Source organism: Nocardia mikamii NBRC 108933, from assembly GCF_001613505.1.
Classification (GTDB): domain Bacteria; phylum Actinomycetota; class Actinomycetes; order Mycobacteriales; family Mycobacteriaceae; genus Nocardia; species Nocardia mikamii.
Genome location: NZ_BDCM01000015.1, coordinates 114371 through 172041, shown reverse-complemented (window position 1 = coordinate 172041; position 57671 = coordinate 114371). Strand labels below are relative to the sequence as shown.

At 68.6% G+C, this 57671-nt stretch carries 46 protein-coding genes and 1 pseudogene (2 of these 47 running past the window's edge); 27 read left to right on the top strand and 20 right to left on the bottom strand.

From position 1 onward, the window contains the following. A protein-coding gene (locus tag NMI01S_RS25515) for a hypothetical protein (protein ID WP_063001238.1) crosses the window boundary here: on the bottom strand, positions 1-349 show its 5' portion. Its footprint begins 80 nt before the window's first position; the window shows 349 of its 429 coding nt (coding positions 1-349); the start codon lies at positions 347-349; the stop codon falls past the left edge of the window. A gap of 14 nt (positions 350-363) precedes the next feature. Between NMI01S_RS25515 and NMI01S_RS35065 the strand changes: the two genes are divergently transcribed. Further along, positions 364-525, top strand: a complete 162-nt coding sequence (locus NMI01S_RS35065) for a hypothetical protein (protein ID WP_157126356.1) — start codon at positions 364-366, stop codon at positions 523-525. 102 nt (positions 526-627) lie between these two features. Continuing rightward, positions 628-1848, top strand: coding sequence for an MFS transporter (locus NMI01S_RS25510; RefSeq protein WP_063001237.1), 1221 nt, complete (start codon positions 628-630; stop codon positions 1846-1848). Between the two features lie 656 nt (positions 1849-2504). Here the strand turns inward: NMI01S_RS25510 and NMI01S_RS25505 are convergent. From NMI01S_RS25505 to NMI01S_RS25495, 3 genes and pseudogenes are all read right to left on the bottom strand, one after another. Then, a pseudogene (locus NMI01S_RS25505) lies at positions 2505-3728 on the bottom strand (YibE/F family protein); the annotation flags it as partial. Between the two features lie 538 nt (positions 3729-4266). After that, a complete protein-coding gene (locus tag NMI01S_RS25500; RefSeq protein ID WP_063001310.1) occupies positions 4267-5550 on the bottom strand; it encodes a pyridoxal phosphate-dependent aminotransferase in 1284 nt (427 codons plus the stop codon). Positions 5551-5618: 68 nt separating this feature from the next. Continuing rightward, entirely contained in the window at positions 5619-6956 is a 1338-nt protein-coding gene (locus NMI01S_RS25495) for an NsdA family TPR-like regulatory protein (protein ID WP_084513253.1), read from the bottom strand. Positions 6957-7223: 267 nt separating this feature from the next. Here NMI01S_RS25495 and NMI01S_RS25490 point away from each other — a divergent pair, with 267 nt between their 5' ends. From NMI01S_RS25490 to NMI01S_RS25480, 3 genes are all read left to right on the top strand, one after another. Further along, on the top strand, positions 7224-7673 hold the full coding sequence (locus NMI01S_RS25490; RefSeq protein WP_063001235.1) for a hypothetical protein: 450 nt from the start codon (positions 7224-7226) through the stop codon (positions 7671-7673). 156 nt (positions 7674-7829) lie between these two features. Then, positions 7830-8498 (top strand): DUF8020 domain-containing protein, encoded by a 669-nt coding sequence (locus NMI01S_RS25485; protein ID WP_063001234.1) that lies wholly within the window; start codon positions 7830-7832, stop codon positions 8496-8498. A gap of 230 nt (positions 8499-8728) precedes the next feature. Next, positions 8729-9406: a DUF8020 domain-containing protein gene (locus tag NMI01S_RS25480; RefSeq protein WP_063001233.1), complete on the top strand. Its 678-nt coding sequence runs from the start codon at positions 8729-8731 to the stop codon at positions 9404-9406. Between the two features lie 118 nt (positions 9407-9524). On the opposite strand, the gene NMI01S_RS25475 is transcribed toward NMI01S_RS25480, so the two are convergent. After that, complete coding sequence (locus NMI01S_RS25475) at positions 9525-12776, bottom strand: (Fe-S)-binding protein (RefSeq protein ID WP_063001309.1); 3252 nt, start codon at positions 12774-12776, stop codon at positions 9525-9527. A gap of 549 nt (positions 12777-13325) precedes the next feature. Here NMI01S_RS25475 and NMI01S_RS25470 point away from each other — a divergent pair. Then, entirely contained in the window at positions 13326-14084 is a 759-nt protein-coding gene (locus NMI01S_RS25470; protein WP_245717020.1) for a DUF8020 domain-containing protein, read from the top strand. 100 nt (positions 14085-14184) lie between these two features. On the opposite strand, the gene NMI01S_RS25465 is transcribed toward NMI01S_RS25470, so the two are convergent. The 6 genes from NMI01S_RS25465 to NMI01S_RS25440 form a co-directional block, all read right to left on the bottom strand. Then, positions 14185-15066 carry an NRDE family protein gene (locus NMI01S_RS25465; RefSeq protein WP_063001231.1) on the bottom strand — a complete coding sequence of 294 codons (882 nt, stop codon included), beginning with the start codon at positions 15064-15066 and terminating at the stop codon, positions 14185-14187. A gap of 123 nt (positions 15067-15189) precedes the next feature. After that, positions 15190-16536, bottom strand: a complete 1347-nt coding sequence (locus tag NMI01S_RS25460; protein ID WP_063001230.1) for a S1 family peptidase — start codon at positions 16534-16536, stop codon at positions 15190-15192. Between the two features lie 165 nt (positions 16537-16701). Next, positions 16702-18093 carry a S1 family peptidase gene (locus NMI01S_RS25455; RefSeq protein WP_063920855.1) on the bottom strand — a complete coding sequence of 464 codons (1392 nt, stop codon included), beginning with the start codon at positions 18091-18093 and terminating at the stop codon, positions 16702-16704. 167 nt (positions 18094-18260) lie between these two features. Next, complete coding sequence (locus tag NMI01S_RS25450) at positions 18261-19415, bottom strand: hypothetical protein (protein WP_174554571.1); 1155 nt, start codon at positions 19413-19415, stop codon at positions 18261-18263. Between the two features lie 36 nt (positions 19416-19451). Continuing rightward, the gene (locus NMI01S_RS25445; RefSeq protein WP_245717019.1) at positions 19452-21971 is read right to left on the bottom strand and encodes a LuxR C-terminal-related transcriptional regulator; all 2520 of its coding nucleotides are present in this window, start codon (positions 21969-21971) and stop codon (positions 19452-19454) included. A gap of 6 nt (positions 21972-21977) precedes the next feature. Continuing rightward, a complete protein-coding gene (locus NMI01S_RS25440) occupies positions 21978-23585 on the bottom strand; it encodes an Hsp70 family protein (RefSeq protein ID WP_167669937.1) in 1608 nt (535 codons plus the stop codon). A 433-nt stretch (positions 23586-24018) separates the two neighbouring features. Between NMI01S_RS25440 and NMI01S_RS36285 the strand changes: the two genes are divergently transcribed. The 5 genes from NMI01S_RS36285 (at position 24019) to NMI01S_RS25415 (ending at position 32684) form a co-directional block, all read left to right on the top strand. After that, complete coding sequence (locus NMI01S_RS36285; RefSeq protein WP_063001226.1) at positions 24019-27213, top strand: IniB N-terminal domain-containing protein; 3195 nt, start codon at positions 24019-24021, stop codon at positions 27211-27213. A 53-nt stretch (positions 27214-27266) separates the two neighbouring features. Then, a complete protein-coding gene (locus tag NMI01S_RS25430) occupies positions 27267-29135 on the top strand; it encodes a dynamin family protein (protein ID WP_245717018.1) in 1869 nt (622 codons plus the stop codon). A gap of 44 nt (positions 29136-29179) precedes the next feature. Beyond that, entirely contained in the window at positions 29180-30775 is a 1596-nt protein-coding gene (locus tag NMI01S_RS25425; protein ID WP_245717017.1) for a dynamin family protein, read from the top strand. A 119-nt stretch (positions 30776-30894) separates the two neighbouring features. Beyond that, complete coding sequence (locus NMI01S_RS25420; RefSeq protein ID WP_063001225.1) at positions 30895-31782, top strand: haloalkane dehalogenase; 888 nt, start codon at positions 30895-30897, stop codon at positions 31780-31782. 44 nt (positions 31783-31826) lie between these two features. Beyond that, on the top strand, positions 31827-32684 hold the full coding sequence (locus NMI01S_RS25415; RefSeq protein ID WP_063001224.1) for an RNA polymerase sigma factor: 858 nt from the start codon (positions 31827-31829) through the stop codon (positions 32682-32684). Positions 32685-32688: 4 nt separating this feature from the next. Here the strand turns inward: NMI01S_RS25415 and NMI01S_RS25410 are convergent, their stop codons facing one another. Together NMI01S_RS25410 and NMI01S_RS35060 are read right to left on the bottom strand one after the other, a co-directional pair. After that, positions 32689-33849 carry a zinc-binding dehydrogenase gene (locus NMI01S_RS25410; RefSeq protein WP_063001305.1) on the bottom strand — a complete coding sequence of 387 codons (1161 nt, stop codon included), beginning with the start codon at positions 33847-33849 and terminating at the stop codon, positions 32689-32691. 31 nt (positions 33850-33880) lie between these two features. Next, complete coding sequence (locus NMI01S_RS35060; protein ID WP_157126355.1) at positions 33881-34051, bottom strand: hypothetical protein; 171 nt, start codon at positions 34049-34051, stop codon at positions 33881-33883. An 89-nt stretch (positions 34052-34140) separates the two neighbouring features. Between NMI01S_RS35060 and NMI01S_RS25405 the strand changes: the two genes are divergently transcribed. The 8 genes from NMI01S_RS25405 (at position 34141) to NMI01S_RS25370 (ending at position 42827) form a co-directional block, all read left to right on the top strand. After that, positions 34141-35220 carry a DUF1707 SHOCT-like domain-containing protein gene (locus NMI01S_RS25405; RefSeq protein ID WP_167669936.1) on the top strand — a complete coding sequence of 360 codons (1080 nt, stop codon included), beginning with the start codon at positions 34141-34143 and terminating at the stop codon, positions 35218-35220. Positions 35221-35229: 9 nt separating this feature from the next. Further along, the gene (locus tag NMI01S_RS25400; protein WP_063920860.1) at positions 35230-36051 is read left to right on the top strand and encodes a DUF1707 SHOCT-like domain-containing protein; all 822 of its coding nucleotides are present in this window, start codon (positions 35230-35232) and stop codon (positions 36049-36051) included. A 145-nt stretch (positions 36052-36196) separates the two neighbouring features. Further along, the gene (locus NMI01S_RS25395; RefSeq protein ID WP_063001221.1) at positions 36197-36847 is read left to right on the top strand and encodes an HhH-GDP family DNA glycosylase; all 651 of its coding nucleotides are present in this window, start codon (positions 36197-36199) and stop codon (positions 36845-36847) included. Positions 36848-37173: 326 nt separating this feature from the next. Next, positions 37174-39015, top strand: a complete 1842-nt coding sequence (gene dnaK / locus NMI01S_RS25390; RefSeq protein ID WP_030516678.1) for a molecular chaperone DnaK — start codon at positions 37174-37176, stop codon at positions 39013-39015. Then, entirely contained in the window at positions 39012-39668 is a 657-nt protein-coding gene (grpE, locus tag NMI01S_RS25385; RefSeq protein ID WP_036506542.1) for a nucleotide exchange factor GrpE, read from the top strand. The genes dnaK and grpE overlap by 4 nt, the downstream gene beginning before the upstream one ends. Positions 39669-39707: 39 nt before the next feature. Continuing rightward, entirely contained in the window at positions 39708-40880 is a 1173-nt protein-coding gene (gene dnaJ / locus NMI01S_RS25380; protein WP_063001220.1) for a molecular chaperone DnaJ, read from the top strand. Then, complete coding sequence (locus NMI01S_RS25375) at positions 40880-41275, top strand: heat shock protein transcriptional repressor HspR (protein ID WP_063001219.1); 396 nt, start codon at positions 40880-40882, stop codon at positions 41273-41275. Before dnaJ ends, NMI01S_RS25375 begins: the two co-directional genes overlap by 1 nt. Before the next feature lie 382 nt (positions 41276-41657). After that, entirely contained in the window at positions 41658-42827 is a 1170-nt protein-coding gene (locus tag NMI01S_RS25370; RefSeq protein ID WP_063001218.1) for a globin domain-containing protein, read from the top strand. Positions 42828-42856: 29 nt separating this feature from the next. Here the strand turns inward: NMI01S_RS25370 and NMI01S_RS25365 are convergent, their stop codons facing one another. Both NMI01S_RS25365 and NMI01S_RS25360 read right to left on the bottom strand, forming a co-directional pair. Next, entirely contained in the window at positions 42857-43642 is a 786-nt protein-coding gene (locus NMI01S_RS25365) for an FAD-binding oxidoreductase (RefSeq protein ID WP_084513249.1), read from the bottom strand. Positions 43643-43767: 125 nt separating this feature from the next. Next, positions 43768-44925, bottom strand: coding sequence for an FAD-binding oxidoreductase (locus tag NMI01S_RS25360; RefSeq protein WP_063001217.1), 1158 nt, complete (start codon positions 44923-44925; stop codon positions 43768-43770). A gap of 277 nt (positions 44926-45202) precedes the next feature. On the opposite strand from NMI01S_RS25360, the gene clpB reads away from it, so the two are divergent. The 7 genes from clpB (at position 45203) to NMI01S_RS25325 (ending at position 53626) form a co-directional block, all read left to right on the top strand. Continuing rightward, positions 45203-47770, top strand: coding sequence for an ATP-dependent chaperone ClpB (gene clpB / locus NMI01S_RS25355; protein WP_063001303.1), 2568 nt, complete (start codon positions 45203-45205; stop codon positions 47768-47770). A 141-nt stretch (positions 47771-47911) separates the two neighbouring features. Beyond that, positions 47912-48796: a DUF5666 domain-containing protein gene (locus tag NMI01S_RS25350; protein WP_063001216.1), complete on the top strand. Its 885-nt coding sequence runs from the start codon at positions 47912-47914 to the stop codon at positions 48794-48796. Positions 48797-48959: 163 nt separating this feature from the next. Next, the gene (locus NMI01S_RS25345; protein WP_063001215.1) at positions 48960-50291 is read left to right on the top strand and encodes a TtfA family protein; all 1332 of its coding nucleotides are present in this window, start codon (positions 48960-48962) and stop codon (positions 50289-50291) included. 69 nt (positions 50292-50360) lie between these two features. Next, positions 50361-51182 (top strand): SDR family NAD(P)-dependent oxidoreductase, encoded by an 822-nt coding sequence (locus NMI01S_RS25340; RefSeq protein WP_063001214.1) that lies wholly within the window; start codon positions 50361-50363, stop codon positions 51180-51182. Between the two features lie 6 nt (positions 51183-51188). Beyond that, a complete protein-coding gene (gene pyrE, locus NMI01S_RS25335) occupies positions 51189-51734 on the top strand; it encodes an orotate phosphoribosyltransferase (protein WP_063001213.1) in 546 nt (181 codons plus the stop codon). A 69-nt stretch (positions 51735-51803) separates the two neighbouring features. Then, entirely contained in the window at positions 51804-52862 is a 1059-nt protein-coding gene (locus NMI01S_RS25330; protein WP_063001212.1) for a beta-ketoacyl-ACP synthase III, read from the top strand. Between the two features lie 59 nt (positions 52863-52921). Next, positions 52922-53626, top strand: coding sequence for a lysoplasmalogenase family protein (locus NMI01S_RS25325; protein ID WP_063001211.1), 705 nt, complete (start codon positions 52922-52924; stop codon positions 53624-53626). A gap of 32 nt (positions 53627-53658) precedes the next feature. On the opposite strand, the gene NMI01S_RS25320 is transcribed toward NMI01S_RS25325, so the two are convergent. The 4 genes from NMI01S_RS25320 to NMI01S_RS25305 form a co-directional block, all read right to left on the bottom strand. Then, positions 53659-54105, bottom strand: a complete 447-nt coding sequence (locus tag NMI01S_RS25320; RefSeq protein WP_063001302.1) for a hypothetical protein — start codon at positions 54103-54105, stop codon at positions 53659-53661. 170 nt (positions 54106-54275) lie between these two features. After that, positions 54276-54632: a Uma2 family endonuclease gene (locus tag NMI01S_RS25315; RefSeq protein ID WP_218021114.1), complete on the bottom strand. Its 357-nt coding sequence runs from the start codon at positions 54630-54632 to the stop codon at positions 54276-54278. A 98-nt stretch (positions 54633-54730) separates the two neighbouring features. Beyond that, on the bottom strand, positions 54731-55414 hold the full coding sequence (locus NMI01S_RS25310) for a response regulator transcription factor (protein WP_174554570.1): 684 nt from the start codon (positions 55412-55414) through the stop codon (positions 54731-54733). Next, complete coding sequence (locus NMI01S_RS25305) at positions 55411-56814, bottom strand: sensor histidine kinase (protein WP_245717016.1); 1404 nt, start codon at positions 56812-56814, stop codon at positions 55411-55413. The genes NMI01S_RS25310 and NMI01S_RS25305 overlap by 4 nt, the downstream gene beginning before the upstream one ends. A gap of 116 nt (positions 56815-56930) precedes the next feature. Between NMI01S_RS25305 and NMI01S_RS25300 the strand changes: the two genes are divergently transcribed. Next, on the top strand, positions 56931-57626 hold the full coding sequence (locus NMI01S_RS25300; protein ID WP_245717015.1) for a TrmH family RNA methyltransferase: 696 nt from the start codon (positions 56931-56933) through the stop codon (positions 57624-57626). Here NMI01S_RS25300 and NMI01S_RS25295 read toward each other — a convergent pair whose 3' ends face one another. Continuing rightward, positions 57627-57671 carry the 3' end of an ATP-binding cassette domain-containing protein gene (locus NMI01S_RS25295; protein ID WP_063001208.1) on the bottom strand. 2184 nt of this gene lie beyond the right edge of the window, so the window shows 45 of its 2229 coding nt (coding positions 2185-2229); its start codon lies beyond the right edge, outside the window; it ends in the stop codon at positions 57627-57629.

Genomic DNA, 57671 nt, shown 5'->3' with positions numbered 1-57671 from the left:
GGCGCTCGGGAGCTCCGGTGTGCGGCATGCGGTAGTACACCTTCGACCAGAGCGGGTTGATCTTCATCTCCGTGAACATGGCCGTGCTGAAATGCTCGGCGCAGACCAGGCTCGCGGGCCGGCCCGTCCACTTGTTGGCCTCGACGATGACGACCGACGTGTTGGTCAGCACCACGAAGTAGTACTTGCGCACGAACAGCATCGCGAACCGCACGTAGGGCAGATCGTCCACCCACGGGCTCGGGCCGGTTATCGCCTGGAAGGCCAGCTGCATCTGCTCACCCGGAGGAGCGAATTCGGCCAGCTTCTCGGCCAGCTGTTTCTGAATCGTCGATTTACGGAATGCCATGCGGCCCACCCCCGTTGAAGAACTCCACCGGCACCGTGCCGGTGGAACGCAACGACCTTAGCGGCATTCCCGCGCGCCTGCCACCTCGGATTCCGCCCCGGCTGGTCAGCGAAGAGAGCATCGATTCCGGCTACGCGGGCCGAATCCTCACGATGATGGGCCTGCTTCCGGACTGAACAACTTGGACGAGTTCGCCTTTCACGCTCTCGCTGTGAGCGCCGACGGTCGCGTCCGATTAACGCCAGCACCCATCGGGAGCGGTTCCTAGCGTCGTGGTCATGAACAACGACCTGCTGAGCGATACTCGTGACCCGGTGCTGCGCACATCCGTCGTCGGACTCATGGCGGTGGGGGCGGGCCTCGGCACCGCCACCATGTACGTGCTGCAGCCGGGTATGGCGGCAGTGGCAGGCTCACTGCACGCATCGGTCGCGGAAATGGGGATCGCACTGGCGTGCGGGCCGGTCGGCTATCTGCTCGGGCTGGCGCTCCTGGTTCCGCTGGTGGACCGACATCCAGCTCGGACGGTGGTTTCGATGCAGTTCGCCGCGCTCGCCGCGGCATCGGCGATCGGCGCCGCGGTGGGGGTGGTGTGGTTGCTCGGCCCGGTGATCGGGCTGGTCGGTGCGGCGTCCTCGGTGGGTGCCCAGATGAGCTCCGTCGCAGGGCGTTTCGCGGAACCGAACCGGCGCGCGACGGTGCTGGGGACGGTGACGGCCGGGATCTCGGCCGGAGTACTGGCTGGACGCATCGTCGGCGGCTGGCTCACCGACCTCATCGGCTGGCGGGGCATGCTGCTCGTCTTCGCGGCGGCCTGCGTGGCACTCGCGGTGGCCACCCGTGTCGTGCTGCCCGCCGCGACGGCCACGGTGGCCTCCGGGTACCTGACGATGCTGCGCGAGCTGCCGGGACTGTTCACCCGCTATCCGTTGCTGCGGTCGGCCGCAGGTCGCGGCGCGTTATGGTTCTTCGCCTTCTGTACGGTGTGGGCCGCGCTCGCGGCGGCCCTGTCGCAGCCGCCGTTCTCCTATTCGCCCGAGCGAATCGGCTTGTACGCGTTCGCCGGACTGGCCGGTGTCGCGGCGACCCGCATCGCGGGGGCGTGGACGGATCGGGTCGGGGCGCGTCGCGTCATCCTGGTGGGCCTCGTCGTCGCCGGTGCCGCCGCCGTGACACTCGCTGTGGCCCTGTCGAATACGGTGATCGCCCTCGTCTGCCTCGGTCTGTTCGACGCGGGACTGTTCGCGGCGCAGGTCGCCAATCAGAGCACTGTGCTGGCCATCGAACCGGGCTCACCCGCCCGGTTCAACAGCGCCTACATGGTGGTGTACTTCGTCGGGGGCAGCGCCGGCACCGCCTTCGGCGCGGCGGCGGTGAGCTGGTTCGGCTGGGCCGCTACCGCGGTGATCGCGGCCCTCGCGATCGTGGTGGCGGGAGTGATGACCGCCGGCAGATCACCGGCGAGCGGAACCGTTCGGCGTCGCGGAGACGGCCGGTAGCGGAACAGCGGCAGGCGCCGATCGGTCATCGGATCGGGGAAAGGTCGTCGTGCGCTCGATCAATCCTCGTAACCTGTTGTGGGCCATGCCGGTCGGTTGCGCGGTGGTGGGTCGCCCTGGGGGTGGCGGTCCGCGTCCGGTCGCGGTGGCCGGGTGGGCCAGCTCGGCCGGGGGTCGTCCTGATGGGGGCGGCCGGACGGGACGCGCCGGTGCCCGCCCGTCGGCTCTCCGGTTCGGCCGTCGATCCGACGGTGGCCGCCGGTATCGGGGCGGCGATCATCGATGCGCCGGTGACTGCCCGTATCGGTCCGGCGATCGTCGATGCGCCGATGGCCGCCGGTGTCGGCGCGGCGTTGGCCCCCCGTCGCATCGGGCGAGGGGGCGGTGCGTCGACGGGCGGTCGGCTCGCCCGGACGTCCTTCGGCGCGGCGATGACTGCCCGTATTCGGTCCGGCGCGGTGGTCGGTGTGGTCGTGACCGGCCCTGTTCTCCCGGCCCTCCACGCGCCGTCGGGTTCCCGCGGGCTCTCCGCGCGCGGTGACCCGGCGGTGACTGCCGGTGGTTTCGGCGGCGCTCTCCGCCCGGCGGCGGCCCGCGGGCACGAGGGCACGGCGGGGTGCGGGTTCGGGCTCGTAGTCGTCGAAGTCGGCGCGCTGACCGAACGGGCGGGCCAGCAGGACCGCGATGGCGGTGGTCAAGGGAACCGACAGCGCCAGGCAGATGCCGCCGACCGCGGAACGGGTGATTTCGATGGCCACCGCGTCACCGGTCAGGACGTCGCGAATGGAGCGACCGGCGACGGAGAACATCAGCAGTAGCGGCAACGCGCCGCCGGCGTAGGCGAGGACCAGCGTGTACACAGTGCTGGCGATGTGGTCGCGGCCGACGCGCATGGCGGCCGCGAAAATCTCCCGCCGTGTGGCCTCTTCGTCGAGTGCGGCGAGTTCGAAGGCGGCCGAGGCCTGGGTGATGGTGACGTCGTTGAGCACACCGAGCGAGCCGATGATGAAGCCCGCGAGCAGGAGGCCGGTAATGCTGACGTGCTGGATATAGGTGGCGACGTTGGTGTTCTGCTCCTCCGACAGACCGGTCAGATGAGTCACCTCCAGCGCGACCCAGGACAGCACCGCCGCGAGCACCATCGCGCTGAGCGTGCCCAGCAGTGCCGAACTGGTCCGCAGATTGACGCCGTGCGCCAGATACAGGACCGCGTAGAGAATCAGCGCTCCCGATACGAGGGCGACCGGCAGCGCCGGTTTCCCGTCGAGCAGGGCGGGCAGCAGGAACACGACCAGCACCCCGAACGCGAATATCAGGCCGAGCACCGCGCGCAAGCCGCGCCACCGCGCCACCACTACGATCACCGCCACGAAGACGAGCGTGATCAGCAGCAGCGGCATTCCGCGCGAAAAGTCGTCGAAGGAATAGATGGTGGTGCCGCTCGGATCGTCCTGCCGAACCAGCCGAATGTGGTCTCCCGCATGCAAATCCGGTTGCCCCGGTCCGGGCGCGATTTCGAGCAGCGTCCGGCTGCCTTTGTTCGGCCCCGAATCGATCGAGACCAGGCTGCGCTGGCAGGTGTAGGAATTCGTCGGCGGCGGTTGCGGAGTATCGGGAAAGGCGCGCCCGTTCGACGGACTACCGCACGGCCCCATATCCTGCATCGCCACGGTACCGGCCTCGGTCTGCACCGCCCCACCGCCGCCGTTCTGCATCGGCAACGGAATATCCACATGCTGGCGGCTGGGCCACAACCAGATCATGGCGATCACGACGATCACCCCGATCGCGGTGAGCACCCCCACCACCACCCGAGCCGCCGTAGCCCCGATGGCAATGGGCCCGGAATGGTCATGATGGTGATGATGATGCTCGCTCACCGCAGCGAGCTTAAAGGAAAGTATTTTCAGTGCCGCCTCTCCGGGTATTTCGGCCGGATTCAGGCGCCTGCGGACGAGCGTTGGCGGCCGACGGCGAGATCGGGGCCAAGTTTGCCCGTCCCCGACGAGTTACCCATGTCCACCCGAAATCAGTGGTAGCAATCCGCACGCCTGATCACGCAAGAACATGGGTAACTCACCGGGCACGGGCTGACAGAACCAAATCGACTATCCGCCGCCCGCCAACGCAAAGAACCCCGCACCTGAATCCGGCCTGAATACGCGGAGAGGCGGGACAGCGGGGGAGCGGGCGGCGGAGAGCAGGGGGATGTCTCCGCCGCCCGAAAGGGATCCGACGGCCCAGGGGGGTAGGCGGTCGAATCCAGGGCCGAGCGGCCCAGGGGGGGTAGGCGGCTCGGCCGGGCACTGTGAGTGCCGAGGACTACTGTACACAAAAGTTCGAAGTTTGCGCCAGTGAAGTCTTCAAAAACCTACTTTTCCAAACTCCCGGTTTGTTTTGGCTCGTCCAGACCCCCGATCACTGGCGATAGCTGGAGAGGAAGTTGCCGAAGCGCTCGATCGCCACGGCCAGATCGCGGGCCCACGGCAGCGTCACGATGCGCAGATGATCATGTTGCGGCCAGTTGAAACCGGTGCCCTGCACCATCAGGATCTTCTCCTGGAGCAGCAGATCGAGCACCAGTTTGCCGTCGTCGTGGATCTCGTGGACCTCGGGATCCAGCCGCGGGAACGCGTACAGCGCGCCCTTCGGTTTCACGCACGAGACGCCGGGGATCATATTGAGCTTCTCCCAGGCCACATCGCGCTGCTCGAGCAGCCGCCCGCCGGGCAGGATCAGATCCTCGATGCTCTGATAGCCGCCGAGCGCCACCTGAATCGCGTGCTGAGCGGGCACGTTCGGGCACAGCCGGGTGGAGGCCAGCAGGTCGATGCCCTCGAGGAATCCGGCCGCGTGCTCCTTGGGGCCGGTGATGACCAGCCAGCCGGATCGGTATCCGGCCACGCGATAGGCCTTCGAGAGGCCGTTGAAGGTGAGGCACAGCAGGTCGGGAGCCAGGCTCGCCAGCGAGATGTGCTTGGTGTCGTCGTAGAGGATCTTGTCGTAGATCTCGTCGGCGAGCAGCAGCAGCTGATGCTTGCGAGCGAGGTCCACCAGCTGCTGCAACACCTCCGACGAGTACACCGCGCCGGTCGGATTGTTCGGGTTGATCACCAGCAGGGCCTTGGTCTTGTCGGTGATCTTGGATTCGATATCGGCCACGTCCGGTTGCCAGCCGTTGGATTCGTCGCACAGGTAATGCACGGCGGTGCCGCCGGCCAGGCTGGTCATGGCGGTCCACAGCGGATAGTCCGGGGCGGGGATGAGTACCTCGTCGCCGCTGTTCAGCAGGGCCTGCATCGTCATCGTGATCAGCTCGGAGACGCCGTTGCCCAGATAGACGTCGTCCACATCGAACTCGGGGAAGCCGGGGACCAGCTCGTACCGGGTCACGATCGCGCGGCGCGCGGGCAGGATGCCCTTGGATTCGGAGTAGCCCTGCGCGTACGGCAGCGCGGCGATCATGTCGCGCATGATCACATCGGGCGCGTCGAAACCGAACGGCGCCGGATTGCCGATGTTCAGCTTCAGGATGCGGTGGCCCTCGGCCTCCAGTCGTGCCGCATGTGCGTGCACCGGCCCACGGATTTCGTAGAGAACGTTCTGAAGCTTCAGGGACTGCTCCAGAACCCGGGGCGGCTGATGCGGTGAATGACTGGTAGGGCTCACCTGTCCAATGGTGCCACCGCCCCGCAACTCCATGTCCGAGGCATCGCCACCGCGCCACATCGGCGTTGTTCCGGTCACATCGGGCGCCGTGAGCCCGCCGTTCAGGTGGACGGATTGGCCGGCAGCATCCCCGTGGCGACCGTGGTGCCGCAGAACTCCTCGATCCGTTCGTCCAGGCGGCGCGCCTCGACCGCGTCGCGGAAGCGCGGGGTCGCGATGCGACGGCGCAATCCGGTGAGCCGTTCCTCGAGTTGCGCGATGCGGCGGTCCTCGGAGAGTTCGAGTACCGGACTGAGGGCGTCCCCGGCGCCGTCGAGACTGCCGTTGATCAACTGGGCCGCCGCGTTGTCGACCCGCGCCAGCGCCTCGGCGCCGTAGGACCGCTGTTCGCGCGGGCCGCCGCTGTACAACTCGATGGTGCGCCGGGTTTCGGCCAGTGCGGGTTCGGCCTGGCCGAGGTGGATGTACGTGGCGCCCGCGTAGTAATGGCTCTTGGCCTCCGGGAAGCCGAAGACGCCGCCGGTTTCGTCGTGCAGTTCGTCGGTGCCGGTACCCGTGCGCGCGGCCTCGGCGGCGCGGATGCAGCGTTCGGCGTCGGCGGCGCTACCCAGTTTGGACCAGATCCGCGCCTCGATGTTGTGCAGCCGGACCTTCGCGGTCACCGAATCCGCGTACTGCTGACCGTTCTGCGCCAGTGCCACCGCCCGGCGCGGCCGTTCGGACCAGTATTCGATCAGCGCCTGCATGCCGCGCGTCCACGCGCGTAATCCGTTGTGGCCGCACAGCTCCGCGTACGCCCAGGCCGCGCGGGCCTGTTCCCCGGCGGCGTCGAGATGTCCGAGATCGGTACTGGCGTTGGCCAGCAGACCCGACAGCGTGCCGGCCAGCAGATACAAATGGCTTGTGTCCGCGGGCTTCTGGTGGCCCTCGAGCAACCGGTACACCCGCCGGCGCACCCGCAGCATCTCCACCATCATCGGAACCGGCGGCACGTGGACATACTCCCTGGCGATGCGGGTGGCATCGGCGTCGAGTTGTTCCAGCGCGGAGGCGCCGACATTACTCGCCTCGGCGCGACCGGCGTGCTCGCTGGCTTCGTGGGCAGCCGCCATGATCAGATCCCTCTCCGAAATCTCGGCTAACGCATCACCTCTCATCGCACCGGCGTCTACGAGTGCCAAAAGTTCCGCGTCGCTCGAATACTTGCTGTGCGCCGAACGGCCCTGACGCACCTCGAATTCCGGCCCCGGCCGATCGATGACGGGCTGATCGATCATGGCCGCGAACCGTGCCCGCACGACTTCGTCGGACCTGGCGAGTGATGTGTCCAGCGCGGCCTGGTTGACCGGGCGCGGATGCACCCGGGCACCGCCTGCCTCCCATTTCGACACCAGGCGTTCGTGAACTCCCAGATGGGCCGCGAACTCCCTGATGCTCATGCGTTTGGCATCGCGGAGGGCACGGGCTTCCCTACCTGACCACTGCCGGACCACGATGTCATCCCTTCCGCGCGAACTCGTCTCCAGAGTACGAGCGGACGGTGACCACGGCCACATCCGAAATCGAGCTGGTACACGGGAATTCGCTGGTCCCGGCGGTTTGGCAGTGAAAGGGCAGTGCAGAGCGCGCGTGGGGGCGTTTCGGGAACGTCGCAGCGGCGGGAGCCTTGAAGATATCGAGGAAGTCGCCGTGAAGGTCGGGAAACTGTGAACGTCGAGAAGCTCAGAACCGCCGACGACTGGGTGATGTTCTATCGGCACCACGCCGGTCTGACATGTATCCAGCGTGGTGGATTCGTCACGCTGCCGGTGACCGGCACCGTCGGTGTCGTGCATCTGCCGGCCGACCGCGCCGAAGCGGTGTGCCGATCCCTGACCGAGCACGGCGGATGCGGGCCGGTACTGGCCCGGCGTGCGCGCTGGAGCTTCCTCGTGTTCCCCGACAGCCGGCCCGGCGGGCAGGTCGCGGACATTCTGCAGCGTCTCCATATCGGCATCCCGGCCGTCGGCGGCGAGATCATGATGCCCACCAGCCTGGGCCGATGGACCCGCGAGGGCTGTCACTGGATCGTGGCGCCGGGATCCGGCCTGGAACTTCCACCCCTTTCGATAGTCGTCACGACGGCGCTGGCGGTGGGAAGAGGCGGCGAGGACTGAACCCGCAGACCGGTCCTCGCCGCTGCCGATCCGGGTCCGCCTCGTTACCTGTCGGGGGCGGACCCGGATTCGGAAAACTGGTGCGAAAATCACATCCGGAACGCACCTTCTTCAGATTTGACCCTTTTGTGACATGAAGACGTTTAAGATTGCCGGATGAAGCTCCAGCGCCTTACCGCGATATCCGCACTGGTCGTCGGCGCCGTCACCGCCGGAACCACTGCCGCGCATGCCGAACCGGCCGCCGCGCCCCCACCGGCGGCGATCAAGTACTCCATGAAACTTGTCGACAAGACCGTGGTGACCACCCTGCAGGGCGGCACCTTCCGGATCGCCGCGGACGGCAAGTCCTACGCGATCACCGATCCCCACGGCGCCACCGTCGTCTCACTTCCGACCGAAGTGCGCGTCGGCGGGACCGAGGTGCCGGTGAAACCGGTGGTCCGCAACGACGGGACCGTCCTCGAGCTGACGCCGCAACGCACCGTCACCCTCGACGAGCCGGTCACCGTCCAGCCGATCGCCTCGCCGATGGAAAACCACCGCGCGATGAACGATTTCGAAACCAACTTCGGTGTCGCGACCGCCGTCGGCACCTTCCTCGGTACCGCGGTCGGCGCCATCGTCGGCGGTGTCACCGGCTGCATTCTGGGCTTGCCGCTGCTGGGCGTCGGTTGCATTCCGGCCGCGATCGCGGGGGCCGGCATCGGCGGTATCCTCGGCACGATCGCGATCGGCGGACCCGCGCTGGCGATCACCGGGTTCGACATGATCGGCACGCTGTCGGCCGCGCCGGGCACGACGAAATGGGCCGACGACAAGTAGGTTCGGTCCAGCGGATCGCGGACCGGCTGTTCCGCAACCCGATTCGCCACACCGTGCATTGTGAGAGCCCCCAGGACTGGGGGCTCCTTCCCGGTGGGTTGCGCGTAGCATCGATCCACCTGTGTGGCCGAAAGCGGTGAGCTCCAAGCGAATTCACCGCAAACCCGCAGGTGTGACGGTGCTCGTCGAGGGGGCGAGCGCCGAGATTCGATGACGGAATGGAAATATCGATGAATCTCCGCAGCCTCACCGCGGCCTCCGCGCTCACGATCGGCGCACTGACCGCCGGGCTGACCACCGCCCACGCCGCCCCGGCTCCCACGCCGGAGCAGACCGGGATCAGGTACTCGGTCAAACTCGTGGACAAGACGGTCGTCACGACCTTGCAAGGGGGGACCTTCCGGCTCGCGCAGGACGAGAAGTCGTACTCCATCACCGATTCCCACGGTGCCACCGTGGTCTCGTTGCCCACCGACGTGCGGGTCGACGACGTCGCCGTTCCGGTGAAGCCCGTGGTGAACAACGACGGCACCGTCCTCGAACTGACGCCGCAGAAGACGATGACCACCGACCATCCGGTCGCCGTCCAGCCGATCGCGTCGCCGCTCGAGAACCAGCGCGCGATGAACGATTTCTCCAGCCAGTTCGGAATCGCCACGGCCGTGGGCGGATTCGTCGGCACCGCGATCGGCGTCGTGGTCGGCGGAATCACCGGCTGCATCCTGGGCCTGCCGTTGCTCGGCGTCGGCTGCATCCCCGCCGCGCTCGCCGGAGCCGGTGTCGGCGGCATCCTCGGCACCATCGCCGTCGGTGGCCCCGCACTCGGCATCGCGGGATTCGACCTGATCAACACCCTGCAGGCCGCTCCCGGAACCACCAAGTGGGCCAAGGACTCCGCGGGCAACTGAGAGCTCCCCACATCGAAGGCCGGTCGCTCGCACAGCGGCCGGCCTTCGCCGTTACGGCGCCGGATACGACGAAGGGGCGCTGCCGGTGTCGGCAGCGCCCCCTCGTGCTGGTGCGAACTTACTTCTTGCGGCTGCCCGGGGCCTTCGCTCCGGACTTGAAGCCCAGGCCGCCCGGCTTGGCGGTCGGGGGCTGGACGGCACCGTTGCCGCTGTCTGCGGATTCGGTGGCGGCCGCCGTGGTCGGCTCCGGAGTGTCCGATGCGGACGCCGGCTCGGTCGCGGGGACCTCGGCCTCGGCTGCTTCGCTGCCGGCCGTCTCGGCCGGTGCCGCTCCGTTACCGGATTCCGTTGCCGCCGTAGCGGGTTCGGCAGCGGCGGGCTTGGCGGCACCCGGGGCCTTGGGGCCGGGGCGCTTGAAGCCGGACTTCATCGCCAGACCCTTCGGAGCCACCGTCGGTTTGGTCTCGGTGGGACCGGTGGCAGCTGCCGGCTCAGCGGTCGCGGTTTCCGTGGGAGCCTCCGCAGGCGCGGCCTCGGCGGCGGGCGCCTCGGCCGGGGCTTCGCTCGCGGGCTTGGCGCCCGGAGCCTTGGCCTTGCCCTTCATGGCGAGACCCTTGCCGCCGGGTGCTTTGGCGGCGCCCTTCATGGCCAGGCCGCCCGGCTTGGCGGTCGGCGCCGCCGGCGCCTCGGTGCTCTCGGCCGCCGGAGCTTCGGCAGCGGACGCCTCGGCCGCAGGGGCGTCGGCGGGCTTCGCAGTCGCCTTGGCGCCCGGTGCTTTCGCGGCGCCCTTCATGGCGAGCCCCTTGCCGCCGGGTGCCTTGGCGGCGCCCTTCATGGCCAGACCGCCCGGCTTGGCGGCCGGAGCCTCCGCGGGTGCTTCCGCGCTCGCCTCGGCGGCCTCCGGCTCCGGAGTTGCCTTGGCGCCCGGTGCTTTCGCGGCGCCCTTCATGGCGAGACCCTTACCGCCGGGTGCCTTGCCGCCACCCTTCATCGCCAGACCCTTCCCGGCGGCCGGCGCGGCCTGCTCGGCGGGGGCCTCGGCCTCGGGCTCGGCCGTCGGTGCCGCTGCCGCTTCGGCGGCCGGTGCCGCGGTCTCGGCGACCGGTTCGGGAGCCTTGGGCTGCTGGTTCACCTTCAGGTTCTCCGACAGTGCCGCCGGCTCGACCCGGTCGATCGACTGCAGCATCAGCTGCGCGACGTCCACGACCTCGACGCCCTGGCCGACCTCACCGGAATCCTTGCGCGCGGTCACACCGTCGGTGAGCATCACGCGGCAGAAGGGGCAGCCGGTGGCGATCAGCGACGGCGAGTTGCCGCCGTCCAGGGTGGCCAGTGCCTCGTCGGTCCGGTCGAGGTTGACTCGCTTACCGAGCTGTTCCTCCATCCACATGCGAGCACCACCGGCGCCACAGCACATCGACCGCTCGCCGTGGCGCGGCATCTCGGTCACCTTCGCGCCCGAGGCGGCCATCAGCTCACGCGGCGCGTTGTAGATCTTGTTGTGCCGGCCCAGGTAGCAGGGGTCGTGGTAGGTGACCTTCTCCGACACCGGCTTCACCTGGACGAGCTTGCGCTGGCGCACCAGCCGGTTGAGCAACTGGGTGTGGTGAACGACCTCGTAGGTGCCGCCCACCTGCGGGTATTCGTTGTTGAGCGCGTTGAAGCAGTGGGCACAGGTGACGACTATCTTCTTCTTCGACGGCTCCACACCCTCGAAGACGGAATTCAGCGTTTCGATGTTCTGCATCGCCAACTGCTGGAACAGGAATTCGTTACCCGCGCGGCGAGCCGAGTCACCGGTGCAGGTTTCCTCCGCACCCAGCACCATGAATTTCACGCCGGCGGTGGCGAGCAGTTCCGCGACGGCCTTCGTGGTCTTCTTGGCGCGGTCCTCGTAGGCGCCGGCACAGCCGACCCAGAACAGATATTCGTACCCGTCGAAACTTTCGGCGTCCTGACCGAATACCGGAATATCGAAGTCCAGCTCCGACATCCAGTTCAGGCGATCCTTGGCGTTCTGACCCCAGGGGTTGCCCTTGTTCTCGAGGTTCTTGAACAGGCCGGCCAGCTCGGAGGGGAATTCCGATTCGATCAGAACCTGGTAGCGACGCATGTCGATGATGTGGTCGACGTGCTCGATATCCACCGGGCACTGCTCGACACAGGCGCCACAGGTGGTGCAGGACCACAGCACCTCGGGGTCGATGATGCCGTTGACGTCCTCGCCGCCGACCAGCGGACGCTCGGCCTCGGCCTTGGCCGCCTCGGAGATCTTCGCCAGCGCGGCCTCGTTCGGCTTGCCCTCGGCATCGACCAGGCCGACCTCGTCGCCGCCCATATCCTTACGGCCACCGGCGAGCAGGTACGGAGCCTTGGCCGCACCGTGGTCCCGCAGGGACATGATCAGCAGCTTCGGCGAGAGCGGTTTACCGGTGTTCCAGGCCGGGCACTGGCTCTGGCAGCGACCACATTCGGTGCAGGTGGTGAAGTCCAGCCAGCCCTTCCAGGAGAAGTCCTCGATCCGTCCGGCGCCCAGGGTGTCGGTATCGGGGTCGACGTTCTCCATATCCAGGGCGCGACCCTTGGACATCATCGGCTTGGCCGCACCCAGGGCGACGCCGCCGTCGTCCTCACGCTTGAAGTAGATGTTGAAGAAGGCGGAGAACCGGTGCCAGGCCACGCCCCAGGTGATGTTGCGGCCGACGTAATAGAGGAACGCCATGCCCGACATCAGCTTGATGAAGGCGAAGATCGACACCATGGTCGCGTTGGCGGGCAGCAATTCGGCGACCCGCATGGTGAAGAAGTCCGTCGCCGGATTGCCCTCGCCGTTCAGCGCGATCTTTCCCGCCTTGACGAAGATCATGCCGAGGCCTTCCATCAGCACGATCGCTTCGATCACGTAGGCAGGCCCGAACTTCGAACCGCTGAATCGCGACAGGCGCTGCGGTACCCGCGGGTGATTGAGCTGGCGAATGGTGATCAGCGTGAGGATGCCGACCACGGTGCCGATGCCCATCAGCTCGTCCCAGAAGTGGTACACACCCCAGTTGCCGATGATCGGCCAGTGGAATTCGGGGTCGAACGTCTGCCCGTACGCCTCGAACCACAGGATGGCGCCGGTGATGAAGCCGATCATCACCAGCCAGTGCGCCCAGCCGACGGTGCGGAACTTGTTCATGCGGGTATGGGCGATGAACTCGACCAGCATCGTCTTGAGGCGTGGGAAGAACGGCCGCCAACGATCCGGTGCCGGCTGCCCGACCCTGATCGCGCTGAAGATCTTCCACGCGCCGCCGATGAACGACGCCCAGCACACCAGGCTGAGCACCGCTCCAATCGTGCCCAGCGTCACTGTCAGGGCATTCATGTCGCGACCTTCCTTCGGTTCCACGAGCATTCCGGCGACCGGGCTGGGGTCGCCGTCGGTTGCTCGTATCGTAACGGGCAGTAAGTTACCCGCCGGTAACTTATCTGTCCATCGTATGATGCACGAATGGTCTATCCCAGGTTGTGGGGTCCAACCGTACTGTGGGTGTGACCGTTCTCACGTGTTGGCCTGCGGTTTTGGCGTGATGGCGGTCGTCTGACACGGTAAATCCCGGCAAATCCGGTGTTCGAGCCAGGTCAGGCTTACACGCCGCAAAGACGAACCGTTGGCGAATCGGTCCTCAATTGTTAGGGCACATAACAATTCTCGCTTTCGGTCGGTGTATTCGACTAAGCTCACCTCGTCCTGCTTGCTGTGTGCACCTTCACACTGCTCGGGGAGGTCCGTCAGGTTTGAAGTCGGGGTTGATGGCCTGATGGATGCGTGGGCTCTCGCGGAGAAGTTGCGTGCGGCAAACCCTGATGACGGATTGGAAACCGAATGAAGCTCCGCAGAGGTACTGCGGTCGCCGCTATGGTCATCGGCGCAATGACCGTGGCGTTGGGAACTGCCAACGCCGACCCTGCACCAGCCCCGGCTCCGGCCGCCGACGCCAAGCCGGGGATCGATTACTCCACCAAACTGGTCGACAAGACGGTCGTCACCAAGCTCAAGAACGGCACGTTCGAGCTCGTGGAGAAGCACGGCACGACTCCTGATCAGAAGCAGCAGGTCGTCGACATCAAGGATCAGGCCGGCAATGTCGCCCTGGAGATGCCGATCGACTACCGGATCGCGGGCGTTCAGATTCCGATCAAGCCCGTGCTCAAGGACAACGGCACGGTGCTCGAGCTGACCCCGGACAAGCCGGGCAATGTCGACCTGACCAAGCCGGTTGCCGCCGCCCCCGTGGCCGCGGTCGCCGACACGAAGGTCGACCAGCAGGCGCCGATCCAGGCCGATAAGCCGGTTCTGGTCGCCAAGGACGTCGCCTCGCCGATCGAGAACCAGCGCGCGATGAGCGACTTCGCCACCAAGTTCGGTCTGGCGACCGCGATCGGTGGCTTCGTCGGTACCGCCATCGGCGCCGTGATCGGCTGTGTCGTCACGATCGTCGCGGGCTGCATCCCGGGTCTGGTCACCGGCGCGGGCGTCGGCGGCATCGTGGGCACCGTCGCCGTGGGCGGCCCTGCTCTCGTCGCCGCGGGCGTCGAGCTGGTCAACACTATGCAGGCTGCCGACGGCACCACCCAGTGGTCGGATGCGGCCATGGCGGCCGCCAGCGGTCAGCCGCAGCAGGCCAAGTAATTCGCGGCACGGAGTCGGTGATCAGCCGGCTCCGGGACGTATGCGGCCCGTCTTCCTCGCGGAAGGCGGGCCGTTGTCGTTGCGGTTGTCGTTGCGGCGGTCAGTCCGCGCGCATCCGCAGCCGACCCGTGTAGCTCACCTCGCCGAGCGGCTTCCCGAATTCCGCGAAGGACCGTTCGGCGATCTCGAAGTGACCGTCCTCGCGGACCAAAAGCACTGTGCTGCAGCGAGTTCCGTGCCAGTCGTTGGCGACGAAGCGGGCCGATACCGAGCGTTCCTGCTCCGGCGGCAACCCGGTGTGCGGTAGTTCGGCATCGGGGGCGATGGTGCGGTCGGACAGGACGTCGAAATAGTCCTCCACCGCCGGCGAACCGACCACCGCGCCCAGCGCGCGCACGCCGTCGCGCACCTTCGGCCACGCCGTGGCGCCGGTGTAGGTATGCACGTCGCTCGCGCTTTCCGCGATGTGCCGGTCCGCGATGCCCGTCGGCCGTTCGGAGCCGGGTGCGGCCGAGCCGAGCAGGGCGGCATTGGACAGCCCGTGCACTCCGGGCGGGAGGGCCAGCGGAGTGGCCTCGCTGCGATTGCTGTGCCACCACAGCGTCTCCAGATCGGAGACGACCAGGTTGTAACCGTTGTAGTCGTCCAGATCGGCCGCAGCGGTGCGAACGAACTTCTCCGGTGCCGCGGAGCCGGTCAGATAATCCATCAGCAGAGCGCCGCGGGAGCGGGCATCGGTGCGCTTCTCGGCCGGGCCCCGCACATTGGTGACGGTCGCGAAACGGCCGGCTTCGGGAACGATCCCCAGCCAGGTGCCCGGCACACCGTCCGGGGCTCCGAGATCACGTCCGGCCAGCATATTCGGCCGCTCCGGCCACCATCGCATCGATTCGGTTGGGCGCGTGTAGAACTCGTCCCGATTGGCCGCCACGATCAGCCGATACTCCGGATGCGCGCGCCACCCGATCAACACCAGACACATAACTCCAGCATGCACCCGCCGGGGTGAACACGGCATCGGGACGGCAGCCGGCGGACGGGTCCATCCCGCGGAGACGACGAAGGCCCGGCATTTCTGCCGGGCCCTCGACGATGCTCGAAGCGCTCAGTTGGTGCGAACCCGCAGACCCGGGTTGTCGGAGAGCACCTGGTTCACCGGCTGCGCGAACAGCTGCGGCGCATCACCGGTCAGGGCGCCGATCAGGTTCGGGATCTCGCAGATCGGGTAGTCGGCCACCGAGGAGGCGCTGGAGATGCCCAGGGCCAGGGTGCCGGTGACGATCGGGCCGCCCGAATCACCCGGCAGCGCACAGATGTTCGCCGAGAACGACTGGGTCAGATCGCGGTCACCGACCTGGACGGTCTGATCCACCGCGTTCACCACACCACAGCTGAAGCCGGTGCGCGAACCCGACTTGCACACCGGGGCGCCGACGACGGGGTCGGCAACACCGGTGATCGCGATCGGCGCGGCGCCCGGCACCCGAACGAGGTTGTTGGCGAAGCGATCCCGGCTACCGGCATCGATCGAGACGATCGAGTAGTCCTGGTTGCCCAGGATCGACTTCTGGAAAGAGCCCAGCTGGGCGCCGACGTGGTTGCCCGGCAGCAGCTCGAACATGCCCGGCGCGTTCGCGGTACCGGCGGCCGGGATGTTCGGATCGCAATGTCCGGCAGTGATGTTCACAGGGTTGCCGTTGCGGTCCTCACCGTTGAAGCCGGTGGAGCAGACCAGCTGCATCTTGCCGGCCACCGACGCGTAGGAGTCGCCGCCCGCGCGGGGCGCGTTGGGCTGCTCACCGGCGATCGGCTTCACCTGCGGGTCCGACTCCGGCGGGCCCACCGGGGGAGCCGCCATCACGATCACGTGCGCCGGGTCGACGAAGCCCGGCATCGGCACGCCGGCCTTGTCCACGCGCACCGCGATGCTGTTGTTGACGGTGTCGATCACGACACCGCGCACGGCCTGCGCGACCCCCTCGGGCTGGCCCGACAGCCACTGCTGGAAGGCGTTCTTCTCGCTGCGCAGCACGGTCTGGCTCTTGGCCACGTCCTTCACGCCGAATCCGGCGTCCTGAGCGGCCTTCTTGGCATCGTCGAGGCCCTGGCCCGGAGCCAGCGCCACTACGGCCTTACCGGCATCGTCGAGCCACGCGCCCGCGAACGCCTGCGGGAACTGACGCTGTGCGGTCGCCGCGAACGCCGCCACGTGCTGCGCCACATCGGCGCGGTGCAGATACTCCTCCGGCGAGATCTTCAGGTCGCGCTGTACCGCCGCCGCCAGCTCGGCGGGCAGAGCGGGCGCCGGGGCGGGCGCGGGGTCCGCGGAAGAGGTCGCCGCGAGCGGCCCGAGAACCAGAACCGCCGCCGAGGCGGCGACGGCCGCGCTGCGGAGGCGGGTGCGCGGGGCACGTCCCGCGGCGGACGAAAGTCGGATGCGTGGCAGGAGCATGAGGCGACTATATGGGGTTTGCGCGGCTATGCCTACTTGTCGCGGACTTTGGCCGAACGCACACCCGGCATACCGGAAAACGATACTCGCTGTTCACCCGGCCCGGATCGCGCCGAGGGGCACGTTCGCACCCGCGAACGTGCCCCTCGGCGCGACGGGAGATCGTCAGCCCGCGTTCGGGCGAGTACGCACCGTGATGCCGGCGCCCAGGCCGCCACCGGAATTGGCGTCGATATCGCTGAGGATCTGCCGAATCGGGATGCCCAGCGTGGCGGTGCCGCCGTACTGCGCCAGATCCATGTTGGCGGCCTTGCAATCGGGTGCGTCGGCGGCGTTGGAACCGCTGGTGATGCCCAGTGCGAGGGTGCCCGAGACGATCGCGCCGCCGCTGTCGCCACCGAGGGTGCACGCCGAGCTGGCGAAGCCGCGCACCGTCTTGGATTCGCCCTCGGCGGTGAACAGTGCCGTCTCGACCCGGTCGGCGACCACGAATCCGCAGGTGAAGGTGGACGATTGGCCCGACTTGCAGATCGGGGCGCCGGTGATCGGCTCGGCGATTCCGGTCAGTGTGAGGGTGGTGCCGTTGGCGCCGCGCACCGAGGGCTGGTCCATCCCGGCGGTGATCGCTCGCTCGTTGAGCTTGATCACCGAGTAGTCCAGTCCGGTGCTGCCACCGAGCTGCGCCTTCACGAAGGTGCCGAATTGCGTGCTGGCCTTCAGGTTGCGCAGGTTCGGCAGGTAGACCCCGGCCTCGGAGTCGCCCTTGCCCACATTCGGATCGCAGTGTCCGGCACTGATGTTCAGCGCGTTGCCGGCGGCGTCGATGCTGTTGAAGCCGAAGGAACAGACGTCCACCGACTTCAGCGCGGAATCGTCGAGGGAGGTGGGTGCGCTGATGTAGGTATCACCGGCCATCGGGCGATGCTCGACCGGGCCGCCCCCGTCGGGCGAGAGCACGACCTTGACGTTGGCGATCAGCGTCGGAAGGTTCAGCAGGTGACCGGCCGGGGTGTTCGCGACGCTCAGCACCAGCTGGCTGTTCAGGAAATCGATGGCGACCGAATTGATTCCGGCCGACAGTTCCCGCGGCAGCCCGCCGATCCACTTGACGAGCTGGTCGAGTGAGCTCTCCAGATTGTCGGCCGAAATCGGTGCCAGGCGAGTCTGATATCCAGCGGAGTTGGCGATGCGCGCGGCGTCGAGTGAGGTCACCGCCATCACCGGCTTACCGTCGGCGCCGAGCCAGGCACCGGCGAAGGCCTGCGGGTGCGAGGACCGGAAGTCGCGGGCGTAGTCGCGCAACTGCTGAGCGCGGGCGGCGCGGTCCAGATACTCCGCGGGCGACATCTTCAGATCGCGGCCGATGGCCTGCACCAGTTCCGGCGGCAGCTGGTCGGCCGCCGACTGGGCGGGCGCCGGATCGGCGAGCGCGGGCGATGTGGCGATCCACGGGCCGAGCAGAAGGGTCGAAGCGAGGGCGACAGCAGCAGTTTTCACCGACGCGCGTGCCACCGAGGCGCGTCCGACCGTGGCGCGACGCGCCGCCAACTTGCGCATGGAGTCCCTTCGTCAGGCACATACGTGCCGGCCACCCGTGGGCGGTAAACCATTGGGTGGCAACAGCCCTCGACCATCAAGCAGACCGTCCGCCCGGTGCAAAGTCCGGTACGACCGGTCAGCGCATCACTTTAGGGCACAACGGCGTGAGTTTCGCTACGAAATCATCACGAGCCGGTATCCCAAGGCTGCGGAACGTTCGACGGCCACGAGAATCCCGGCACTTCGTCGAACGGGTCGGGCGCGGTCGTGGTGGTACGAGGGGCGGTCGAGGGCCGACGCCGCGTGGTCGTCTCCAGCGTCGTGGTCGGCGTCTGGGTGACGGAGGTCGGCGACGACGGCGGTGGTGGCGTGGTCGTCGGAGTTTCGCTGGGCTCCTGCGGCGCCGGTGCCGGCGCGACCACGGGTGGCGGCGGGGGCGGGGGCGGGGGAGAAACGACGGTGGTCGTCACCGGTGCGGGGGCCTCGGCCGCACCCGAAACGGTGGCGGGTAGCCGGGCTGGAGCCTCGCCGTCGCGCAGCATCATCGCCGCCGCGACGCCGCCGAGAGCGAGTCCCGCCAGCGCCGCGGCCGCAGCTATCAGAATTGCGGTGCGGCGGTTCTTCTTCGGTGCGGGCGCCGCCGCGGTGGCCGGCGCCGCCTTGGTGACCGCGACCGTCGCCTCCGGTGTCGACGCCGCCGGAGTTTGCACCGGGACCGCTGCCGAATACGCCTGCAGAGTGGCGGAGGCGGCCGGCACCGCGGGGAGAACGTCGGTCGACACCAGGGCGTTGTCGGCCGCGGCCGGATCGGGCGGGGTGGTGCCGGCCGGGGTGGCGAGCACGGCCGCCAAGGCCTCGCGGGCCGCGTCGCGCGCGTAGCCACGGCTGTCGGCGGCCGCGGGGAGATCGGCTTCGCTGACCAGGACCACCGAGCGCAGCCCGAGGTAGTCGAGGGCCTCGCGCAAACCGCGTACATGTTCGGCCGGCCAGTCACCGGGATGGGTGGCATAGAACTCGGCCGGGCCGTTCAGATGTTCGGCGGCCAGATTGATCAGGCAGAACATCGCGGTCGCCACCAGATCCTCGGCGCGGTAGGCCTCCCCGTCGTCCACGGTGATACCGGCCGGATCGCCGACCGCGCGGACGAATCCGGTGATCGAGTGGGTATGGCCGGGCGGCGCCTCACCGCCGAGTGCGGTGTCGCCGTCGTCGGACATGTGCAGCACCGACTCGCGCGCGATGTACAGGGGTTCGGGCGTCTCGTCGGTCTCGCCACCGCTGGTGACGATCGCCGCGACGCATTCGTCCTCGGCGATCCGCAGGCCCACCCCTGTGGCCATCCTCAATACCTCGCTTCGGTGTTTCGAGCGCGCCGATCACACGAGTAACGAACCGTGTCCCATTGCGCGGAGCATCGACAATAACTCCGAGCGCGACCCGGCTCCGATTCGACGCCGGATCCGCGCGACATGATGCTCCACCGTCTTCGCGGAGATGTACAGCCGAGCCCCGATTTCACGGTAGGTGAGGCCCAGCAGGACCAGTTCGGCCACTTCGCGTTCGCGTTCACTGAGGACCGAGGCGGCCGCCGCCGGTTCGGGGGTCGTCGCGGCGCGCGGGGCGGCCGGGGTCCGCTCGGGTGCGGCCGAGGGCCGGGAGCCGGTGCGCACCGTCCGGGCCAGTTTCAACAGGGCCGTCGCGGTGGCGGGATCGCCGGCGCTCAACGCTGCCTCACTGGCCAGGCGGGCGGCATCCCAGACCATGCCGATCGCGGCCAGGCGTCGCACCGCCGCCGTCACCCGATCCTCGGCGACCTCACCGCGCAGCACCAGCACCCAGGTGCGTCCGGCGTCGGCGAGGATCGCGGCATGCGGATCACCCGCCTGCGCAGCCGTTTTGAGCAGTCGAGCGGGTGGCATCAGTTCGTCCGGGCGTTCGTGTGCGATCGCGGCCTGAATCTCGTACCAGTGGAACACATTCGCCCAGGCCGGGGGATTTCCCGCGCTGCGCAGCACATCTCGCGCCGCCTCCACCAAACGGGTTATCCGCTCCTGCTCACCGAGGCGGATGGCGGCCAGCCACAGTTCACCGATCGGCAGCAGGGCGGGCAGGTCGGCGTCGACCTCGTCGAAGGTCGGGTAGGCGGCCTCCCAGGCGCGCAGCAGGACACCGTGATCACCCGCGCGGCGGGCCAGCCCGACCAGGACGCCGTGCGCGAGCAGGCGATCGCGCGGCGGCAGGGCGGTGGTGTCGACGGCCGCGACCGTCTTCGCCGCGGTCTGTTCGTCGCCGCCGAGCATCGCCGTCCAGGCCGTCAGCACCCGGATCTGCGGATCGTGCGGATCGGTGCCGTGCAGAGCGTCGGCGGCGCGGCGGGGCTCGCCCATACTCAGGCACAGCAGCGTCGCCAGCGCGACCGGAGCGCACGGCAGCAGGCGGTCCTCCGGCGCCGCGGTGCGGGCCAGCTGGATCAGGGCGGCCGCGGCCGAGGTCGCGGCACTGCGGGATTCGCCGGTGATGCTCTGCGCCAGCGCGGTCGCGAACCGACCGGTGCGGGCATTGGTTTCCGTGGGCGGCCACTGTGCCGCCGAACCCGACACCGCCCGCGCGTCCCCGACCGCTCCGGCGAGGTGGAACACCGCCGCGGCGGTCGCCCAGTCGGCGCCGGTACGGGTCGTGCCGAGCCAGGAATACAGCTGTACGGCCCGGCCGATCAGCCCCCGGCGAGCCTGGACGCTCGCGCAGATCCGTACGGCGGCGGCGAGTTCCGCGGGTTCGGCGTCGGTGCGCGCGAGAACGGGTTCGGCCAAGCGCAAGGCGGATTCGTCGTCGCCGTCGAATACGGCCGCGGTGGCGCGGGGGACGGCGATTCGCCGCGCCTCGTACCCACTGGCCACGGCGGCGGTGTAGTAGCGACTCGCCTCGCCGCCCGCGTTGTCGGCCGCGGCGCGGAGGAATTCGGCGAGCCGCTCGTCGCGGACCCCGGATTCGGCCAGCTGCAGGGCCGTGTGGTCGCGCAGGAGCCCGGCCTCGAGCCGGGCGGTGAGCAGGCGGCGCTGAATCGAGACGAACCGCCGTTCGCCGACCAGGGTGCGCAGCGGTTCGATGGCGGGACTCAGCAACAGGTCGGCGTCGGTGATCAGGGCACCGGCGCGGGCCCGGTCGACGAGTCCGACGGCCGTCGCCTCGTCGGTGCCGAGCACCTCGGCCAGCTCGCCCGGATCGAGGCCGGCGCCGGTGGTGGCGACCGTCAGAACCTCGAGCAGCTGCGGTTCGGTGTCGTCGAGAAGCGTTCGCGCCCATGAGGTCACGGCCTGATCGACCGCCTCGATTCCGTCCTCGAGCCGGGTGGCGCAGGCCGCCGTGAGCGCCGCCACCACACCGCCGGGGATGCCGCCGGTGTGCCGGTGGACGTGGTCGGCGACCGCGCGCGGCACGGTCATCCCCAATTCGCGGGCGAACGGAGCGATATCGGCGGTCCCGAGCGGGCGCAGTTCGACCACCCGGCCGCGCCGCGACACCGCGTCCGCCAGGGCGCGCAGGGCGGTGTCGTGCGGTTGCGGACGGGTCGCGACGATGATCGTGCGCGAATCCGATTCCACAGCGGCACAGAGCTTTTCCAGCTGCAACTGGTCCAGGGTATGCGCGTCGTCCACGACCACGGCGGCGCGGGTGTCCGGCGGCGTGGTGGTCGCGCTCACATCGTCGAAGCAGCCGATACCGCTGCGCCGCAACCTGTTTCGGACGGCGGCGAGCAGCGTGGACTTCCCGGTGCCGCACCGCCCCCGAATCAGGTAGACGAGCGGATCCGGCGAGCCCGAATCCAGTTCCCGGAGAATCTCCCGCGCGCCCGGAATGGCGCCGAATGCGACCGCGAGGTTGCCGACCACTGTCACCGATCCTCAGTTGCCTTTGTGGGGCAGCACTTGGCCTGGGAGTTGCACGGCCGTGTCGACTGCGTTACCCGCCTGATCGAGTCCGTTGTTCAAGACATTGCCCAACGAGCCGCCGGGCGAGCTCGGCACTGTGGGCTGGGAGGGAGCCGACGGCGCCGACGGAGTCTGCACCGGCACCTGTGGCGGCGCCTGCGGTGCGGGGCTGTTCGGCGCGGGGGAATCGGGCGCCGGGGAATTCGGCGCCGGAGCGTTCGGTGCGGGCGCCGCGGCGGATTCGGGTGCGGGCGCATTCGCCGCCGGGGAATTCGGAGCGGGCGAGTTCGCCGCCGCCGTGCCCGCGGCCGGGGTCCCCGCGGAGTTGTCGGCGGCCGTGCCGGTGTGGTTCGTGCCGGGGTGGTTCGCGGCCGTCACCGGGTTCCCCGCCGTCGGATGCGCGGGGTCGGTGGCGCCGGCCGGGGCGACCCCGGCCGAGGTCGCGGCCGCATGAGCCGCGGACGTCGCCGCGGCGGGGGAGGGCGACGAGTTCGAGGGGCTTCCCGCGGTGCCCAGGGCCAGGGTGCCGGTGGCTATCGCGCCCACGGCGATCGCGGCGCCGGCGATGAAGGCGACGCGGCGCCACCGGCTGGTTCCGGACGGCGCGGTATCGGCCGGCGGCGGCTCGACGGTGGCCCGGTCGCTGAGCGCCGGCAGGGCCGTGGTCGTGGCGTCGTCGGACACCGGTTGCGGCTCAGCGAAATCGGGTTCGAAATCGGGTACGGCCAGGGCGGCGGCATGACGCCGCGATTCGGTGTACAGGTCCGCGGCGAGCAAGCTCGCTCCTCGCGCGCTGAGCGAACCGGGGTCGGCGACGGGGGCGATCGGGATCGCGAACTCGCCGGAAAGCAGTTCGGTGAGCAGGCCGATCGAAGCGCCACCACCGGTGAGCAGGATCCGGCCCACCTGGTCGACGCCCAACCCCGCGCGCCGCACCGCCTCGTGCACGAGGCTCAGCGAATCCGCGAGCGGACCGCGGAACAGATCCTCCACGTCGTCCCGGACCAGGCGCACATCGCGCGCGATACCGGCCAAGCGGACCGGAACCACCGTGGCGGTGTCGGTCGAAAGCCGGTGTTTCGCATCGGCGCACCGGTTTCGCAGTATCGACAATTCGCGTTCGACAACCGGGTCGAACGGATCGAAATCCGTTTCTCCCAATGCATTTGCCAGCACGTAGCGCATCGTCAGCAGATCGAATTCGGCGCCGGAGACCTCGGTGGAGCGAACCGGTTCGCCCAGTAGTCCCGAGTGTGGACCGGAACCGACCACCGAGACCGTGGTGCCGGTGGCGCCGGAGTCGTAGACCACGACCGGGGTATCGGCTGGGAAGGGAGTGCTCGCCTCGAGCCAACGGAGCGCGGCGAGCGGTTCGGCGACCAGGACCACCGCCTCGGCGCCGGCGCGGTCGAGCGCGCGGCGCTGGGCGTCGACGATGTGTGCCGGCCACCACGCCGGCATGGTCGCGACCGCGGAATCCGGATCGAAATCGGCGACGACCTGGGAGATCGTTTCGGCGACCAGATCCGCGGCAGCGACCGAGGAGCCGTCGGGCAGGAGAATATCGACCGGATCGCCCACGCGGGACAATAGATTCTCCGACAATTCGGGCGCCGATCCGAAGCGGTGGCGACGAATGTGAACAGAGACATTTTCCGGGTCGGCGCTCGCGGAAGTGGAGCCGGTCGCGGCAACTGTGCGCGACGACCCGACCGTGATGCCGAGCGTCAGGCCCTGAGTCATTCGAGAACCCCTGTCGTTGGTATTTGCGGTCGTCACGAATATTTACGGTCGTCACGATCTATCCCACTGTCGGTTGCCGGGGGGCCGTCGTTACCGCTGATCCGGAAGGTTCGGGGAAAGTCCCCTAATGCTCCCGAATCCCCTATCGGCACCGATACGGAAATCAGGGGATTCGCCCCGTTTCGCGTAACGCCGGAGGTTCTTAGCGTGAAAGGCAATTCGACTGCTGCGGATCGACACGATGGTCCGCCGATCCAGGAGACGATCTGCGATGACCCCCAACGCCATTCTCGAATTCATCCTCAACCTGTTACGCGACCACGAGGCCGCCGTCGGTTACTGCACCAACCCGACCGAGTCGCTGTGCGCGGCCGGTCTGGAGGCGGTGACGCCGGAAGATATCGCCGCCGTGGCGCCGATGGTCGCCGAATCCGCGCTGGTCACCGGCGGCTCGCAGCTTGCCGCCATCGTGGCGGCCGGGGGCGGGGCGGCCGCCAGTGGCGGACTCGGCGCGGCGGCCGGCGGTAGTGGTGGGCTCGCGGGCGGCCTGGCCGGCGAAGCGGGGGCGATCAGTGAAGCCAACCTGGGAGCCGGGGCCGCGCTCGGCGGAGAAACCGGAATCGAGACCGGTGCGGGCCTGGGTCTCGGCGCGGGACTCGGCGCCGACCTGGGGGCGGGGCTGTCCGCCGGTCTGGGCGCGGCCGCATCGCTCGGCGCGGGCGCCGCGGCCGGGCTCACCGCCGGACTGGGCGCCCTGACCGGGGTCGCGGTCGGCCTGGGCGGCGGGCTCTCGGGAACCGGCACCGCCGGCACCGATCTCGGCCTCTCCGCCGGAATCGAAGGCGCCGCCGACACCGTCGCGCAGGTCGGCGCCGACCTCTCCGACGAAATCGGAACCGGTATCCAAGCCGGAATCGCCTCCGCCGCAACAGGATTGACCGAAGCCACTGCGGGCCTCGGTGCCGGCCTCGGCGGAGCGCTGAGCGGTGCGGCCGAAGCCGGCGCCGGTCTGGGAACCGAACTCAACGGAGCACTCGGCGGCGCAGCCGAAGCCGGCGCCGGCCTGGGCGCGGCGCTCGGAGGCGCCCTCGGGGGCGCGCTGAACGCCGGCGGGCAACTCGGCACGGGACTCGAAACCGGACTGGGCGCCGACCTCGGCGGTGCGTTGGGCGGTGCGGCGGAAGCCGGCGCCGGCCTCGGTGCCGCCCTGGGCGGTGCGGCAGCAGCCGGCGCGGGCCTCGGGGGTGCGTTGGGTGGTGCGGCGGAAGCCGGCGCGGGCCTCGGAGGTGCGCTGGGTGGTGCGCTGAACGCGGCTGGTGACTTGGGTGCCGGGTTGTCGGATGCTGCGGGTGCGGCAACCGGGGTCGGTTCGGAACTGGGCGGTGCCCTGGGTGGTGCGGCCAACGCCGGAGCTGATCTCGGTGGTGCGCTGGGCGGTGCCGCCAATGCCGGAGCTGGTCTTGGAGGAGCGCTGGGTGGCGCGGCGGAAGCTGGCGCGGGTCTCGGCGGTGCGCTGGGTGGTGCCGCCGGCGCAGGGGCGGGTCTCGGTGGTGCGCTGAACGCGGCGGGTGATTTGGGTGCGGGGTTGTCCGGTACTGCGGGTGCGGCGACCGGGGTGGGTTCAGAACTGGGCGGTGCCCTTGGTGGTGCGGCGGAGGCCGGCGCTGGCCTCGGTGGCGCCCTGGGTGGTGCCGCCGACGCAGGGGCGGGTCTCGGTGGTGCGCTGAACGCGGCGGGTGATTTGGGTGCCGGGTTGTCGGGTGCTGCGGGTGCGGCCACCGGGGTGGGCTCCGAACTGGGTGGCGCGCTCGGGGGTGCGGCCAACGCCGGAGCCGGTCTGGGCGGAGCGCTGGGTGGTGCGGCGGAGGCCGGTGCCGGTCTTGGCGGTGCGCTCGATGCGGCTGGCGATTTGGGTGCGGGATTGTCGGGTGCTGCGGGGGCGGCGACCGGAGTGGGTTCCGAGCTCGGCGGCGCGCTGGGAGGTGCCGCCAACGCCGGTGCCGGACTGGGCGGTGCACTGAGTGGTGCGGCCAACGCTGGCGCGGGTCTCGGGGGGGCGCTGGGCGGGGGCGCGAATGCCGGTGCGGGGCTGGAGGGTTCGCTCGGGGACGCGGTTCACTCGAGCGGCGATCTGGGTGGTGCGACGCAGGCTGGAGCAGACCTCGGTGGAGCTCTCGGGGGTGTGACCGAAGCGGGGGCCGGACTCGGTGGTGCGCTCGGTGGAGCGGCGAATGTGGCTGGGGGATTGGGTGATTCGCTCAGCGGTGCCGCGAATGCAGGTGGGAGTCTCGCTGGGGCCCTGAACGGTGCTGCGAACGCTGGTGCGGGTCTCGGCGGTGCCTTGGGCGGTGCTGCGAATGCTGGTGCCGGGCTGGGCGGTGCTGCGAATGCTGGTGCCGGGCTGGGCGGTGCCGCGAATGCTGGTGCGGGAGTGGGTGGTGCCGTGAACGGTGCTGCGAACACCGGTGCCGGACTGGGCGGTGCCTTGGGCGGTGCCGCGAATGCTGGTGCCGGGCTGGGCGGTGCGGTGAACGCTGCCGCGGGGCTCGGGGGTGCCACCAGCATCGGAGCCGGGCTCGGTGGGGCGGTGGCCTCGGGGGCGCAGGGCGCTACCGGGCTGGAGACCGGGTTGTCGGGTGGTCTCGGCGGCGCGGTGCACAGTGGCGCCGATCTGTCCGGGGCCGCGGCTTCGGGTGTGCATGCGGCCGGGGATCTGTCGTCCTCGCTGTCGGGTACGGCGACGTCCGGTGTGCACGGCGCGACCGGCCTGGGAACCTCGCTGCCCGGATCGGCCGATGCGGGAGTCCACACGGCCGGTGACTTGGCGACCTCGCTCTCCGGAGCCGGTGCGTCGGCCGTGCACGGTGCGGGTGACCTGGGTACGTCGTTGTCCGGCGCGGGTACGGGCGCGGTCCACAGTGCGGGCGACCTGGGCGCGTCGTTGTCCGGGACCGCCGCGTCGGGTGTGCACAATGCCGGTGACCTCGGCACCTCGTTGTCCGGTACGGCGGAATCCGGTTTGCACGGTGCGGGCGGTCTGTCGACCTCGCTGTCGGGCGCGGCCGATTCGGGACTGCACGCTGGTGCCGATGCGGGTTCGGGTCTGGCGGGCTCGGTCGATTCGGGGTTGCACGCCGGTACGGATGCTTCGTCGGCGCTCTCGGGTACGGCCGCCGGCACGTGGTCCGGTGTCGACGTGTCGCATGCGTTCGGCAGCGGCGTCGGGACCGACATCTCCGGCGTCGGCACCTCGGGGATCGGCGGCGGCGTGGACAGCGCCCTGGGCGGAACCGCGCACAGTGGAATCGACAGCACCCTGGCGGCGGGCGGCAACAGCTCGCTGTCCGGCGGGCTCGACACCGGCGGTCACACCGATTCGAGCCTGTTCGGCGACGCGTCCGGCCACGCCTCGACCGTCACCGATACGCACGCCTCCGGTGACATCACCGGCGGACTGCTGCACTGAGGGTAGCGGCGAAATACCGGATCGAGTAACGAACAGGTTGGGGTGCTGAGAAAATGAGCAGTATGGTCGCGGCGAACACCGCCCCGGAGGCGGCTGCCTCACCGCTGTCGCGGATTCTCGCCGAAACCATCACCGCCGCGCGCACCGCCGATCGCGACGATCTGGTCGGCCGGCTGGAGGTGCTGGCCGGCCGGATCCGCGACCCTCGCCGCCGCATCGTGGTGGTGGGCCTGGGCAATCAGGGCAAGAGTCAATTCGTCAACGCGCTGCTGAATCTCGACATCAGCCCGGTCGGTGACGATGCGACCACCGGTGTGCCGATCGTGCTCGCCCACGGCCCGCAGGCCCGGGCCGAGATCGTGATCACCACGCCGTCCGGTGACGAGCGCGACAACCGGCGGATCTCGTTGCCGCTCAGCGATATTCACACCGTCACGCCGCAGTCTCCGCACGGCCGGGTGGCGCGGGTGGAGATCGAGTTGCCGAATCCGCTGCTGGCCGACGGAATCGTCGTCATCGATACGCCGCCGGTCGGCGGCCACGCGACCGCCACGGCCGCGGCGGTTCTCGCCCTGGCCCCGGCCGCCGACGCGGTGCTGGTGCTCTCGGACGCCTCCACCGAACTGACCGAACCGGAGGTCGACTTCCTGCGGCAGGTGCGCGAATTGTGCCCGGCCGTTGCCCTGATACTCAGCAAGATCGACCTGTATCCGCATTGGCGTCAGGTCTTGCAGGCCGATCAGGCGCATCTGGAACGTAATCGCCTGGCGTTGCCGATCATTCCGGTATCGGCGCTGCTGCGCAGCCACGCCATGCGGCTACAGGACCAGCAGCTGGGCCGGGAATCCGGGTTCGGTGTGCTGTTCGACTTCCTGCGGGAACAGGTGGTCGCCCGGGACCAGGCGGCGGCGCAGCGGGCGGTGGCGCTCGATATCTGTTCCGCCGCAGAGCATCTCGCGCTGGCACTGAGCAGCGAGCTGGTCGCTCTGCGTGACCCCGAACGCGGCGCGGCGGCCATCCGCGAACTGCGCACCGCCAAGGCGCAGGCCGAGGAGCTGCATCGCCGGACCGCCGCCTGGCAGCAGACACTGGGCGACGGCATCACCGATCTGGCCGGCGATATCGACCATGATCTCCGAGATCGGTTGCGCGCCATCGGCAGAACCGCCGAGGAGTGGGTCGACGAGAACGACCCCGGCAGGCTGTGGGAGCAGCTGGAACAGTGGCTGATGCAGACGACCGACACCGCCATCGGCGACAATCTGCTGTGGACGCATCATCGCGCCATCCACTTGGCCGAGCGGGTAGCCGAGCACTTCCTGGAGTTCGGGGCGGTGGATCTGCCCGCGGTGCGGTCGGGTTCGGAGTTGGAGGAATCGCGGGTGGCGGCGGTGACGCTGGCCGATCTCGAGCCGGATCTAGGCATCGGCCACAAACTGCTCGTCGGTATGCGTGGTTCCTACGGCGGCATGGTGATGATCGGTCTGGCCAGTACGGTCGCCGGCTTGGCCCTGATCAATCCGGTCTCACTGGGCGCGGGTGTGCTGTTGGGCGGCAAGGCGTTTCGCGACGACAAACGGGAGCGGCTGGCCCGCAAGCGCAGCGAGGCGAAGATGGCGGTGCGCCGCTACCTCGACGATGTGAGTTTCGAGGCGGGTAAGGAGTCGCGCGACCGGCTGCATCGCATTCATCGCATTCTGCGCGATCATTTCACCGGAATCGCCGACCGGAGCCTGCGCTCGATCAACGACTCGCTGCAGGCCGCGCAGGACGCCGCCGGAGTGGCCAACGCGCAGCGCGCCGAGCGGTGCGCGGAACTCGAGCGGCAATTGCGCGTGGTGGCAGAACTGCGGCGTCATGCCGATGTGATGCTGCCGCCTGCGGGTGCGTCCGGACGTCATGCCCGCGGGGCGCAGTCGTAACCCACGGCACCGGTATTCCCGGACTGCTCGGGTACGGTCGACGCGTGAGTTACCAGGTCAGCGACCAGACGCCGGGCATCGTGGGGGAGGCGCGCCGGTTGGTTTCGGCCGCCCGCCAGGCCTACGCGCCGCGTTCGCGCCCCGCCGCGATGCTCGGTGACTGTGCGCGCCGTCTCGACCAACCGCTGCGGGTCGCGCTGGCCGGGCAGCTCAAGGCGGGTAAATCGACATTGCTCAATGCGCTGGTCGGGCAGGATATCGCGCCGACCGATGCCACCGAATGCACCCGGATGGTGACCTGGTACCGCCACGGCCCGGCGCCGCGGGTGAGCGCCCTGGCCGCCGACGGCGCGAGCGCCGATGTGGTGGTGCGGCGCACCCCCGGCGCGGACGGGCTTCCCGGGGCGCACGGGTTGAGTTTCGACCTGTCGGCGCTGCGCTGGAACGCCGCCGGTGAGCACGAGGTCGACCATCTGGATGTGCAGTGGCCGGCCGCCACCCTGGCGCGCACCACCATCATCGACACCCCGGGGACTTCGTCGCTGTCGCGGGAGGTGTCGCTGCGCACCTCGCGCCTGCTGACACCCGACGCGGATGCGGCGGTGACCGTGCCGGAGGCCGACGCGGTCGTCTATCTGCTGCGCCGGCTGGACGCCTCAGATATCGGATTCCTGGAGCGCATCGGCGCCGGAGGTGCTGTCCGGCAGGGTGGTTCGGGTCCGCTCGGCGTGATCGGCGTGGTTTCCCGGGCCGACGAGATCGGCGCCGGCCGCATCGATGCCCTGCATTCGGCTCGCGAAGTCTCGGCCCGATTCGCCACCGAACTGGAACGAACCGGGTTGTGCCAGGCCGTCATTCCGGTCGCCGGTCTGCTCGCCTTCGCCGGTGCGACGCTGCGGCAGCGCGAATTCGACGCCTTCGAGGCGCTGGCGCGGATCTCGGTGGACGATCTGAGCATCGCGCTGTTGTCCGCGGATCGATTCGCCCATCCGGAGCTGCCCTTGCCGGTGCCGGCGGATCTGCGGGCGCATCTCGCGGCCCGGTTCGGCCTGTTCGGCATCCGCATGGCGGTGACGCTGATCCGCTTGGGTGTGCGCGATTCCGCCGCGCTGGCACGGGAACTCGCCGAGCGCAGCGGTGTGGAGGAACTGCGCACGGTGCTGGAAGTGCAGTTCGCCCAGCGAGCCGATCAGCTGAAGGCGCATTCGGCGCTGACGGCGGTGGCGCGCATCGTGGCCGCCCATCCGGGCACGCGCGCCGACGACCTGCTGCCCCATATCAACAGCCTGTTGGCGGATGTGCACGGATTCGCCGAGCTGCGTCTGCTCGGGCGGTTGCGCACCGACGAATTGCCGCTGCCCGCGGACGATGTCACCGAGTTGTACCGGTTGATCGGCGGTTCCGGCGTGGCACCGCACCTGCGTCTGGGGCTACCGCCGGACGCTCCGGGCGGCGAAGTGCAGGCGCACGCGGTGGCGGCGGTGCGGAAGTGGCGTGGCCGGGCGCGTCATCCGCTGGCCGACCGATTCACCACCGAGGCCTGTCTGACCGCGGCGCGGAGCGCGGAGGGAATCGTCGACCAGTTGCGGGAACCGGAAACCACGCCGATGAGCCGGGTGCGCCCGCCGCGCGCCCGCTGACCCTCGTACGGTGATGTGTCCCGCATCACAGTGGGTGCCTGTCACAACCACGTCCGGCCTGTGTCGAAACCGGATGTAAGGGCCGAACAGTCGGCCGGGCACCGATCCGAGGACACATCATGCCAACCGTCGTGACTCTCGATTCCTTCGTCAACTACCGCGAGAGCGGCACCGGACCGGTTCCGGTGGTCTTCCTGCACGGCAACCCGACCTCGTCGTATCTGTGGCGCAACGTGATTCCGCACGTCGACCCGCTGACCCGGGTGCTGGCGCCCGATCTGATCGGGATGGGGGAGTCGGGCAAGCCCGATATCGCCTACCGGTTCGCCGATCACGCCCGCTACCTCGACGCCTGGTTCGATGCCCTGGAACTGGAGGAGGTCGTGCTGGTGGGGCACGACTGGGGCGGTGCGCTGGGTATGGACTGGGCCGCGCGGCATGCCGACCGGGTGCGCGGCGTCGCGGTGCTCGAGACTTTCCTGCGACCGCTGCGCTGGTCCGAGATGCCCGAGCAGGGTGCGGAGCTGTTCCGGCGGTTCCGGTCACCGGAGGGCGAGCAGATGATCCTGCGCGACAACATGTTCATCGAATTCAACCTTCCGTTCGGCGCCCGCAGCCTGACTCCCGCCGACCTGGACGTATATCGGGCGCCCTATCCGACGCCGGAGTCCCGGCGGCCGATGTTGGTGTGGCCGAGGGAGATTCCGTTCGACGGCGAACCCGCCGACGTCGCCGCCGTCATGGAGAACTACGGCCGATGGATGGCTTCCACACCGGATATCCCCAAGCTGGTGATGGCTGTGGATGCCGGCGTCGGCCTCGGATCGTCGGACGCGGTGGAATGGGCGCGGCAGACCTTCGCCGCGGTCGAGGTCGTCGGAATCGGTGCGGCGGGACACCACGCGCCCGAGGACCGTCCCGACGCGATCGGAGCGGCCGTCGCGACCTGGCTGCGCGACTCGCGGCTCACGGAACCCCGAACCACGGTCCGGACAACACGGCAGTGACCTGCGCCGTTGCGGTGCCGTCCGCGGCACCGCACGATAGGTCGATGAGCGTTGACGACGCCGATGAGCGGATGGCCGAAACCGCCCTGGTCGATCGCGCCGTGGCCGGTGACCGAAGCGCCGTCACCGAGGTGGTGCGACTGCTACAGGATCCCCTGTACCGCTTGGCCTTACGGATGACCGGCAATCCGTCCGACGCCGAGGACGCGGTGCAGGAGATCCTGCTGCGCGCCGTCGGCAATCTCGCGAGTTGGCGCGGCGAGGCGAAGCTGACGACCTGGGCCTATCGCATCGGCGTCAACTATCTGCTGAATCAGCGCCGCCGCAGCCCGCAGGAATCGGCACGGCTGGATCTGGACGGCTTCGGCGCCAATCTGCTGGCGGGGCTGGCCGAACAGGACTACCGGGGCCCCGAGGCGACGGTGCTCACCCGGGAGGTCCGGCTCGTCTGCAGCCAGGCGATGCTGCAATGCCTCGCTCGTGACGAGCGGGTCGCGTTCGTCCTCGCCGATGTCTTCGAACTGTCCTCGGCCGAGGCCGCGTGGATCCTCGGCATCGGCGCGGCGGCCTATCGAAAACGATTGGAGCGGGCGCGAACTCGGCTCGGCAACTTCCTGAACGCCACCTGCGGGGTGGCGAATCCGGCAGCGCCGTGCCGATGTTCACGCCGCGTGCGGACCGCCGTCGATCAGGGCCGGGTGCGGCCCGGCAGGCCCGTCCTCGCCGGTCATCGGGTGACGCCCGGTGGTCGCAGCGCGGCCGACGCCGAAGCGCAGATGGCCGGCCTGCACGATGCCGCGTCGATCCTGCGGGCCCATCCGGATTACGCGATGCCGCCGGCCCGGCTGGAGGCGATCGCGACCCTGCTGGACTCCGGTCGCTTCCCCTTGCTCGACCGCTGAACGATCACACGTCGATCAGTGAACTCGACGGGTCCACAAGGATTTTCGCGTGCCGTTCGGGACTGCCCAGAGCGGTGAAGGCATTGTCGACACCCGCCAATCCCACGGTCCCGGTGATCAGCGGGGCGGGGTCGACCTTCCCGTGGGCGATCATGTGCAGGGTGTCGCGGAATTCGCCCGGGTCGTAGCCGAAGGCGAAGCGCAGTTCGATCTCCTTGTTGATCGCCATCGCGGGCCGGAAACGGTCGGTCTCCATGCAGACCCCGACCACCACGATGCGGGTCAGAGGCGGTGCGTCGGTGAGCAATTGGTCGATGATGCCCGGTACGCCCACACATTCGAACACCACCGGCCCGCCCGGCGCCGCGTCCAGGCTGTGCGCGAGGCGGAACAGATACCACCACGGCAGCTTCGGGATGCCGCGCAGTCGCGTCATGGTGTCGAAACCCAGATTGAGGATATCGGTGACGCCGGAGATGCGGCCCTTCGCGGGGTTGGCCGTCCACGGCGATTCCAGATTCGGATCCACCACCACATTCGCGCCACACCGGCGCGCGAGTTCGCGGCGGCGCGGTGAGAAGTCGCTGGCGACGATGTTTTTCACGCCCGCGGCACGCAGCATGCTGATGACCGCGAGGCCGATCGGCCCGCACCCGACCACGAACGCGGGCTGGTTGCGACCGACCCGCCCCTTGCGCACCGCATGCCACGCGACGGCCATCGGCTCGGTCAGCGCCGCACGGTCGGTGGCCAGCCCGTTGGGCACCGGGAACGTCATGGATTCCTGCACCACGACCTGTTCGGCGTAGCCGCCGGGCGCTTGCTCCGACAGCCCGGTCAATTCCGGTGTGCGCCCGTTGCGCACGATCGGCAGTGCCACTACACGGGTGCCCGGCTGCCAGCGTTTGCGGCAGTCGGGACCGTATTCGACGATCTCCCCGACGAATTCGTGGCCGAGCACCACACGCTGATGGGAGCGCATGAAGTTCGGATAACCGGTGACGGCCGCGAGGTCGGCCAGTTCGTCACAGTGCAGGCGGGCGTGCAGATCGGATCCGCAGATGCCGCATCGCGACACCGCGATCACCAACTGGCCGGGCCCGGGTTTCGGCGCCGGGATATCCGCGACTTCCAGCTTGCCTTCCGAACACACCACGGCCTTCATATCCGCACGGTACCGCGCGGGATGTGCCGAATCAGCGGGATTGCGGAGGAACACCCGCGGACAAATTGTCCAGATTTCCGAGCAGGTCGACCAGCAGGAATTTCCCCAGCGGCGAGGTGCAACCCTGTGCGGTGCAGCCCACCTCCGAGGAGCCCGGCATCGGGCCGTCGGTGAAGGCCGATTGCGCGCCGGTGGCCGTCACCTGCCGGAAAGACCTCCGAGGTCGAGGGTCGCCCCCCTGTGCCGCTCCGACACGCCGAGATGCGGATGCCGAGTCGCTACCATCCAGGGGTGAGCTCTTCTGGGTCCGGAATGCCGGGTATGCCCGCACCCGGCAGTATGCGGGCCCGCGATATGGACAGGGTTCAGGCGCGCACCCTGCTCGATGCCGCATTCGACGAGGGCCAACTGGGCGCCGACGAATACCACGACCGGTCCGACCGTGCGGCCACCGCGAAGACCGTCGGCGAACTGCGGAATCTGGTCGACGACCTGCAACCGCCCGCCGGCGGTGCGCAATGGAAGCAGCCACCGGGCCCACCCCGGCGAGTGGGCCGGTATCCCGCTCATATCCGTGCCCGCGACGCCGACCGGGCCGAAACCTGCCGAGCCCTCGACACCGCCCTGGCCGACGGCCAGCTCTCGGCGGAAGAACATCAGACCCTCACCGATCTGACCGCGGCCGCCGAAACCCTCGGCGACCTGGCCGAATTGACCGCGGATCTGCAACGCCCCGCCGAGGCGCCGATCGATCCGCGGGCGGGGACACAGAGCCGGACGGCGTGGTTCGCGGGCGCGGTGGCGGTGGCGGTGGCCGTGACGGCCGCGGCGGTGGGTGGATATCTGCTGACCCATCGGGTCGCCCCCGCGCCTGAACCGGTGGCAGCGGCGGCACCGCAGGTGGTGCGGCCCATGGTGATCGAGACGCCCGACCTCACCACGGTCGCCGGCTTCGAGAAATTCCGCAGTGACTACCAGGCGAAATTCGGTGATACCACCGTCGACGACCTGACCCTCTTTCCCGATCATGCCTCGGTCGACCGCACCTCGGTGCGGCAACCGAATCGGGTGGCCGACTACTCCTATCGGGGTGGTTTCATGCCGTCGACCGCCGTCACCACCCGTTCGGCCGACAAGCCGATCTTCGACCTCGCCGCGGTGAACACAGCCGCGCTGGGCGATCTGATCGCGCGGGCGGTACCGCTGCTGAAGGTCCCCGGCGGCGCGGTGAGTCATATCGACATGGGCATCGACACCATCAGCAAGGTGCCGACGATCGGCATCTACGTCGGCAATTCTTTCAACGAGAACGCGTACCTGGAGGCCACGCCCGCAGGCGATCCGATTCGCGTCTATCCATTCCACACATAGGTGCCGCCGATGGGAACTTTCGACACATCCCGCCGTACCGGCGCGTCCTCCTCCGCCGCGAACAGTGCTCTGCGCGTGCGTGATTCGGATCGCGTCGACGCCTGCGCACTGCTGGACGCCGCCCGCGACGACGGCCAGCTCTCCGATGGCGATCATCGGCGGCGCACCGCCGCGGCGATGAGCGCCCGCACCTTCGCCGATGTGGAGAAGGTCATCGGCGATCTCCAGATTCCGGCCAATCTGGTCGACGCTCCCGTCGTGCGCCCGGCGCGGCGACGACGGTCCAGGCGTTGGATGGTGGCCGGTGGGGCCGTGGCGGCCGCGGCGCTGATCGGAATGTTCTGCGGCTGGGTGAGCAGTGACAACGGTCCGCTCGTCGATCCCACGCCGCCGGATATGACGACCGCCGCCGGCATCGAAGCCTTCCTCTCCGATTACCGTCAGCACTACGGCGATCTGCTCGCCGACGACGTGACGCTGATGCCGGAGCATGCCTCGATCGAGCGGCCCCGCCCGGGGGATCCGTCGACCACCGAAAGAGCCTCCTACAAGGGCGAATTCGACACCTGGACGACCAGCAGCCGCGATCCGAAACTCGCGCCGATCGACCTCGGCACGATCGATGTGCCGAAGTTGGCGGCCCTGCTGGCCGGCGCCCCGCGAACCGTGGGATCACCGCAGACGAAGGTCAGCCATCTGATCATCGGTCGCGACAGCTCCGCGCCCGACCACCCGCCGACGGTCACGATCTTCACCGAAGGCGCTCGCAGCGGACACCTGGTGGTCGCGCCGTCCGGCGAACCGCTGGTGGTCTACAAGTCCCAGCCGTGAGGCAGTGAACATCTCAGCCGTAAGGCAGTGAAGATCTCAGCCGTGAGGCAGTGAACACGGCCCCGTCCTTTCGGGCGGGTTTCACCTGCGCGTCTCGGGTTAGCCGGGAAGTGAATCGCCGGTCGACGAAAGTGGGGTGTCGCAGATGAGCGGAAACGAGGATCGGATCGCCCGGGAACTGCTCGACCGAGCGGGGACGACCTATGCGGCCGAGGCGGGAATCTCCCTCGCCGACAAACCGGCCCCGCTGTTCCAGCTGCTGGTGCTGGCTCAACTGATGAGCGCCCCGATCACCGCCGATATCGCTGTCGCCGCCGCGCGCGAACTGAGATCGAGTGGCTATCGCACCCCGCAGCGTGTCGCCGAGGCCGGCTGGCAGGATCTCGTCGACGCGCTGGGACGCGGCCACTACCGCCGCTACGACGAATCGACCGCCACCCGGCTCGGTGAGAACGCCACGATCCTGCTCGACCGCTACCACGGCGACCTGCGGAAACTGGCCGACGAAGCGGATCGCGATCCGGATCGGCTGGCCGAACTCCTGCAGCAGTTCAAGGGCGTAGGGCCGACCGGCGCCGAGATCTTCCTGCGCGAGGTGCAGGACGTCTGGACCTGGGTGCGCCCACACTTCGACGACCGGGCGCGCAAGGGCGCCGATCTCCTGCATCTGTCGACCGATCCGAAGCGGCTCGATCGCCTGAGCCGTTCCGGTCACGACGCGGAACTGGCCGCCGCCTTGGTCCGGGTGAGTCTCGACAAGGATCTGGCCGACGAGGTGCTCGCGGCCGTCGGCTGAGCCCTGGAGATCGAAACGCCTGGTCATCCGCGTATCGCGGTGCCCGGCCGGGTGATCGCCGCCGGCGCGGGAAAATTTTTCGCCCCGCCGGGAATGAACCGTCCGCCCCGCTCGTTGAGCTGTTCGACGCAAGGTTGAGTGCAAGCGGCTCAAGTCTCTGGTTGACTCCGACGGGATCGGGGGGCAGGATTGAGCCGACCACGCTCAGTGTTGCTGAGGACCGTGCTCCGTGCGGTGTCAGGGGCGAGGTCCGACCGGCACGAACGGTGCCACGCGCAGGGTCGCCCCTGCACCACACACAGTTACATCACCTAGGAGGAACCACTATGGCTCGTGCGGTCGGTATCGACCTCGGGACCACGAACTCGGTCATCGCTGTTCTCGAAGGCGGTGAGCCGGTCGTCGTCGCCAACTCGGAAGGTTCGCGCACCACCCCGTCGGTCGTCGCGTTCGCCAAGAACGGAGAGGTTCTCGTCGGGCAGCCGGCCAAGAACCAGGCGGTGACCAACGTCGATCGCACCATCAAGTCCGTCAAGCGCCACATGGGCGAGGACTGGACCGTGGAGATCGACGACAAGAAGTACACGGCGCAGGAGATCAGCGCCCGTACCCTCATGAAGCTCAAGCGCGACGCCGAGGCCTACCTGGGCGAGGAGATCACCGACGCGGTGATCACCGTGCCCGCCTACTTCGAGGACGCGCAGCGCCAGGCCACCAAGGAGGCCGGCCAGATCGCGGGTCTGAACGTCCTGCGCATCGTCAACGAGCCGACCGCCGCCGCGCTGGCGTACGGCCTGGACAAGGGCGACAAAGAGCAGACCATCCTGGTCTTCGACCTCGGTGGCGGCACCTTCGACGTCTCGCTGCTGGAAATCGGCGAGGGCGTCGTCGAGGTTCGTGCCACCTCCGGTGACAACCACCTCGGTGGCGACGACTGGGACAACCGGATCGTCACCTGGCTGGTCGACAAGTTCAAGGCCAGCTCGGGCATCGACCTGACCAAGGACAAGATGGCCCTGCAGCGCCTGCGCGAGGCCGCCGAGAAGGCCAAGATCGAGCTGAGCTCCTCGCAGAGCACCTCGATCAACCTGCCCTACATCACCGTGGACGCGGAGAAGAACCCGCTGTTCCTCGACGAGCAGCTGACCCGCGCCGAGTTCCAGAAGATCACCTCCGATCTGCTGGACCGCACCCGCGCGCCGTTCCAGTCGGTGATCAAGGACGCCGGTATCTCGGTCAAGGACATCGACCACGTCGTGCTCGTCGGTGGCTCCACCCGTATGCCCGCGGTCTCCGAGCTGGTCAAGGAACTGACCGGCGGCAAGGAGCCCAACAAGGGCGTGAACCCGGACGAGGTCGTCGCCGTCGGTGCCGCCCTGCAGGCCGGTGTGCTCAAGGGTGAGGTCAAGGACGTCCTGCTGCTCGATGTCACCCCGCTGTCGCTGGGTATCGAGACCAAGGGTGGCGTGATGACCAAGCTCATCGAGCGCAACACCACCATCCCGACCAAGCGGTCGGAGACCTTCACCACGGCCGACGACAACCAGCCGTCCGTGCAGATCCAGGTCTTCCAGGGTGAGCGTGAAATCGCCTCGCACAACAAGCTGCTCGGCTCCTTCGAGCTGACCGGCATCCCGCCGGCCCCGCGCGGCGTGCCGCAGATCGAGGTCACCTTCGACATCGACGCCAACGGCATCGTCCACGTCACCGCGAAGGACAAGGGCACCGGTAAGGAGAACACGATCAAGATCCAGGACGGCTCCGGCCTGTCCAAGGAGGAGATCGACCGGATGATCAAGGACGCCGAGGCGCACGCGGCCGAGGACAAGTCGCGTCGCGAGGAGGCGGAGACCCGCAACCAGGCGGAGTCGCTGGTCCACCAGACCGAGAAGTTCATCGCGGACAACTCCGACAAGGTGCCGGCCGAGACCAAGGAGAAGGTCGAAGCGGCCATCGCCGAGGCCAAGCAGGCCCTGCAGGGCAGCGACATCGCCGCGGTGAAGTCCGCGGTGGAGAAGCTGGCCACCGAATCGCAGGCCCTGGGCCAGGCGATCTACGAGGCTTCGGCCGCCGAGGGTGGCGCCGCCGCCGACGGTGCGGGCAACGCGTCCGCCGGTGACGACACCGTGGTCGACGCAGAGGTCGTGGAAGAGCCGGAGAAGAAGTGACGGAACACAGTGGCGGGCCACTCGACAACCACGGCCCGAAAGAGGAGCCGGTCACCATCGTCGACAACCGAAAGATCGACCAGGACGGGAAACCGTCCGCTCCGCAGGGTGATGTGAGCGAGGCCGCGGCGAATTCCGCCGCGGCCCCCGCCGCCGAGGGTGACGCCCTCGCCGACAGCATCAGCGCCGAATTGTCGGAGCGCACAGCCGATCTGCAGCGACTGACCGCGGAATACGCGAACTACCGCCGCCGTGTCGATCGCGACCGCAAGGCCGCCATCGATTCGGCCAAGGCCGCGGTGGTCACCGAATTGCTCGGTGTGCTCGACGATCTGGATCGTGCCCGTGCCCACGGCGATCTCGAGTCCGGACCGCTGAAGTCGGTCGCGGACAAGCTCGCCGACGCGCTGCAGAAGCAGGGCCTCGAGGAATTCGGTGCCGAGGGTGAACCTTTCGACCCGACCCTGCACGAGGCCGTGCAGCACGAGGGCGAGGGACACAACCCGGTGATCGGGGTGGTCATGCGTAAGGGTTACCGCTTCGGCGACCGCGTCCTGCGCCATGCGCTGGTCGGAGTCACCGATGGGGTAGCGGATCTGTCCGACTCGTCGGACACTGCGAATGCCGGCCGAGATGCCGACGGTGCCGAGTAACACACAGTCGCGCAACGTGACGGAAGGAGGAGATGCCCGGTGAATCGGGAGTGGCTGGAAAAGGACTTCTACAAAGAGCTGGGTATTTCCTCCGGCGCGACCCAGGACGAGATCAAGAAGGCCTACCGGAAACTGGCCCGGGATCTGCATCCGGACAAGAATCCGGGAGATACCAAGGCCGAGGAGCGTTTCAAAGCGGTCAGCGAGGCCCACGCCGTGCTGGCCGATCCGGAGAAGCGCAAGGAGTACGACGAGGCCCGGCGGTTGTTCGCCAGCGGCGGTTTCGGCCGCGGCGGTTACGCACCGGGTGGCGGCTACACCGGCGGTGGTGGCTTCTCCAACGAATTCAACCTGGGTGACATCTTCGGCGGTGCGGCCGCCGGGGCGGGTGACGGCGGTCTGGGCGATATCCTCGGCGGCCTGTTCAACCGCGGCGGCACCCGGACCACGTCGCGCCCGCGACGGGGCAGCGATGTGGAGACCGAGACGACTCTCGGGTTCCGCGAGGCGGCCCAGGGCGTGACCGTTCCGCTGCGGATGACCAGTCCGTCGCCGTGTACGACCTGTCACGGCAGCGGCGCCAAGCCGGGCACCAGCCCGCGAGTGTGCCCGCACTGCAACGGAACCGGCGTGATCAGCCGCAACCAGGGCGCGTTCGGGTTCAGCGAACCCTGCGACGACTGCCGTGGAACGGGATCGATCATCGACGATCCCTGCACCGACTGTCACGGCACCGGTATCCAGAACCGGACCCGCACTATCACCGTACGCATTCCGCCGGGGGTGCGCGACGGGCAGCGGATCCGGCTGGCCGGTCAGGGCGAGGCGGGTCTGCGCGGCGCGCCGGCCGGTGACCTGTACGTCACCGTCCATGTCAGTCAGGACAAGGTCTTCGGCCGCAACGGCGACGACCTGACCCTGGTGCTGCCGGTCAGCTACAGCGAATTGGTGCTGGGTACAACGGTTTCCGTGCCTACACTGGAAGGCAGAGTCGGGGTGAAGGTGCCACCCGGCACCGCCGACGGCCGGACGCTGCGGGTGCGCGGGCGCGGTGTGCCCAAGCGCGGCGGCGGCGCCGGTGACCTGCTGGTCACGGTGAAGGTCGCGGTACCGCAGAAGCTGGACGACGAAGCCGCCGAGGCGCTACGGCGTTACGCGGAGGCGGAGAAGGCCGGCGGGTTCGACCCGCGCGCAGGTTGGGCAGGTGCGTAATGAACGGTGATCCGAAGAATCGGGCAACCGGCACCGAGTACTTCATGATCTCGGTGGCGGCTCAGCTGGCGGGAATGCACGCGCAGACGTTGCGGACCTACGACAGGCTGGGATTGGTTACGCCGCAACGCACGTCCGGCGGCGGCCGGCGTTATTCGTCCCGCGATGTGGAACTGCTCCGCGAGGTGCAGCGCCTGTCCCAGGACGAGGGCGTCAATCTGGCCGGGATCAAGCGGATCATCGAACTCACCAATCAGGTCGAGGCGCTGCAGCAGCGGGTGGGTGAATTGACCGCCGAGGTCGAACGCCTGCGGGCCGGGCATCGGCCCGATCTGTCTCCGCCGCAACGCAGCACCGCACTGGTGGTGTGGCAGCCGCGCAACAAACGGCGGTAAGCGAGGTCGGCGCGGCATCGCTCCGCGACCGAACACACTGTGCGACAGCGTCCCCGATCGGGGACGCTGTTCGCGTATCCGGGTGCCGGACGGCGACCCAGCATGCAACCGGCAAATCTGAAAATCGCGTATCGGGCCATGCAGGACCACTCCCGAACACGCCGAAATACATGGCGTGTCACGGTCTTTGGGTCGGTTTCCAGGGGCCTACACGCCCGCGGACCTTGGTTCGGCCGAATTACCTCCCTGTTGTTCCATCAGTGCGTCCCGCGCCCGGCAAACCTCGCCTACACTCGGTCTCCATCGGCTGCGCCGCGTGTCCGGCGGCACCGCGCTCACCGGACCGGCCCGTGTTCGACGTGCGAAATGGGGTTGTGGACAAATGGATTCGCGGACCGTCGCGTTGATCAGAACGACGTTCAAGGCGGTGGCCGCGGAGGACGGCGGCCCCGAACAGCTCGCCCGCTCCTTCTACGCTCTGCTGTTCACCGAATATCCACAGCTCCGGGATTTCTTCCCCGCCGCTCTGGAGGTGCAGCGCGACCGGCTGGTCAAGGCCATCGGCTATGCCGTGGACCGGCTGGAGGAGCCCGAGCAACTGCTGCCCTTCCTGGCCCAGCTCGGTCGCGACCATCGGAAATACGGTGTGGTCGCCGAACATTATGCCGCCGTGGGCAATTCGCTCAAGTGCGCCTTGCGAGCCCACGCCGGAACCGAATTGTGGACCGACGAGGTGGAGCAGGCCTGGGACGCCGGCCTCGGGCTGATCGCCGAGACGATGATCGGCGCCGCCGAACTGGAGACGACACCGCCGGTCTGGACCGGAACCGTCGTCGAACATCGCGAGGTGCTGTGCAATCTGGTCGTCGTCCGGCTGCGACTCGACCAGCCCATGTCCTATGCGGCAGGACAGTATGTGAGCGTGCAGATCCCGGCCCGCCCGCGGATGTGGCGATACCTGTCCCCGGCGATTCCGGCGAACCCCGAGGGCGAGATCGAATTCCATATTCGCAGCGTCAGCGGCGGCTGGGTGAGTCCGGCGATGGCCGGCCACACCGCGATCGGCGACCAGTGGCTGCTCGGGGCGCCGCTGGGCGGGCTCGGGGTTCCGCGCAACACGCGCCGCAAGATGCTGATGGTCGGCTGCGGCACCGGAATCGCGCCGCTGCGCGCACAATTGCTGGCGATGTCGCAACGGAGATCCAATCCGAAGGTCCACCTGTTCGTCGCCGGACACCATCCGTGTGATCTCTACGATCTGCCGACGCTGAGCGAACTGGCCGTCGCGAACAGATGGCTCACCGTCGTTCCGGTCACCGAAAGCGACGACAACCCCTGGTGGTACTACCATCCCGAGCGTGTCGAACCCGATCTTCCGGGCATAGCGCCGCGCGAAACGGGACAGATCGGAGCCGTCGTGGCCCGCGGCGGCGACTGGTCGGACTGCGATGTCCAGATCGTCGGATCACCGAGTACGGTGCAGACCACCAAATTCCGGTTGATGGCGGCGGGCACGCCCACCGAGAACATCCGCCACGATCCGCTGTTCTAGACGTCCGCCGAAGCGGGTCCCGGGGCGGATCAGAGCCCGTCGAAGCGAATCGCCTCCGCCGGCGTGCCCGTATTGACCAGCACTTCCAGCGTGGCCTGGGTCATTCCGGGCGAGCCGCACACCAGGACCTGATGGTGCAGCAGCGGGCCCATATCGCCCACCACATCGGCCAGCGTGCCCTCGAGCATTTCGTCGACATCGAATCCGACATCCACGCGGCAGCTCTCGTACCACTGGTCGACCCAGTTCGGATCCTCGGCCCTCTCGACCACCGGGATCACCGTCAGCCAGGGCATATCGCCGGCGAGCAGGTAGAGCATGTCGGAGGCGTAGAGGTCGCGCGGGCTGCGTCCACCGATGAACAGGTGGGTGCGCGGCGGCTGCGGGCGACGGGACAGATCCAGCAGCAGTGAGCGCATCGGCGCCAAACCCGTTCCGCCGGCGATCATCACGAGGTCGGTGGTGCCGGGGTCGACGCTCAGCCACCCCGCCGGGGCACTGATCCGCCACTCGTCGCCGGGGGCCGTCTCGGTGACGATCGATCCGCTGCACCATCCGCCCGGGACGGTGCGGACGTGGAATTCCAGTTTGCCGTCCAGGGAGGGCGGCAGTGCGGGTGACAGCCGGCGTCGCATACCCGGATGCTGCGGAATCTGGACCTCCACCGACTGGCCCGGTTCGAACGGGACGAATTCGCCGATCAACCGGACCACCGCGAGATCGTGGCGCAGCCGATGATGTCCGACGACGGTCGACGACCATTCCGTCGGCGCGTCCAGCCGAATCTCGCCGGTCTCATCCGGACCCAACGTCACCGTTCCTCCTGTGATCCGCGGGATATCTGCCGCGTCCGAAAAGTCTTGTGCCGGGCCCGGTCCCGTGCGTTCCGGCCCGCCCACCAAGGTACGCCGCGGACGCCCGGTTGCCTACCGATTGCCGCTCATACGGGATCGGCGCTGATGATGTGTTCGGGGGTGCCGACCGCCAGCAGCGCCCGCTTGGTGTCGGCGATCATCCGCGCCGATCCGGCGATCTGGATCTGCCGATCCGACCACGAACCGAAGCTGGCCACGACCGCGCCCAAATTCCCGATCAGCCGCCGATGCATGCCGTAGGGCGGATCGGCGGGCGGATGCGGATGCCACCACGGATTCGTATCGCTCTCGCAGACCGGCACCACTGTCAGCCACGGATTGCTCAGCGACAGCTGCCACATGTTCTCCACGTCGTAGAGATCGCACGGATAGCGGCCGCCGATGAAGAAGTGCACGCGCGGGTTGACGCCGCGCCGGCCCATCTCGATCAATTGGGCACGCAGCGGCGCGATTCCGGTCCCGGAGCCGATCATCAGCACATCGCGCTGTGATCCGGTGTCGATGTGCAGGCCGCCCAGCGGTCCGGCGATCAACCAGGTGTCGCCGACCTCGGTTTCGGCGACGATCGCGGGACTGACCCACCCGGTGCGGATCTTGCGGACGTGGAATTCGATCTCGCCGTACGGGTTCGTGGGAATCGCCGGGGACAGATACCGCCACATCTTCGGCCGCTGGGGGATCGACACCGGTACGTACTGGCCGGCCTGATAGGGGATCGGCTCCTCGGATTGCAGCCGCACGATCGCCAGATCGTCGAGCACCCGCCGATGCCCGACCACCGTGGCCTCCCAATACGGTTGTGAGGTATCGGAATTGGCGCCGATGGCCATCGAGGCCGAGATGAGGATCGCGATATCGCGCCAGCCGTCCTCCAGATCATGCGTCCAGAGCGGGCCGTTGTAGGTGACGAAGGCAGCGAGTAACGCGCGTCCGGCGGCATCGTAATGTGCCGCCTCGACACCGTATTTGCGGTGGTCGAGAGCCAACTGTTCCAGGAACCGCTGGGCGCGGTCCCAGTTCTCCAGATGATCCAGCACGAACTGGATGGCGGTACACACCCGCTTGGGCTGCATATCCATCGTGTGCGGGAACAACTCGCGCAGGCCGGGAGCCTCCGCGAACAGATGCCTGTAAAACGCGCCGATCAGTCGTTCGGGCCCTTGCGGCGCCTCGACGATCGATCGGAAGTTGGCGCGGACCAGCGCTGCCGAACGCGCATCCACGACGCGAGCTTCCTTTCCTTCAATGTGTCCGACGACCACTGCCGTGTCGTCGGCCTCCGTGGACCAGTATCCCCGAAAAAACCGTGGTCGTACGGTGATGAGCGGATCACTTTACCCAGATCCGCCGAGGGTGAAACGATTGGCCACAGGTTCGGAGAATATGTCAAACTTGAGCGGAACAGACTCAACTCCTACCGCGTTGAACTGTCCAGAAGAGTCCGTGCGGCCCGCGCGGACCTGACCGACAACCACGCGAGACGACCGTAGGAAGGTGATCGTGGACTCGTTCAACCCCACCACCAAGACTCAGGCTGCCCTGACGGCGGCCCTGCAGGCGGCTTCGGCCGCCGGAAATCCGGAGATTCGCCCGGCTCACTTGCTGGTGGCGCTGCTGGATCAAACCGACGGCATCGCCGCCCCCCTGCTCAAGGCTGTCGCGGTCGACCCGGCAACGGTGCGGCGCGAGGCGCAGGACATCGTCGACCGGCTGCCCCGCGCGACCGGCGCGACCACCCAGCCGCAGCTCGGCCGGGAAGCACTCGCCGCGATCACCGCCGGTCAGCGCCTCGCCACCGAACTCGGTGACGAGTACGTCTCCACCGAGCACGTCGTGGTGGGGCTGGCCGAGGGTGATTCCGACGTCTCGCAGCTGCTGCTGAAGTACGGCGCCACCGCCGACGCGCTGCGCGAGGCGTTCACCGCGGTACGCGGCAATACCCGCGTGACCAGTGCGGACCCCGAGGGGACCTACCAGGCGCTGGAGAAGTACTCCACCGATCTCACCGCCGCGGCCCGCGAGGGCAAACTCGATCCGGTCATCGGCCGCGACACCGAGATCCGGCGCGTGGTGCAGGTGCTCAGCCGGCGCACCAAGAACAACCCGGTGCTCATCGGCGAACCCGGTGTCGGTAAGACCGCCATCGTCGAGGGGCTGGCCCAGCGCATCATCGCCGGCGACGTCCCGGAGTCGCTGCGCGGGAAGACGCTGGTCTCTCTCGACCTCGGCGCGATGGTGGCCGGCGCGAAGTATCGCGGTGAGTTCGAAGAACGGCTCAAGGCGGTGCTGGAGGAGATCAAATCCAGTGCCGGACAGATCATTACGTTCATCGACGAACTGCACACCATCGTCGGCGCCGGCGCGACCGGCGAATCGGCCATGGACGCCGGCAACATGATCAAGCCCATGCTGGCGCGCGGTGAACTGCGCCTGGTCGGCGCGACCACGCTCGACGAATACCGTCAGCACATCGAGAAGGACGCCGCCCTGGAGCGGCGGTTCCAGCAGGTGCTGGTCGGCGAGCCGTCGGTGGAGGACACCATCGGCATCCTGCGCGGGCTCAAGGAACGCTACGAGGTGCACCACGGTGTGCGGATCACCGACTCCGCGCTGGTGGCCGCCGCGACGCTCAGCGATCGCTACATCACCTCGCGGTTCCTGCCCGACAAGGCCATCGACCTGGTCGACGAGTCGGCCTCGCGGCTGCGCATGGAGATCGACTCGCGGCCCGTCGAGATCGACGAGGTCGAACGGGCGGTGCGCCGCCTCGAGATCGAGGAGGTCGCCCTCGCCAAGGAAACCGACGAGGCGTCCAAGCAGCGACTCGACAAGTTGCGCCAGGAACTGGCCGACGACCGCGAGAAGCTGAACCAGCTGATGGCGCGCTGGCAGAACGAGAAGCAGGCCATCGACTCGGTCCGCACGATCAAGGAGCAGCTGGAGGCGCTGCGCGGGGAATCCGAGCGCGCCGAACGCGACGGCGATCTCGGCAAGGCCGCCGAACTGCGCTACGGCCGCATCCCGCAACTCGAGAAGCAACTCGCCGAAGCCGAGAAGAACGCCGGCAAGGCAGGCACCGGCAGCCTCGAGGACGAGGTGATGCTCAAAGAGGAGGTCGGCCCGGACGACATCGCCGAAGTGGTCTCCTCGTGGACCGGCATCCCGGTCGGGCGCATGCTCGAGGGCGAAACCCAGAAGCTGCTGCGGATGGAGGAGGAACTCGGACATCGCGTGGTCGGACAGGCCGAGGCCGTTGCCGCCGTCTCCGACGCGGTGCGCCGGGCCCGGGCCGGGGTCGCCGACCCGAACCGGCCGACGGGTTCGTTCATGTTCGTCGGACCGACCGGTGTCGGTAAGACCGAGCTGGCCAAGGCGCTGGCCGACTTCCTGTTCGACGACGAACGGGCGATGACCCGCATCGATATGAGCGAGTACTCCGAGAAGCACTCGGTGGCTCGCCTCGTCGGCGCCCCGCCCGGATACGTCGGCTACGACCAGGGCGGCCAGCTCACCGAGGCGGTCCGGCGACGGCCGTACACGGTGGTGCTGTTCGACGAGATCGAGAAGGCGCACCCCGACGTCTTCGACATCCTGCTGCAGGTCCTGGACGAGGGGCGGCTCACCGACGGGCAGGGCCGCACGGTGGACTTCCGCAACACCATCCTCATCCTCACCTCCAACCTGGGTGCCGGTGGCGACAAGGAGTTCGTGATGAACGCCGTGCGCTCGGCGTTCAAGCCGGAATTCCTCAACCGCCTCGACGATGTGGTGATGTTCTCCGCGCTCGACGAGGAACAACTCGAGAACATCGTCGACATCCAGCTGGGGCAACTGCAGAAGCGGCTCTCGCAACGGCGGCTGAAGCTGGACGTGAGCGATTCGGCGCGGTTCTGGCTGGCCGTGCGCGGCTACGACCCGGTCTACGGCGCCCGGCCGCTGCGCCGGCTGATCCAGCAGGCCATCGGCGATTCGCTGGCCAAGGAACTGCTGGCCGGTGAGGTCACCGACGGCGATCTGGTGAAGGTCAACGTCGCACCCGACGGCGACGGGCTGATCGTCGGACGGTGACGACCGGGCTCGATCCCGGGGCGCGGTGTGTGAGTGAATCGCACACCGCGCCCCCGCGTATGCGCCCGATTCCGCCCGCCCCGATCCACCTGTCCGCGCACTTCGCTGAAGCAACGCCGATCTGCACCTACCCTGGTTGGCATGACGAATCCGAGCGACCCGTGGGCGCAGCGTCCGGATTCACCCGATAAGCCGACCGAGAAGCTCGGCGCATCGGGCCGGCATCCGGACGACGGCGCGTCACACACGACGGAATACTCGGAAGCGTACGGTCAGAGCCCCGAGCCGTACGAGAGCACTCGTCCCTACGGACATCCCGGGCCCTACGAACACACCGCGCCCTACGAATTCCCGTCCCACCCGGAATATCAGGGCCGGTATTTCGAACAGTCACCCGGGCCCAACGCGACCCGCGAACTTCCGCCCTACGACGGTCGATGGGGCGCGTACGAATCCGGGTACAGCGAACCCGGTGAATACCCCCCTTACGGTTCCGGCGCTCCCGGCACCACCGCCCCGCAGGGAGCGGTCGGACCGACCGGGCTGCCCGTCGAACCGCCGCGCCGCAACCGCACCGGCCTGTGGATCGCGCTGACCGCGGCCGTCTTCGTCTTGGTGGTCCTGGGCGGGATCGCCGCCGGACTGCTGCTCGCCGGCAACGACTCCTCGTCCTCCGATGCGGCCGCCACCGGCCGGCCCGCGCCGACGCGTGTCCCCGTGGTGCCGCCCAACCCGTCCGGCGGCGCCCAACCCAGCCTCCCGCAGCTCCCGGGCCTCGGCGATATCGACGGCCTCGGCGCGACCATGGGGACCGTGAACAGCAACGACGGCACGACCATCATGTTGCAGTCGCTGCTCGGCAACTCGGTCACCGTGCACACGGATGCGGACACCCAGGTCATCTCGATGGGCACGGGGAAGGTGTCCGATCTGAAACAGGGCGACATGGTGGTCGTGCAGGGCGACAAGAATCCGGACGGCTCGATCAAGGCGAAGATCATCATCAGCACTCAGCTGCCGAGGTAATCGCGGCGGCGGAGTCGACGACCGCAGCCGCGGGGTGAGTGCGACGCTCCGGGTGCGGCGTCCGCGCCGCACCCGCTCGGGGGTGTGACGTCGGACGGCGGGCGCGAACCGCGGGACGAACGGGCGCGAGCAATCGAGGTCGTACCCACTAGACTCGGGTGCGATGACAGCAGCAATCTGGTTCGGCCTCGCGGCGATCGCACTGGTGGGTGCGATCGTATTGCTGTATTTCGATCGCGTGCAGCGGCAGCGGACCGGACACGTACGGCAGGTCTGGGCCAAATCCCAGGGATACACCTACGTTTCGGTCGAACCTTCGCTGGCATCGACATGGCGGCGGGGCGCGATGGCCAAACTGGGGTATCTGTCCGCGATCGATGTGGTTTCCGGTAATCGCAAGGGCGAGAAGTTCGTTCTGTTCGATCTGGAGGATGCCGCGACGCTGGTCGCCGTGCGCCGCCAGATCGGCTCGGACATCGATATCGACCTGCGCCTCAAAACCGCCTCCCCGCCCAAGGACGCCGACCTGGAACTGCTCGGCGCGATCGGCGACCGCGTGGTCTTCGCGACCAATCCGGACGTCGCTCGCCACGCCGTCGACCAGCGGATGGTCCACTTCATCGAAACGCTGCCGACGACCGTGCAGCAGTTGTGGAGTGAGGGCAACTGGACGCTGGGTATGTTGCCGGTCGGCACCGTGGCCAAGGATTGGGAGGCCGCGATCGACTCCGTGCTGCGGCTCTCGGGTCTGCTGCATGTGCTGCCGCCGGTCGCCGGCGGCGACCGCGGCCGCCTGGAATCCGATGAGCACGATCCCGGGCGTCCGCGTCCGAACGCCGCCGACGAACCGGGCGAAGCCGATCGGGCTTACCGCGACCGCTACCGCGACGAGGCGATAGCCCCGGCCCGCGGCGACGACTTCGACGACTACGACGAGCGCCGCGGCGACCGATTCGAGCGCTTCGACGACGAATTCGAGGACCGGTTCGAGGACGAGCACGGTCGAGACGACCGGTTCGGTGACGAGCAGGATTTCCGTGACGAGCGCGCACACCGGCCCCGGGACGGCGAAGCACGCGGCGGCCAGGGCCGATTCGCGCACGACGACGTGGACGGCATCGACCGCGCGGACATCCGGCGCGGCGGCACCGACGCACCGGCCGGTCCCCGGCCCGGCGACACACGTGACTCCGGCGAACGTCCGGCATCCGATGCGGTGGACCGCGAAGGCGGCGTGATCGCCCCGCCGGTCGGCGATCTCGCGGGCGAGGCCGAGCAGCAGCCGCCGCGTCGCCCGGCGCTCGCGGTGGTGCCGGATCCCCGTAACCGGGTCCGGCGCAACTGGCCGCCCGCCGAGGAATTCCTCGAGGGCGAGGAATCCGATTCGGCCGCAGAGGATTTCGATGAACCGCCCGCCGAGGACGAGCTGCCGCAGCGTCCGGGCGGTCCGTTTCATCCGGGGTTCCGTCCCTATCAGGGCCCCGCACCGCGGTGACCGGTCCGGTTCGCGAACCGGTGTCCGGGCGCCGGGATTATCCGCCCGACACTAGGTGGTTGACGACCCATGACCGATAGCCCCGCAGATTCGGGGGCCGCCCGCCTCCCCGGCGCCACCCGTCCGGTCGCCCTGGTGACCGGACCGACCTCCGGGATCGGCCAGGGCTACGCCACCCGGCTGGCCTCCCTCGGCTACGACCTGGTGCTGGTGGCGCGCGACGAGCAACGCCTGACCGCCCTCGCCACGGAATTGCAGCACCGCTTCGATACCCGCAGCGAGGTCCTGGCCGCGGATCTGGCCCGGTCCGAGGACCGCGATACCGTCGCCGCCCGCCTCGGTGCCGGCGTGGACTTCCTGGTCAACAATGCCGGCTTCGGTATCTCGGGTGAGTTCTGGACCGTGGAACCGCGGGAATTGCAGGCCCAACTGGATGTCAATGTCACCGCGGTGCTGCAATTGACACGTGCCGCACTGCCGCCGATGATCGCCGCCGCCAAGGGTTCGGTGGTCAATGTCGCCAGTGTGGCCGGGCTGGTACCGGGCCGCGGCTCGACCTATTCGGCCTCCAAGGCCTACGTCATATCCTTGACCGAGGGCCTGGCCGGCGGACTGGCCGGGACCGGGGTCCGGGTGCAGGCGCTGTGCCCGGGATTCGTGCACACGGAATTTCACGAGCGCGCCGGAATCGAGATGTCGTCGCTACCGAAACCTCTGTGGCTCGACGTCGATCAGGTGGTGTCCGGTTCGCTGCAGGATCTGGAGAAGAATCGGGTGATCAGCGTGCCCGGGGTGCAGTACAAGGCGCTCACCACCGTCGCCGGGCTGATCCCGCGGAATCTGGTGACCCGGCTCAACCGAGGCATGTTCAACGCACGGGGAAGGACATAAACCCACATGATCGAATCCACCACCGACCGCGACAGATTGGCCGAGCTGGTCCGGGAGCTCGCCGTCGTGTACGGCCGGGTGACCCTGTCCTCCGGTAAGGAGGCCGACTACTACGTCGATCTGCGCCGGGCGACCCTGCATCATCAGGCGGCGCCGCTGATCGGCACCCTGCTGCGAGAGTTGGTGTCGGACTGGGAATTCGACGCCGTCGGCGGGCTCACCATGGGCGCGGATCCGGTGGCGCTGGCGATGCTGCACGCCCCCGGCCGCCCGCTGAACGCGTTCGTGGTGCGCAAGGCCGCCAAGACGCACGGCATGCAGCGGCAGATCGAGGGGCCGGACATTTCGGGCAAGCGGGTGCTGGTCGTCGAGGACACCACGACCACCGGCAATTCGCCGCTGACCGCGGTGCGGGCGCTGCGTGAGGCCGGTGCGACCGTGGTCGGCGTCGCCACCGTGGTCGATCGCGAGACCGGCGCCGACCAGGTGATTGCCGCGGAGGGACTGGAGTACCGCTCCATTCTGGGCCTGAAGGATCTGGCTCTGGGGTGACATTCGGGCCTGGGTTAGCCTGGACGCTGGTCTTATGTACGACAGCGTGAAGGGTCGAGTGAGTCTCCTGTGGTGAGCATTGCAGTGAACGAGGGTCGCAAGAACGTTGCGATGCTCGGCATCGGGGCATACCGGCCGAAACGTATCGTCAGCAACGCCGACGTCTGCGAGGTTCTCGACTCCACTCCGGAGTGGATCTTCGAGCGGACCGGCATTCGCAATCGTCGCTGGATCAGCGGTGACGAGACCCTGCGCTCCATGTCGGCGGCCGCCGGTGAGCGGGCGATCACCAACAGCGGTATCGACCGCACCAAGATCAGCGCGCTGATCCTCGCCACCTCCAGCTGGCTCAAGCTCACCCCGCACGGCGCACCCTCGGTGGCCTTCGATCTGGGGATGAACGGCATCCCGGCCTTCGACCTCACCTCCGGCTGCGGCGGCTTCGGTTACGCCCTCGGTGTGGCTGCCGACCTGATCCGGGCCGGTTCCGCCGAATACGTGCTGGTCATCGGCGCGGAAACGATGACGGTCGGCCTCGACCCGACCGACCGCGGCACCGCCATGATCTTCGGCGACGGTGCCGGCGCCGTCGTGGTCGGCCCCAACGATGTCAACGGCATCTCCCCGACGGTGTGGGGCAGCGACGGGGAGAGCGCCGAGGCGATCTCCCAGGACGTCAACTTCTTCGACTACATGGACAGGGCCGAGCGACTGCAGGGCACCGACCCCGAGGTGGAGCCGGTGGGCCGGATGGCGCTGCGGATGGAGGGGCCGCGGGTGTTCCGTTGGGCCGCGGTCACTCTGCCCCGCGCCCTGTCGACCGCGCTGGAGGTGTCGGGCGTGGCCAAGGAGGATATCGAGGTCTTCGTGCCGCATCAGGCCAATGCCCGCATCAACGAGCTGATGAAGAAGAACCTGGGCCTCGCCGACGACATCCCGATGGCCAACGACATCGAGAACACCGGCAACACCTCCGCCGCGTCCATCCCCCTCGCCATGGAGGAGATGCTGGTGACAGGTAAGGCCAAGGGTGGGCAGCTGGCTCTGCTGCTGGGCTTCGGCGCCGGGCTCAGTTACGCCGGGCAGGTGGTCACCCTCCCGCCCAAGCCGATCGAACCCAGCTTCTGAGCAGGCCGGTCGCGACCCGGTCCCGGTCGTCGCGGACGAGTGAGAAGGATGGACTCCGAATGGCGCGACCTTTCCGCGCGGCATACGCAGGTGCCGCGGTGATTACCGTTCTGTGTGCCGCCACCGGGCGGGATCGGTGGCAGTGGGCGACGAAACCGCTGCTCATGCCCCTGTTGGCCGCCGATGCGGTGCACGCGGGGCGCGCCTCGCGCGGGACGAGCGCCGGTGCGGACTCCGACCGGGCGCTGCTGCTCGGATCTCTGGCGGCGGCCACCGTCGGCGACGTACTTCTGATAGATCCTGACGACGACCGCCGGCTGGTCGCGGGCGCTTCCGCCTTCGCGGTCATGCAGTGCGGATATGCGGCGCTCTGGTGGCGGCGCGGTGCGCGGCCGCAGCCGGTGATCGCGGTGCCCCGGGTCTTCGCGTGGCTGGGCGCCGCCATGCTGTTGCGGGCGCGTGCGCCTCGCATTGCCGCGCCGCTGACCGCCTACGGTGCGACGCTGGGGACGGCGGCGACTCTCGCCTCCGATCCGGCCCTGGCTCCCGGTGCGAAAGTCGTTGGCGGAACGGCGGTTCCGGGAAGCGACCCGCGCAGCCGCCTGGCCCTGGGCGCCCTGCTGTTCACACTCTCCGACGGCCTGATCGTGCTGCGTCGCCTGTTCGCGCGCACGTCCCGCTCCCGCCGCGCCAGCGAAGCCGTCATCCTGGCGACCTATGCCGGTGCCCAGTATCTGCTGACCGCGCCATCCGACTTCGACTGAGCCGCATCGTCATTGCCCGCGGGGTGGGCGGCTCACAGACAGAGCATGATCCGATCGCGGTCGGCCGGGTCCACCCGGATCGAAATCGTCTCGCCCACATGCATTCTCGGCCGGTCGATCGGGGCGACGTCGAAAACGACCGTGCCCCGATAGGTTTCCGACCCGGGAACCGTCAGCTCCAGATCGAGTTCGGTCAGTTCCGTATGGTGATCGGTGAACTGCAGCGGATGCACCCGCTCGATGGTCGCCCACCCCTCCAGTCCGTGCCGCAACAACCGCCGGTCCGACCGCGTCGGCCGCTGTGCCAGCATCATCCCGATTCCCACACACGATCCGAACGCCCCCACCAACGCCATGATCTGGTACGGCTCGGTCCCCGGCGGCGTGTGCTGGTGCACCCATCCCAGCCACAGCCCGAGCACAATCACATACCCGACCGTCACCCCGAGCACGGTCCGAAGAATGCGTACGTGGTCCATAACCGCCTCCACCACCCCGCGGATACCTCAAGAATAGGCCCCACCGACCCCACCCGGCCCGGATAGCGCATAACGGACAGACACGTTTCGGCCAACCGGCCGAGACGCGGGTCACCCGCCGATCGCCCGACTTCGCCGCCCGCAGGCGGACCCTTCGCCGTCGCGCCCGGCTATTCGGACCGTGATCCGATCAGCGCGGTCAGATCGATTGTGACGGGAGTGCCGGACAAGTCGATCCGCCGATAACCGGTAAGTGTTGTCGGAGCGTCGAGGTCGAGGAGCCAATAGTGTTCGATCCCGGCCTCGGCGTATTCGGCGAACTCGGTGACCCGGTCGGTGCGCCGCGACCCCGGGGAGAGAATCTCTACCGCCAGCAAGACCTCGTTCGCATTCCAGCGCGGGTTGGCCTCGATTCCAGCGTCGGGGACAACGATGAGTACCCCCTCCACGAGCTCGTAGCTACGGCTGTTGTCCTCCGGCAGCGCCTCCCAGTCCGCCATCGTCAGTAGACGATCGGGCCAATGCATAACCACGTGCTCACCTCCTCTCGTATGCCCTGGTCCACTCAGGGTTCCACCAGTGACCGACAGCTCCGGGCAGTCCAGCGGCGAGCCGCGGCCGCACGCTATCCCCGCAGGCGCAGCACGGCCATGACCCGGCGGTGGTGGGTGTCCGACGGAGGCAGATCCAACTTCAGGAAGATGTTGCCGATGTGTTTTTCCACCGCGCGTTCGGTCACGGTGAGGGTGGTGGCGATGGAGGCGTTGGTGAGGCCCTGGGCCATCAGTTCCAGGACTTCGCGTTCACGGGGGGTGAGGCGGGCGAGCGAATCCTGTTGCCGGGCAGCGCCGAACAGCTGGCTCACCACCTCGGGGTCGAGGGCGGTGCCGCCGGTGGCGACGCGCTGCAGGGCGTCGACGAATTCGCGGACATCGGCCACCCGGTCCTTGAGGAGGTAACCGACACCGCCCGCGCCGCCGGCGAGAAGTTCGGTGGCATATCGGGTTTCGACCCATTGCGAGAATACGAGGACTCCGGTGCCGGGGAATTTCCGGCGCAGTTCGATGGCGGCGAGCAGACCTTCGTCGGTGAACGAGGGCGGCATCCGCACATCGACCACGGCGACGTCGGGGCGGGTCTCGGCCACGATCTCGCTCAACCGGATCGCATCGCCGACCATGGCCACGATCTCGTGCCCGCGATCGGTGAGCAGCCCGGCCAGACCGTCCCGCAGGATCGCGCTGTCCTCGGCGATCACGATGCGCAGCGCCTCGGCGTTCCGACCGGTCGCGGCCTCGGGCGCGTTCATTGCGGCCCCGCGATCGGCAGGGTGACGGTGATGTTCGTGGGCCCGCCGACCGGGCTGTCGACGCTCAGATTGCCATCGACGGCCCGCGCCCGCGCGGCGAGGCCGGACAGGCCGCCGCCGACCAGCCGCTCGGTCTGCGCATCGGCGTCGGCCTCGGATTCCCGGGCGACCGGACCGGGCTGTCGCACCCCACCGTGACCGTTGTCGCGCACACTCACCATCATCGTGGCCGCACCCGACGGCGCGACCGACACCCACGCCGCGCTCGCCCCCGAATGTTTCACCACGTTGGTGAGTAGTTCCGCGACCGAGAAGTACGCGATCGCCTCGATCGCCGGACTGGGTCGCTGCGGCAGATGGACACGCAGTTCGACCGGTATCGCACACCGCGCGGTCAGCGTCTCCAGCGCCGGTTCCAGGCCTAGTTCGAGCGCCGGGGGATGGATGCCGCGCACCAGTTCCCGCAGCTCGGCGATGGCGTCCTTCGAGCTCGCGCGGGCGTCGGCGATGAGCGGGGCCGGATCGGCGCCCGCGGCGAGCCGTTCCTCGGCCCGCCCCAGCGTCATCGCGATACTCACCAGCCGCGCCTGGGTGCCGTCGTGCAGGTCGCGTTCCAGCCGGCGCAGCGTCGCCGCGGAATCCTCGACCGCGACGCGCCGGCTCTCCTGCAGTTCGACCATCCGCCGATCGCGGGCGGTCGGTGTCAGCAGCGTCAGCATCAGGCCACGATGCGCCCAGCACACCGCGCGCACGAGCCACGGCAGCAGGAAGCAGCCGATGATCCCCACCGCCGCCAGTCCGAGCACCCGCGGCCAGGTGTCGATGTAGTAGTCGCCGAATTGCGCGAGCGAATGATGTTCGTGCCCTTGCGGATCCACATTCACGGGGTGAAAGACCGCCCACGGGATCGGGGAGATCGCCGTGAAGACCGTCACCGCGATCACGGTCAGCACCACGTATCCGACGAACACGCCGAGAATCGCCTCGGCGACCAGGAAGACCAGCGCCCGCCACGCGGTGCGATCGGTGAAGACGCTACGGAACCAGCCCACCAGTCCGGGCCGGGCGGTGAAGTCCGGCGGCGCCGGCAGATCGGCGGTCAGCAGCGCCGCACCCACCGCGCGGTAGATCCGTCCCCAGATCCGGCCGCCCAGCAGGACCCCCGCCAGCAGCGGAGCGCCGATGATCAGGATCGAACTGTAGAGCCCCACGCCGTAGCCGGCGAACAGATAGGCCAGCACCAGGCAGCCCAGGATCGCGGCGACGACCAGGTAGGCCAGCTCTTTCCAGGTCCGTGCCTCGAACGGGGCGCGCAGGATCGCCCGCGGCACCGACCCGGCGGTCGGGCGCGAGTCCGGACGGTCGAGGACGAGCGTCGGTTCGGCGAGTGTCTCGGTCATAGCTTCCATGCTGGTCGGGAACCATCCGCGGGACGAGGGAGCAGACCGGCGGATCGACGGTGTGGGCAGCACCACCATCGGATCCGACGGTACCGGGCGCGGCTACGATGACCGGCGTGAATCACCCGCTCCAGCCGCTGCCCGAGCCACCGGACGGCGACGTGCCGGGCCCGACCGAGTGGGGTGAACATCCGCACGGCGTCGGCCCGTGGCGCGACGAATTCGGCACCGAGCCGCCCGGCGATCCGCGCCTCGATCCGGAACTGCTCGCGCACGGCGACCGCCGCAACGTCGTCGACGCCTACCGGTACTGGTCGCGGGAGGCGATCGTCGCCGATATCGACACCCGCCGCCATCCGTTCCACATCGCGATCGAGAATTTCGGGCACGACGCCAATATCGGCACGGTGGTGCGCACCGCGAACGCCTTCGCCGCCGCGGCGGTCCACATCGTCGGGCGCCGCCGCTGGAATCGCCGCGGCGCGATGGTGACCGACCGGTACCAGCACATCGTGCATCACAGCGATATCGCCGAACTGCTGGAGTTTGCCGAACGCGAGCATCTCACCGTGGTGGCCGTCGACAACGTGCCCGGATCGGTGCCGTTGGAAACCGCTGCGCTGCCGCGTGATTGCCTGCTCCTGTTCGGTCAGGAGGGACCGGGCGTCACCGAGGCCGCCAAACGGGCCGCGGTCATGACGGTGTCGATCGCGCAGTTCGGGTCGACCCGCAGCATCAACGCGGGTGTCGCCGCCGGAATCGCCATGCACGCGTGGATAACCCAGCACGCCGACCTCGACCGTTCCTGGTGATCATCGCGAATCACGCAGTGCCGCGGCGGTCGCGGATTCGCGGCA

What these genes read in the sequence shown, in the direction of transcription:
- NMI01S_RS25510 (WP_063001237.1), top strand. Translation starts at nt 628, where the DNA reads ATGAACAACGACCTGCTGAGCGATACTCGTGACCCGGTGCTGCGCACA.
- NMI01S_RS25500 (WP_063001310.1), bottom strand. Translation starts at nt 5,550, where the DNA reads ATGGAGTTGCGGGGCGGTGGCACCATTGGACAGGTGAGCCCTACCAGT.
- NMI01S_RS25495 (WP_084513253.1), bottom strand. Translation starts at nt 6,956, where the DNA reads ATGAGCATCAGGGAGTTCGCGGCCCATCTGGGAGTTCACGAACGCCTG.
- NMI01S_RS25485 (WP_063001234.1), top strand. Translation starts at nt 7,830, where the DNA reads ATGAAGCTCCAGCGCCTTACCGCGATATCCGCACTGGTCGTCGGCGCC.
- NMI01S_RS25480 (WP_063001233.1), top strand. Translation starts at nt 8,729, where the DNA reads ATGAATCTCCGCAGCCTCACCGCGGCCTCCGCGCTCACGATCGGCGCA.
- NMI01S_RS25475 (WP_063001309.1), bottom strand. Translation starts at nt 12,776, where the DNA reads ATGAATGCCCTGACAGTGACGCTGGGCACGATTGGAGCGGTGCTCAGC.
- NMI01S_RS25470 (WP_245717020.1), top strand. Translation starts at nt 13,326, where the DNA reads ATGACCGTGGCGTTGGGAACTGCCAACGCCGACCCTGCACCAGCCCCG.
- NMI01S_RS25465 (WP_063001231.1), bottom strand. Translation starts at nt 15,066, where the DNA reads ATGTGTCTGGTGTTGATCGGGTGGCGCGCGCATCCGGAGTATCGGCTG.
- NMI01S_RS25460 (WP_063001230.1), bottom strand. Translation starts at nt 16,536, where the DNA reads ATGCTCCTGCCACGCATCCGACTTTCGTCCGCCGCGGGACGTGCCCCG.
- NMI01S_RS25455 (WP_063920855.1), bottom strand. Translation starts at nt 18,093, where the DNA reads ATGCGCAAGTTGGCGGCGCGTCGCGCCACGGTCGGACGCGCCTCGGTG.
- NMI01S_RS25450 (WP_174554571.1), bottom strand. Translation starts at nt 19,415, where the DNA reads ATGGCCACAGGGGTGGGCCTGCGGATCGCCGAGGACGAATGCGTCGCG.
- NMI01S_RS36285 (WP_063001226.1), top strand. Translation starts at nt 24,019, where the DNA reads ATGACCCCCAACGCCATTCTCGAATTCATCCTCAACCTGTTACGCGAC.
- NMI01S_RS25430 (WP_245717018.1), top strand. Translation starts at nt 27,267, where the DNA reads ATGAGCAGTATGGTCGCGGCGAACACCGCCCCGGAGGCGGCTGCCTCA.
- NMI01S_RS25420 (WP_063001225.1), top strand. Translation starts at nt 30,895, where the DNA reads ATGCCAACCGTCGTGACTCTCGATTCCTTCGTCAACTACCGCGAGAGC.
- NMI01S_RS25415 (WP_063001224.1), top strand. Translation starts at nt 31,827, where the DNA reads ATGAGCGTTGACGACGCCGATGAGCGGATGGCCGAAACCGCCCTGGTC.
- NMI01S_RS25410 (WP_063001305.1), bottom strand. Translation starts at nt 33,849, where the DNA reads ATGAAGGCCGTGGTGTGTTCGGAAGGCAAGCTGGAAGTCGCGGATATC.
- NMI01S_RS25400 (WP_063920860.1), top strand. Translation starts at nt 35,230, where the DNA reads ATGGGAACTTTCGACACATCCCGCCGTACCGGCGCGTCCTCCTCCGCC.
- NMI01S_RS25395 (WP_063001221.1), top strand. Translation starts at nt 36,197, where the DNA reads ATGAGCGGAAACGAGGATCGGATCGCCCGGGAACTGCTCGACCGAGCG.
- dnaK (WP_030516678.1), top strand. Translation starts at nt 37,174, where the DNA reads ATGGCTCGTGCGGTCGGTATCGACCTCGGGACCACGAACTCGGTCATC.
- NMI01S_RS25375 (WP_063001219.1), top strand. Translation starts at nt 40,880, where the DNA reads ATGAACGGTGATCCGAAGAATCGGGCAACCGGCACCGAGTACTTCATG.
- NMI01S_RS25370 (WP_063001218.1), top strand. Translation starts at nt 41,658, where the DNA reads ATGGATTCGCGGACCGTCGCGTTGATCAGAACGACGTTCAAGGCGGTG.
- NMI01S_RS25350 (WP_063001216.1), top strand. Translation starts at nt 47,912, where the DNA reads ATGACGAATCCGAGCGACCCGTGGGCGCAGCGTCCGGATTCACCCGAT.
- NMI01S_RS25345 (WP_063001215.1), top strand. Translation starts at nt 48,960, where the DNA reads ATGACAGCAGCAATCTGGTTCGGCCTCGCGGCGATCGCACTGGTGGGT.
- NMI01S_RS25340 (WP_063001214.1), top strand. Translation starts at nt 50,361, where the DNA reads ATGACCGATAGCCCCGCAGATTCGGGGGCCGCCCGCCTCCCCGGCGCC.
- pyrE (WP_063001213.1), top strand. Translation starts at nt 51,189, where the DNA reads ATGATCGAATCCACCACCGACCGCGACAGATTGGCCGAGCTGGTCCGG.
- NMI01S_RS25325 (WP_063001211.1), top strand. Translation starts at nt 52,922, where the DNA reads ATGGCGCGACCTTTCCGCGCGGCATACGCAGGTGCCGCGGTGATTACC.
- NMI01S_RS25320 (WP_063001302.1), bottom strand. Translation starts at nt 54,105, where the DNA reads ATGGACCACGTACGCATTCTTCGGACCGTGCTCGGGGTGACGGTCGGG.
- NMI01S_RS25315 (WP_218021114.1), bottom strand. Translation starts at nt 54,632, where the DNA reads ATGCATTGGCCCGATCGTCTACTGACGATGGCGGACTGGGAGGCGCTG.
- NMI01S_RS25310 (WP_174554570.1), bottom strand. Translation starts at nt 55,414, where the DNA reads ATGAACGCGCCCGAGGCCGCGACCGGTCGGAACGCCGAGGCGCTGCGC.
- NMI01S_RS25305 (WP_245717016.1), bottom strand. Translation starts at nt 56,814, where the DNA reads ATGACCGAGACACTCGCCGAACCGACGCTCGTCCTCGACCGTCCGGAC.